Source organism: Planococcus notacanthi (assembly GCF_030407825.1).
Lineage (GTDB): Bacteria > Bacillota > Bacilli > Bacillales_A > Planococcaceae > Planococcus > Planococcus notacanthi.
This window is the reverse complement of sequence record NZ_JASDCQ010000006.1, coordinates 1-57079: the sequence shown is the minus strand read 5'-3', so window position 1 is coordinate 57079 and position 57079 is coordinate 1. Positions and strand designations below refer to the sequence as shown.

General features: G+C 45.1%; 58 protein-coding genes and 1 riboswitch (1 of these 59 cut by a window edge). Of the genes, 39 read left to right on the top strand and 19 right to left on the bottom strand.

Translation table 11 applies throughout. The annotated features are described in order from the left end of the window. The 6 genes from QMA01_RS16635 to QMA01_RS16615 form a co-directional block, all read left to right on the top strand. Positions 1-348: the 3' portion of a cytochrome ubiquinol oxidase subunit I gene (locus QMA01_RS16635; protein WP_191716811.1), read on the top strand. Its footprint begins 999 nt before the window's first position; 348 of the gene's 1347 nt are visible here — the last part of the coding sequence; its start codon lies beyond the left edge, outside the window; its stop codon occupies positions 346-348. Beyond that, positions 345-1373, top strand: coding sequence for a cytochrome d ubiquinol oxidase subunit II (locus QMA01_RS16630; protein ID WP_191716810.1), 1029 nt, complete (start codon positions 345-347; stop codon positions 1371-1373). The genes QMA01_RS16635 and QMA01_RS16630 overlap by 4 nt, the downstream gene beginning before the upstream one ends. A gap of 14 nt (positions 1374-1387) precedes the next feature. Further along, a complete protein-coding gene (gene cydS, locus QMA01_RS18230) occupies positions 1388-1498 on the top strand; it encodes a cytochrome bd oxidase small subunit CydS family protein (RefSeq protein WP_404825543.1) in 111 nt (36 codons plus the stop codon). Positions 1499-1723: 225 nt separating this feature from the next. Then, a complete protein-coding gene (rlmD, locus tag QMA01_RS16625) occupies positions 1724-3088 on the top strand; it encodes a 23S rRNA (uracil(1939)-C(5))-methyltransferase RlmD (RefSeq protein WP_191716809.1) in 1365 nt (454 codons plus the stop codon). 142 nt (positions 3089-3230) lie between these two features. Next, a complete protein-coding gene (locus QMA01_RS16620) occupies positions 3231-3395 on the top strand; it encodes a Fur-regulated basic protein FbpA (protein WP_191716808.1) in 165 nt (54 codons plus the stop codon). 44 nt (positions 3396-3439) lie between these two features. Further along, the gene (locus QMA01_RS16615) at positions 3440-4888 is read left to right on the top strand and encodes an amidase family protein (RefSeq protein WP_290215516.1); all 1449 of its coding nucleotides are present in this window, start codon (positions 3440-3442) and stop codon (positions 4886-4888) included. Positions 4889-4921: 33 nt separating this feature from the next. Here QMA01_RS16615 and QMA01_RS16610 read toward each other — a convergent pair whose 3' ends face one another. Further along, the gene (locus tag QMA01_RS16610) at positions 4922-5782 is read right to left on the bottom strand and encodes a TetR/AcrR family transcriptional regulator (protein WP_290215515.1); all 861 of its coding nucleotides are present in this window, start codon (positions 5780-5782) and stop codon (positions 4922-4924) included. Positions 5783-5956: 174 nt separating this feature from the next. Here QMA01_RS16610 and QMA01_RS16605 point away from each other — a divergent pair, with 174 nt between their 5' ends. The 4 genes from QMA01_RS16605 (at position 5957) to QMA01_RS16590 (ending at position 10848) form a co-directional block, all read left to right on the top strand. Further along, a complete protein-coding gene (locus QMA01_RS16605; protein ID WP_290215514.1) occupies positions 5957-7426 on the top strand; it encodes an MDR family MFS transporter in 1470 nt (489 codons plus the stop codon). A 105-nt stretch (positions 7427-7531) separates the two neighbouring features. Beyond that, the gene (locus tag QMA01_RS16600; RefSeq protein WP_290215513.1) at positions 7532-8692 is read left to right on the top strand and encodes a DEAD/DEAH box helicase; all 1161 of its coding nucleotides are present in this window, start codon (positions 7532-7534) and stop codon (positions 8690-8692) included. Then, the gene (locus QMA01_RS16595; RefSeq protein ID WP_290215512.1) at positions 8689-9918 is read left to right on the top strand and encodes an aminopeptidase; all 1230 of its coding nucleotides are present in this window, start codon (positions 8689-8691) and stop codon (positions 9916-9918) included. Before QMA01_RS16600 ends, QMA01_RS16595 begins: the two co-directional genes overlap by 4 nt. A 12-nt stretch (positions 9919-9930) precedes the next feature. Next, entirely contained in the window at positions 9931-10848 is a 918-nt protein-coding gene (locus QMA01_RS16590) for an SGNH/GDSL hydrolase family protein (RefSeq protein WP_290215511.1), read from the top strand. Between the two features lie 280 nt (positions 10849-11128). Here the strand turns inward: QMA01_RS16590 and QMA01_RS16585 are convergent, their stop codons facing one another. Next, complete coding sequence (locus QMA01_RS16585) at positions 11129-12202, bottom strand: M20 family metallopeptidase (protein ID WP_191716800.1); 1074 nt, start codon at positions 12200-12202, stop codon at positions 11129-11131. A 146-nt stretch (positions 12203-12348) separates the two neighbouring features. Next, positions 12349-12447, top strand: a riboswitch (TPP riboswitch). Between the two features lie 97 nt (positions 12448-12544). Between QMA01_RS16585 and thiT the strand changes: the two genes are divergently transcribed. Next, complete coding sequence (gene thiT / locus QMA01_RS16580; RefSeq protein ID WP_290215510.1) at positions 12545-13126, top strand: energy-coupled thiamine transporter ThiT; 582 nt, start codon at positions 12545-12547, stop codon at positions 13124-13126. 156 nt (positions 13127-13282) lie between these two features. Continuing rightward, positions 13283-14035 carry a type I methionyl aminopeptidase gene (map, locus tag QMA01_RS16575; protein ID WP_290215509.1) on the top strand — a complete coding sequence of 251 codons (753 nt, stop codon included), beginning with the start codon at positions 13283-13285 and terminating at the stop codon, positions 14033-14035. 110 nt (positions 14036-14145) lie between these two features. Here the strand turns inward: map and QMA01_RS16570 are convergent, their stop codons facing one another. Then, positions 14146-14880 carry a tryptophan-rich sensory protein gene (locus QMA01_RS16570; RefSeq protein WP_290215508.1) on the bottom strand — a complete coding sequence of 245 codons (735 nt, stop codon included), beginning with the start codon at positions 14878-14880 and terminating at the stop codon, positions 14146-14148. Between the two features lie 194 nt (positions 14881-15074). On the opposite strand from QMA01_RS16570, the gene QMA01_RS16565 reads away from it, so the two are divergent. The 3 genes from QMA01_RS16565 (at position 15075) to QMA01_RS16555 (ending at position 17994) form a co-directional block, all read left to right on the top strand. Continuing rightward, positions 15075-16874, top strand: coding sequence for a M3 family oligoendopeptidase (locus tag QMA01_RS16565; RefSeq protein ID WP_290215507.1), 1800 nt, complete (start codon positions 15075-15077; stop codon positions 16872-16874). A 1-nt stretch (position 16875) separates the two neighbouring features. Then, positions 16876-17424 carry a GNAT family N-acetyltransferase gene (locus tag QMA01_RS16560; protein WP_290215506.1) on the top strand — a complete coding sequence of 183 codons (549 nt, stop codon included), beginning with the start codon at positions 16876-16878 and terminating at the stop codon, positions 17422-17424. A gap of 87 nt (positions 17425-17511) precedes the next feature. Continuing rightward, positions 17512-17994, top strand: a complete 483-nt coding sequence (locus QMA01_RS16555) for a DinB family protein (protein ID WP_290215505.1) — start codon at positions 17512-17514, stop codon at positions 17992-17994. Between the two features lie 7 nt (positions 17995-18001). Here QMA01_RS16555 and QMA01_RS16550 read toward each other — a convergent pair whose 3' ends face one another. From QMA01_RS16550 to QMA01_RS16535, 4 genes are all read right to left on the bottom strand, one after another. Beyond that, positions 18002-18568 (bottom strand): beta-class carbonic anhydrase, encoded by a 567-nt coding sequence (locus QMA01_RS16550; RefSeq protein WP_191716793.1) that lies wholly within the window; start codon positions 18566-18568, stop codon positions 18002-18004. A 489-nt stretch (positions 18569-19057) separates the two neighbouring features. Then, entirely contained in the window at positions 19058-20065 is a 1008-nt protein-coding gene (gene mreBH / locus QMA01_RS16545) for a rod-share determining protein MreBH (protein ID WP_290215504.1), read from the bottom strand. 183 nt (positions 20066-20248) lie between these two features. Further along, entirely contained in the window at positions 20249-20389 is a 141-nt protein-coding gene (locus QMA01_RS16540) for a hypothetical protein (protein WP_191716791.1), read from the bottom strand. An 85-nt stretch (positions 20390-20474) separates the two neighbouring features. Then, entirely contained in the window at positions 20475-21707 is a 1233-nt protein-coding gene (locus tag QMA01_RS16535; RefSeq protein ID WP_290215503.1) for an aminopeptidase, read from the bottom strand. Positions 21708-21854: 147 nt separating this feature from the next. Here QMA01_RS16535 and QMA01_RS16530 point away from each other — a divergent pair, with 147 nt between their 5' ends. The 4 genes from QMA01_RS16530 to QMA01_RS16515 all read left to right on the top strand — a co-directional run bounded on the left by QMA01_RS16530 (position 21855) and on the right by QMA01_RS16515 (position 26259). Beyond that, a complete protein-coding gene (locus QMA01_RS16530; RefSeq protein ID WP_290215502.1) occupies positions 21855-22949 on the top strand; it encodes a carbohydrate kinase in 1095 nt (364 codons plus the stop codon). Then, positions 22946-23857, top strand: coding sequence for a pseudouridine-5'-phosphate glycosidase (locus tag QMA01_RS16525; RefSeq protein ID WP_191716788.1), 912 nt, complete (start codon positions 22946-22948; stop codon positions 23855-23857). Before QMA01_RS16530 ends, QMA01_RS16525 begins: the two co-directional genes overlap by 4 nt. A gap of 111 nt (positions 23858-23968) precedes the next feature. Continuing rightward, on the top strand, positions 23969-25276 hold the full coding sequence (locus QMA01_RS16520) for an FAD-dependent oxidoreductase (RefSeq protein ID WP_290187097.1): 1308 nt from the start codon (positions 23969-23971) through the stop codon (positions 25274-25276). Beyond that, positions 25273-26259 (top strand): class I SAM-dependent methyltransferase, encoded by a 987-nt coding sequence (locus QMA01_RS16515; RefSeq protein ID WP_191716786.1) that lies wholly within the window; start codon positions 25273-25275, stop codon positions 26257-26259. The genes QMA01_RS16520 and QMA01_RS16515 overlap by 4 nt, the downstream gene beginning before the upstream one ends. A 330-nt stretch (positions 26260-26589) precedes the next feature. On the opposite strand, the gene QMA01_RS16510 is transcribed toward QMA01_RS16515, so the two are convergent. Then, a complete protein-coding gene (locus QMA01_RS16510) occupies positions 26590-26811 on the bottom strand; it encodes a DUF1128 domain-containing protein (RefSeq protein WP_191716785.1) in 222 nt (73 codons plus the stop codon). A 58-nt stretch (positions 26812-26869) separates the two neighbouring features. Further along, positions 26870-28231, bottom strand: a complete 1362-nt coding sequence (locus QMA01_RS16505) for an alanine/glycine:cation symporter family protein (protein WP_191716784.1) — start codon at positions 28229-28231, stop codon at positions 26870-26872. A 188-nt stretch (positions 28232-28419) separates the two neighbouring features. Here QMA01_RS16505 and QMA01_RS16500 point away from each other — a divergent pair, with 188 nt between their 5' ends. After that, a complete protein-coding gene (locus QMA01_RS16500; protein ID WP_191716783.1) occupies positions 28420-28923 on the top strand; it encodes a YtxH domain-containing protein in 504 nt (167 codons plus the stop codon). A 106-nt stretch (positions 28924-29029) separates the two neighbouring features. Beyond that, a complete protein-coding gene (locus QMA01_RS16495; RefSeq protein ID WP_225218640.1) occupies positions 29030-29836 on the top strand; it encodes a YihY/virulence factor BrkB family protein in 807 nt (268 codons plus the stop codon). A 22-nt stretch (positions 29837-29858) separates the two neighbouring features. Here QMA01_RS16495 and QMA01_RS16490 read toward each other — a convergent pair whose 3' ends face one another. The 3 genes from QMA01_RS16490 to QMA01_RS16480 form a co-directional block, all read right to left on the bottom strand. Beyond that, a complete protein-coding gene (locus tag QMA01_RS16490; RefSeq protein ID WP_290187090.1) occupies positions 29859-31727 on the bottom strand; it encodes a heavy metal translocating P-type ATPase in 1869 nt (622 codons plus the stop codon). Between the two features lie 197 nt (positions 31728-31924). Continuing rightward, positions 31925-32119 carry an SE1561 family protein gene (locus QMA01_RS16485; protein WP_191716781.1) on the bottom strand — a complete coding sequence of 65 codons (195 nt, stop codon included), beginning with the start codon at positions 32117-32119 and terminating at the stop codon, positions 31925-31927. 502 nt (positions 32120-32621) lie between these two features. Beyond that, complete coding sequence (locus QMA01_RS16480) at positions 32622-33002, bottom strand: OsmC family protein (RefSeq protein ID WP_191716780.1); 381 nt, start codon at positions 33000-33002, stop codon at positions 32622-32624. A gap of 78 nt (positions 33003-33080) precedes the next feature. On the opposite strand from QMA01_RS16480, the gene QMA01_RS16475 reads away from it, so the two are divergent. Then, on the top strand, positions 33081-34259 hold the full coding sequence (locus QMA01_RS16475; protein ID WP_290215501.1) for an MFS transporter: 1179 nt from the start codon (positions 33081-33083) through the stop codon (positions 34257-34259). Between the two features lie 344 nt (positions 34260-34603). On the opposite strand, the gene rlmD (QMA01_RS16470) is transcribed toward QMA01_RS16475, so the two are convergent. Together rlmD (QMA01_RS16470) and QMA01_RS16465 are read right to left on the bottom strand one after the other, a co-directional pair. After that, positions 34604-35968 (bottom strand): 23S rRNA (uracil(1939)-C(5))-methyltransferase RlmD, encoded by a 1365-nt coding sequence (gene rlmD, locus QMA01_RS16470; protein ID WP_191716778.1) that lies wholly within the window; start codon positions 35966-35968, stop codon positions 34604-34606. A gap of 41 nt (positions 35969-36009) precedes the next feature. Further along, on the bottom strand, positions 36010-36909 hold the full coding sequence (locus tag QMA01_RS16465) for a TIGR01777 family oxidoreductase (protein WP_290215500.1): 900 nt from the start codon (positions 36907-36909) through the stop codon (positions 36010-36012). A gap of 103 nt (positions 36910-37012) precedes the next feature. On the opposite strand from QMA01_RS16465, the gene recX reads away from it, so the two are divergent. The 3 genes from recX to QMA01_RS16450 are packed head-to-tail and all read left to right on the top strand — an operon-like array spanning position 37013 to position 38403. Next, positions 37013-37819 carry a recombination regulator RecX gene (recX, locus tag QMA01_RS16460; protein ID WP_290215499.1) on the top strand — a complete coding sequence of 269 codons (807 nt, stop codon included), beginning with the start codon at positions 37013-37015 and terminating at the stop codon, positions 37817-37819. Then, positions 37812-38144, top strand: coding sequence for a YfhH family protein (locus QMA01_RS16455; RefSeq protein ID WP_191716775.1), 333 nt, complete (start codon positions 37812-37814; stop codon positions 38142-38144). The genes recX and QMA01_RS16455 overlap by 8 nt, the downstream gene beginning before the upstream one ends. A gap of 4 nt (positions 38145-38148) precedes the next feature. Next, positions 38149-38403, top strand: coding sequence for a YfhJ family protein (locus QMA01_RS16450; protein WP_203341343.1), 255 nt, complete (start codon positions 38149-38151; stop codon positions 38401-38403). Between the two features lie 38 nt (positions 38404-38441). Here the strand turns inward: QMA01_RS16450 and QMA01_RS16445 are convergent, their stop codons facing one another. Both QMA01_RS16445 and QMA01_RS16440 read right to left on the bottom strand, forming a co-directional pair. Next, positions 38442-38651 carry a hypothetical protein gene (locus QMA01_RS16445; protein WP_203341342.1) on the bottom strand — a complete coding sequence of 70 codons (210 nt, stop codon included), beginning with the start codon at positions 38649-38651 and terminating at the stop codon, positions 38442-38444. Positions 38652-38768: 117 nt separating this feature from the next. Beyond that, positions 38769-39749, bottom strand: a complete 981-nt coding sequence (locus tag QMA01_RS16440; protein WP_191716772.1) for a metal-dependent hydrolase — start codon at positions 39747-39749, stop codon at positions 38769-38771. A 151-nt stretch (positions 39750-39900) separates the two neighbouring features. Between QMA01_RS16440 and mutY the strand changes: the two genes are divergently transcribed. From mutY to QMA01_RS16395, 9 genes are all read left to right on the top strand, one after another. Continuing rightward, positions 39901-40950 carry an A/G-specific adenine glycosylase gene (mutY, locus tag QMA01_RS16435; RefSeq protein ID WP_290215498.1) on the top strand — a complete coding sequence of 350 codons (1050 nt, stop codon included), beginning with the start codon at positions 39901-39903 and terminating at the stop codon, positions 40948-40950. 2 nt (positions 40951-40952) lie between these two features. Beyond that, positions 40953-41699 (top strand): enoyl-[acyl-carrier-protein] reductase FabL, encoded by a 747-nt coding sequence (gene fabL, locus QMA01_RS16430; protein WP_290215497.1) that lies wholly within the window; start codon positions 40953-40955, stop codon positions 41697-41699. 103 nt (positions 41700-41802) lie between these two features. Further along, entirely contained in the window at positions 41803-42348 is a 546-nt protein-coding gene (gene ntdP, locus QMA01_RS16425) for a nucleoside tri-diphosphate phosphatase (RefSeq protein ID WP_191716769.1), read from the top strand. A 60-nt stretch (positions 42349-42408) separates the two neighbouring features. Continuing rightward, positions 42409-44154, top strand: coding sequence for an ABC transporter ATP-binding protein (locus tag QMA01_RS16420; protein WP_290215496.1), 1746 nt, complete (start codon positions 42409-42411; stop codon positions 44152-44154). A gap of 154 nt (positions 44155-44308) precedes the next feature. Further along, on the top strand, positions 44309-45328 hold the full coding sequence (locus tag QMA01_RS16415; RefSeq protein WP_203341339.1) for an ABC transporter ATP-binding protein: 1020 nt from the start codon (positions 44309-44311) through the stop codon (positions 45326-45328). After that, a complete protein-coding gene (locus tag QMA01_RS16410; RefSeq protein WP_191716767.1) occupies positions 45303-46286 on the top strand; it encodes an ABC transporter ATP-binding protein in 984 nt (327 codons plus the stop codon). Before QMA01_RS16415 ends, QMA01_RS16410 begins: the two co-directional genes overlap by 26 nt. A 29-nt stretch (positions 46287-46315) precedes the next feature. Beyond that, on the top strand, positions 46316-47938 hold the full coding sequence (locus QMA01_RS16405; RefSeq protein WP_191716766.1) for an ABC transporter substrate-binding protein: 1623 nt from the start codon (positions 46316-46318) through the stop codon (positions 47936-47938). An 84-nt stretch (positions 47939-48022) separates the two neighbouring features. Beyond that, on the top strand, positions 48023-49027 hold the full coding sequence (locus tag QMA01_RS16400; protein ID WP_191716839.1) for an ABC transporter permease: 1005 nt from the start codon (positions 48023-48025) through the stop codon (positions 49025-49027). Positions 49028-49080: 53 nt separating this feature from the next. Continuing rightward, a complete protein-coding gene (locus tag QMA01_RS16395) occupies positions 49081-49932 on the top strand; it encodes an ABC transporter permease (RefSeq protein ID WP_203341388.1) in 852 nt (283 codons plus the stop codon). Between the two features lie 35 nt (positions 49933-49967). Here the strand turns inward: QMA01_RS16395 and QMA01_RS16390 are convergent, their stop codons facing one another. Beyond that, the gene (locus QMA01_RS16390) at positions 49968-51053 is read right to left on the bottom strand and encodes an FUSC family protein (protein WP_290187253.1); all 1086 of its coding nucleotides are present in this window, start codon (positions 51051-51053) and stop codon (positions 49968-49970) included. 40 nt (positions 51054-51093) lie between these two features. Next, positions 51094-52380 (bottom strand): glutamate-1-semialdehyde 2,1-aminomutase, encoded by a 1287-nt coding sequence (locus tag QMA01_RS16385; protein ID WP_191716764.1) that lies wholly within the window; start codon positions 52378-52380, stop codon positions 51094-51096. Positions 52381-52503: 123 nt separating this feature from the next. On the opposite strand from QMA01_RS16385, the gene bcp reads away from it, so the two are divergent. The 4 genes from bcp (at position 52504) to perR (ending at position 55055) form a co-directional block, all read left to right on the top strand. Further along, positions 52504-52980 (top strand): thioredoxin-dependent thiol peroxidase, encoded by a 477-nt coding sequence (gene bcp / locus QMA01_RS16380; RefSeq protein ID WP_290187254.1) that lies wholly within the window; start codon positions 52504-52506, stop codon positions 52978-52980. Positions 52981-52994: 14 nt separating this feature from the next. Then, positions 52995-53936: a D-2-hydroxyacid dehydrogenase gene (locus tag QMA01_RS16375; protein ID WP_290215495.1), complete on the top strand. Its 942-nt coding sequence runs from the start codon at positions 52995-52997 to the stop codon at positions 53934-53936. 2 nt (positions 53937-53938) lie between these two features. Then, positions 53939-54493 carry a cob(I)yrinic acid a,c-diamide adenosyltransferase gene (locus QMA01_RS16370; protein WP_290215494.1) on the top strand — a complete coding sequence of 185 codons (555 nt, stop codon included), beginning with the start codon at positions 53939-53941 and terminating at the stop codon, positions 54491-54493. Between the two features lie 118 nt (positions 54494-54611). Further along, on the top strand, positions 54612-55055 hold the full coding sequence (gene perR / locus QMA01_RS16365; RefSeq protein ID WP_290187256.1) for a peroxide-responsive transcriptional repressor PerR: 444 nt from the start codon (positions 54612-54614) through the stop codon (positions 55053-55055). Positions 55056-55109: 54 nt separating this feature from the next. Here perR and QMA01_RS16360 read toward each other — a convergent pair whose 3' ends face one another. Beyond that, entirely contained in the window at positions 55110-55463 is a 354-nt protein-coding gene (locus QMA01_RS16360) for a YgzB family protein (protein ID WP_191716759.1), read from the bottom strand. Between the two features lie 264 nt (positions 55464-55727). Between QMA01_RS16360 and QMA01_RS16355 the strand changes: the two genes are divergently transcribed. After that, the gene (locus QMA01_RS16355) at positions 55728-56594 is read left to right on the top strand and encodes a nucleotidyltransferase-like protein (protein WP_191716758.1); all 867 of its coding nucleotides are present in this window, start codon (positions 55728-55730) and stop codon (positions 56592-56594) included. Positions 56595-57079 lie beyond the last annotated feature (485 nt).

Below are 57079 nucleotides of genomic sequence, written 5' to 3'. Positions count from 1 at the left end.
TTCTCCTTTGTCTATGTGGTGGCCGCTTGGCGCGGCTGGACATTTATCCAGGCTAAATGGTTCCGCTGGTTGACTGTAGCCGGAGGACCTTTGGCGCTCATCGCCATTGAAGCAGGCTGGTGGTTTACAGAGGTCGGACGACAGCCTTGGATACTCAGAGGCCATATGAAAGTCAGTGAAGGGGCAACTACGAGCGGCCAAGTGGACTTGATGATTATCCTGTTTGCTGGTTTGTACATCATCCTCGGGATCGGAACAGTTGTCGTCTTGTCCAGAATGTATAGACGCAATCCAGTTGAAAAAGAATTGGCGGCACGTGAAAATGCTAAGGGCGGTGAAGAACAATGACATTGGAAATTATCGGCATCTCCGTTCTCTGGCTGTTTTTGTTCCTGTACGTCATCGTCGCATCGATTGATTTCGGTGCCGGCTTCTTTAATGCCTATAGCTCATTTATCGGCAAACAGCATATATTGACAGGCATCATTCAACGTTACCTGTCACCTGTATGGGAAGTCACCAACGTATTCTTTGTGTTCTTCTTTGTCGGGATTATCGGATTTTTCCCGCAGACTGCGTTTTATTACGGCACAACGCTGCTGGTTCCGGCGAGCCTTGCATTGATATTGCTGGCAATCCGCGGTTCCTATTACGCATTCGCGACTTACGGGGCAAAAATCAACCATAGAGGATACATCTACATGTACGGTTTGTCCGGGCTATTGCTGCCGGCAGCTTTGTCGCCGGTATTGGCCATGTCCGAAGGCGGGTTCATCAAAATGGATAATGGCCAGCCTTACCTGGATTACTGGACCCTATTTACCAGCCCATTGATGTGGAGTATCGTAGTTTTGAGTTTAACGGCCGTACTTTACATTTCAGCTGTGTTCCTGACTTGGTATTCTTCCAAAGCAGGCGATTTGAAAGCCAACGAACTGATGCGCAAATATGCATTGATCTGGGCAGGTCCTGCCATCATTACAGCAACCGGAATCATCTACGAACTGCGCGGCCATAATCCGGAGCATTTTGCACGCATCCTCGATTTATGGTGGGTATTCGCCGTATCGTTCCTGCTGTTTGCGGGAACAGTCTACTTGATTTGGAAAAAACGCCATTACGGCTGGGCCTTCATTTTATTGATGGGGCAATTCTTTACCGCATTCTTTGCGTATGGGGCATCGCATTACCCATATCTGCTGTATCCGTATTTGACGATTTACGACAGCTTTACAAATGAAGCGATGGCCATTGCGCTGATCATCGCGTTCATCGCAGGCTTATGCCTGTTGCTGCCATCGCTTTACTTATTGTTCCGCTTATTCTTGTTCGATAAGGATTATGTCGAAGGCAAATCGGATTACCACGCATAAAGGAGGCATTATCCATGCAGGATTTCATGATATTTTATGCACCATTCCTGGTTTTGTTCGGATCCATCATTTTCGGATTCTGGTTCTCACTGAAGGATGGCCCCGCTACAAAAGATAAAAAATAGAGACGCGCGCAGGCCTTTGCCTGCCGCGTTTTTTCTGTTTAAATAGAGTTTTAGTTCTTGATTCCTGTCTGGACTTTAATGCCTAAATTCTAAGGTTATAAGCCACTTCAGCAGTGTGGCTGAAAAACACCGCTTCGCTAGAATGTCTTATGCCTGTCGAATTTAAGACGGGCACTTTTTCTTTTCTTGTTGTATGATAAGTAAATGTGAAATGGAGTGAACTTTTTGAAACCAGTAAATAAAAATGACCGGATAACGGTCCATGTAGAAGATTTGACGCATGACGGTGCAGGCGTAGCGAAAGTAGAAGGCTACCCGTTGTTCGTCCCAGGCGCGTTGCCGGGGGAAGACGTAGTTGTGCACGTTTTGAAGACGTTGAAATCCTATGGCTTTGCAAAGCTTATTGAAATAAAACAGTCATCGCCTTTTCGTGTTACAGCTCCTTGCCCGGTCTTCGACACGTGCGGAGGCTGCCAGATTCAGCATCTGTCCTATGAAGGGCAAATGACCTTCAAACAAAAATTGGTGCGCGATGCCATCACACGGATCGGCAAATTGCCGGACGTGCCGGTACATCCTGTAAAAGGGATGGAACATCCATGGCGCTACCGCAATAAGTCCCAGATTCCATTTGGCACACAAGATGGCAAAGTAGTTGCTGGATTTTATCAGCCGCGTTCGCATGACATTGCCGACACGGATATCTGCCTGATCCAGACACCGGAAGCCGACGCTATAATGGTGTCACTCAAAAAGAGTTTGGCTGAAATGGGCATTGAGCCTTATGAGGAAGCAACGCACCGCGGCATGCTTCGCCATGTAGTGGTCCGAAAAGCGCGTGCTACTGGGGAAATCATGGTGGTTCTGGTAACCAAGAAAAAGAAATTCCCTCAAGCGGCACATGCCATTGAATTGATTCAGGCGACTGTTCCGGAAGTGACATCAATTGTCCAAAACATCAATAGCGAAAAAACCAATGTCATTTTTGGCGCTGAAACCCTGACGCTTTGGGGCAAAGATGTAATAGAAGACCAAATCGGCGATGTGCGTTTTGAGATTTCTGCGCGTTCATTCTACCAGATCAATCCTGAACAAACAGAAGTTCTCTATGGCCAAGCTTTGGAATACGCTCAATTAACCGGAAAAGAAACGGTAATCGACGCATATTGCGGAATCGGGACCATTTCCTTGTTCCTTGCGCAACAGGCTGAATTCGTGATGGGGGTTGAAATTGTGCCCCAAGCGATAGAAGATGCCAAACGCAATGCGGAATTAAACGGTTTGTCTAACACTTTGTTTGAAGCCGGACCAGCCGAACAAGTCATTCCGCGCTGGTACAAAGAAGGCAAGAAAGCGGATGTCTTGGTTGTTGACCCTCCGCGCAAAGGCTGTGATGAGCAGCTGCTGCGGACGATCCTTAAGCAGCGCCCGACACGTGTGGTTTATGTATCCTGCAATCCGGCAACATTGGCACGTGATCTGCGCATATTGGAAGACGGCGGCTACCGCACAAAAGAAGTGCAGCCCGTCGATATGTTCCCTCAGTCCACTCATTGCGAAGCAGTGGCGTGGCTGGAGTTGGCAGAATAAATAGAGTGAGCCCGATCAGCTATTAAAGCTGATCGGGCTCTTTTCAACTTTTTGGTTAAAATAGGCTAATTTGATGTTAACAGGTTTTAACCGTATAGAGCGGAGGGTAAAGACAAGAGAATACATCAAGAAGGAGAGAACGATGAAAATGGTGCAGATACCCGAGTCAAAATTCACGGATAAACGTGAAACCATCATTCAGGGACTGGTCGAAAAGAACGTGTTCAAGATCAACGGACGCCAGCTGTATGAAACCTCACTCTATGAATTAATGAAAACCTATACAGAGACTGACCAAGCCGGCTGATTCCGGCTTTTTTCAATGCCTTATATAAATGGGAGGAAGAATCCATGCACAATAAAGAATTGGAAAGCTACCGCCAGGAACGGCTTGATGAAATGACAATCGAGGAAATGCAGGAGGCGATGGACAAAGGGGAGCTCACTTCCGAAGAACTTGTTCTCATGTATAAAGAAAATATTTCGTTACGAGACAAAAATACAGACGCTGTACTGGAGATGAATCCGGATGCTTTGCTGACTGCGCAAGCGCTTGACTTTGAGCGCCGGCAAACCGGTCCGCGTTCCGCTCTGCACGGCATTCCGGTCTTGGTGAAAGACAATATGGACACCTGTGATAAGATGCATACCAGTGCAGGGTCTTTAGCATTGAAGGATCATTATGCTCTAAAAGATGCCAAAGTGGTGAAAAAATTGTGCCAGGCGGGTGCCGTGATTCTCGGCAAAACCAATATGACGGAATGGGCGAATTTTATGTCCGATAAAATGACCAATGGCTATAGCTCGAGAGGCGGACAAGTGAAAAATCCATATGGTGAATTTGACGTGGGCGGTTCAAGTTCAGGGTCCGCCGCAGCTGTCGCTTCGAATTTGGCGGCGGGCGCAATCGGAACAGAAACGTCGGGATCGATCATTAATCCCGCTGCACAAAACAGTTTGGTCGGAATCAAGCCCACCGTCGGGTTGGTGAGCCGCAGCGGCGTCATCCCGTTGTCTCATACACAGGATGTTCCAGGTCCTTTAGGGCGGACTGTAGCAGATGCTGTAGCGCTTTTGGAAGTGATCATTGGCGTCGATCCGGATGACAAGATTACAGCATTTGCGGCTCAGTTTGAGGATTATGACTGGCGCAGCCATATGAAGAAAGACGGGCTTCAAGGTGTTGCATTGGGAGTAGCGAGAGGGCTGTTTAAAGAAATCAATGACGAACAGGCTGAGCTTTTTGAACAGGCGTTGGATGCGCTTCGTGAATGCGGGGCGGAAATCGTAGACGAAGTTGATCTGGGCGTCGAGCAGGAAGACCTTGGATTTGCGGTGTTGCTGCATGAATTCAAGGCGAACTTGAATGCGTATTTGGCGAAGTCCAATCCGGACCAACGAATTCGTTCCTTGGATGATGTCATCGCTTTCAATAATGAGCATGCAGAGAAAATGCTGAAGTTTGGACAGAATTTGCTGGAGCAGGCTAATGGGATGAGCGGCATGCTAACGGAAAGAGAATACGTCGAAGCATTGGAACGCAACCGCTTTTTGGCGGCAGAGCGTGGAATGAAGAATGTCCTGGAGAATATCGGTGTGGATGCGTTGGTATTGCCGCAGGATTTTGGCTGCAACATAGGTGCGGCTGCAGGCTTCCCATCAATTACAGTGCCTTTTGGCTTTAGTCCATCGGGTGAGCCTTTTGGTATTACGTTCGCTGGCCAAGCATTCACCGAACCGACACTGATTGAATACGCATATGCATTTGAACAAGCCGTCAAAGGACGGCGAAAACCATAGAAAAAAGCAGCGTCCTTAACAGGCGCTGCTTTTTTATGCAATTTCATCTAAATGTTTCCACACCTGTTCAATCATAATCGACAATTCAGCTTCAGTCCGGTCATCATTAGCCAATGTGGTAAGGACACTTTCGATCAGTGCTTTTCTTGGAGTTTCCGTAGCCAGCTCAGTTGCCAAAAATTGCACGAGCTGTTGCGTGTTCTTCTGTTTTTTCAATTTCTCGGCGTATGTTGCCAACATTGGAGACAGTTCCTCTAATTCGATGTTGTCGGCAGATTTAGCAAGCGGCAATTTCAAGTTGCCGATAAATGTATCTTTAGCCGCTATTTGGAGTGCGATGGTCGCCTGCAGCCTCCGGATGACAAAAGAAGAAAGCTTGTCTGCCGGCAGAGCATCTTTGGATACAAGACGCCAGATATGGATCAGCTGCTGGACATAGCCGTGTACAAATGCCGCATTTTCCAGTGCATAGGGAGCCGCTTCTTTGCCGAAAACATCAATGATTCGGGATGAGATCCATTCCATTTCCAAAGAGTACTGTTTAATAGAAAAGGATTTCAATTCCGGTTCCTGTGAATAGAAGATGCTTTCATAGAGAGAAAAGAGATTTTTTTCAAGGTTGAGTTTGATGCGGATAAATAATTGCTCCGCCAATACTTCCGGATCATTGGATTGCTTGCCGACAGCAGCCGCCATTCGCCGTTGCCTGATTTCACTGCCGATAGAATCCATGATGGCCATTAGGCACTCTGCTTTGGATCCAAAGTAATTGTAAAAAGTTCCTTTCGATACAGTCGCTTCATCCAGGATATCCTGAATAGAAGAAGAATTATAGCCTTTATTGATGAAAAGATCATACGCCGCATTTAGGATTTGCTGTTTTTTAGGATTCATATACCTCACCTTTATACCGATAGTCTAATGTTATAATAACTTTAAAACTCTTATATATCAACGTTTTTAACTTTATCGGATAAAATGCTTGAAAAAAATATACAGGCGGTATAGAATAATGCAATGGAGAAAGAGAAAAAAATAAAGAGTACCATTTACGGAGGAAACACAAAGATGAAAGAACAGAAAAAAACGCCTTATGGCATTATAGCCATTCTCTTTACGGGAGCGTTCGTTGCAATTTTTAACCAAACTTTATTGAATATAGCATTGCCTGAAATTATGCTCGATCTGGGGATTGATGCATCGACAGCGCAGTGGCTAGTTACAGGTTATATGCTGGTCAACGGAATTCTGATTCCAGCCAGTGCCTATTTGATCCAGCGGTATTCCAACCGCTCAATTTTTATCGTAGCGATGTCCTTGTTTGCACTCGGAACGCTATTGGCCGCAGTGGCGCCCGTATTCAGCGTATTGCTGGCAGGGCGCATGATTCAAGCGGCCGGATCTGCTTTAATGATGCCTTTATTGATGAACGTCATGCTTGCGGCATTTCCAGTTGAAAAACGTGGATCGGCAATGGGTGTATTCGGACTTGTTATGGTCGTTGCCCCTGCAATCGGGCCGACCCTTTCCGGATTTATTGTCGAACATTACTCATGGCGTGTGCTTTTCTGGATCGTCTTGCCAGTGGCATTGATTCCGTTGGCATTAGGGATCTTCAAATTGAAAAACCTGACATTCCAAGACAGAGAAATATCGCTTGATAAAGCGTCGTTGGCTCTTTCCAGTCTAGGGTTTGGCGGGGTATTGTACGGATTTAGTTCTGCGGGTACGATGGGGTGGACCGATCCAGTTGTTATGGTGACCATTGCTGTTGGTGTTATTTCACTCGTTATTTTCGGTTTCCGTCAATTGAAACTGGATAAGCCTCTACTGGAAATCCGGATTTATAAATACCCAATGTTCGCATTGTCATCAGCGATTTCAGTGGCCATTTCCATGTCCATGTTTTCAGCGATGATTCTCATGCCAATTTACATTCAGACCATCAAAGGAATTTCGCCGATCGACTCAGGCTTGCTGATGCTGCCAGGTGCACTGGTTATGGGCTTCATGTCTCCAGTCACCGGCCGGTTGTTTGACCGGTTCGGCGCAAAAGTGTTGGCCATTCCCGGCTTGGCGATTGTTGTGCTGACGACGTTCATGTTCAGCCAATTGAGCCTGGATTCCAGCTACTTTAGCATCATGATGATCTACACGTTGCGCATGCTCGGTATTTCTATGGTCATGATGCCGGTCATGACCAATGGATTGAATACATTGCCGATGAAAGCTTATCCGCATGGAACGGCCATCAATAATACCTTGCAGCAAGTTGCGGGTGCGGTCGGTTCAGCTTTCCTTATTACCGTGATGAACACACGCACGGAGTCGACAGCAAAAGAGTTGGCGGCGGCTGGAACAGCTCCTGAAAGCATCATGAACTTAGCTATGCTGGATGGCATCAATTTCTCGTTTTTCGTTTCCACTTTTATCGCGTTAGTGGCATTGCTGTTGTCTTTCTTCATTAAGAAGCCGGTACGTCCGGTCACTGAAGCGGAAAAAGAGATCGTCTACCGACAAAAAGAAGTAACTGAATAATCGATTGAACCAGTCCTTGGGAGGGCTGGTTTTTTTTGCGTGAAAAAGGCGTCAAAACAACAAATATGGTACACTAAAAGCATTGAAAAGAAGGTGGAATCGCAGATGACTTTTGTAAATGAATTAAGCCCGATGTGGCAAGAAAAATGGGGAAAAGCTGGATTTAAAACAGCTATGCCGATCCAGGAACAGATGATTCCGGAAATGTTGGCGGGCAATGATATCGTTGCTGAATCGCCAACAGGATCGGGTAAAACATTGGCTTACGTATTGCCGATACTGGAACGTGTCAATCCCGAAAAGCAGGCAATCCAGGCAATGATCGTCGCTCCGTCGCAGGAGTTATCCATGCAGATCGTCAACGTATTGCGTGAGTGGACAGAAGGGACGGATGTCACCGTTACACAATTGATTGGCGGGGCAAATATGCAGCGACAATTAGAGAAGTTGAAGAAAAAACCGACGATTGTCGTAGGGACGCCTGGACGTTTAAATGAATTGGTGAAAACCAAAAAACTGAAAATGCATGAAATCCGGATATTGGTACTGGATGAAGGCGATCAATTGATGGCACGCGAACACCGGGGCATCATGAAAGACCTGATTGAAAAAACTCAGCATGAGCGCCAATTGGTGCTGGTATCCGCTACAATCACCGAAGAAATAGAATTGGTGGCGGAACGGTTGATGCAGCACCCTACACGTCTGCAGGTAACGGCTGAAGATTTGCCGATGCTTGGAAAAGTGACGCATTCATTCATCAAAGTGGATGAGCGTGACAAGACAGAAATGCTACGCAGCCTGTCGCATATTCCCGGCATGAAAGGCTTGGCATTCGTCAATAACCTGGACCAATTGCTGATGAAGGAAAATAAACTGAAATTCCGCGATGCGAAAATCGTGACCTTGCATTCTGAAATGAAAAAAGATGAACGCAAAAAAGCCTTGGATGCTTTCCGCAAAGGTGAAGTTGCTGTATTGATTGCGACAGAAGTAGCAGCGCGCGGTTTGGATATCGATAAAGTAACGCATGTCATCCATGTCGATGTACCGCAAACAGTTGAGCAATACCTGCATCGTTCAGGCAGAACCGGAAGAGCGGGAGCAGGTGGCGAAGTATTGACTTTGCTGGCTTATTCCGATGAACGCCATTACAAGAAATTCACGAAGGAATTGCCTTCCAAGCCTGTCCAAAAAGTGATTCATGGCGGGAAACTGATTGAAGGTTCCAGCAAAACCATTGCTGCAAAGGGGAATAAACGATGAATTTTCAAGAGAAGCTTGAGCAATATGCTGATTTGACGGTTTATGTAGGATTGAATGTCCAAAAAGGACAATTAATCGTAATCAATACGACGACTGACACGCTTGAATTCACACGCCTGGTTGTCAAGAAAGCATATGAGGCAGGGACCAAGCGGGTCCAAGTCAATTATGAAGATCCTGTTTTGACACGGACGCATTTCGAATTGGCGCCAGATGAGGCATTTCAGGAATATCCGGAATGGTCTGTCGTTCAACGCGATGAAGTGATCAATACAGGCGGGGCCTTCCTGTGGATTGACGCTGAAGATCCGGATTTGCTGACGGGCATTCCGACCAAGCGCCTGGCTGATTCACAAAAATCTGCCGGCAAAGCATTGGAGCGTTATCGCCAAGCGGTCGGTACAGATAAAGTGGCTTGGTCGATCGTCGCTATTCCTTCACCGAAATGGGCACAAAAAGTCTTTCCGGATTTGCCGGCTGAAAAACAGATGGACGCCTTATGGCAAGCCATCTTCAAAACAGTGCGTATCGGCGAAGGTGATGCGGTCGAAGCTTGGAAAAACCATATCGCTTTGCTGGAACAGCGCGCTGCTCAATTAAACGATAAACGCTATGTGAAGTTGCAGTACACTGCACCTGGCACAGAATTGACCATTGAACTTCCCGACAAACATATTTGGATGTCCGGCGCTTCAAAAACGCCTCAAGGCAATCCGTTTATCGCCAATATGCCGACAGAAGAAGTTTATACGGTGCCGTTAAAACATGGAGTCGACGGCAAAGTCCGCAATACAAAGCCGCTGGTATATCAAGGCAATGTCATTGACGGGTTTACGCTGACTTTTGAAAAAGGCAGAATTGTGGAAGCCAAAGCGGAGACAGGGCAGGAACTTCTGGATGAAATGATTGCTGCAGATGAAGGTGCGGCTTACTTGGGGGAAGTGGCGTTGGTGCCGCATCATTCGCCAATTTCCGACTCCAATATTCTGTTCTATAATACCCTGTTTGATGAAAATGCTTCGAACCATTTGGCAATCGGCGACTCTTATCCGACTTGCTACGAAGGGGCACGTGACTTGGAACGTAATCAATTGGCAGCCATCGGTTTGAACACATCAATCGTCCATGAAGATTTCATGATTGGCAGCAACAGCATGGATATTGACGGCATCACTGCCGATGGTTCAAAAGAGCCTATCTTCCGGAACGGAAACTGGGCATTCTAAGAGGTGAATGAGATGAAAAAGTATTGGATTGCGGCAATGGCCGGCTTTCTGCTTTTCAGTGGAACTGCTTCGGCACAGGCCGAACTCAAGGTTCCTGCAGCTTACATCGCTATCGGTGATTCGCTGGCGGCAGGGCAAACACCTGAACGCGAGATAGATGCTGGGTACACCGATATGATTGCACAGGAATTGTCACGCAATCAACCTGTGGGTTTTTACTCGAAAAATTTGGCATTTCCGGGATTTACAACAGCTGACGTATTAGACAGCATCCAATCGGATGAAGCGAAGGAAATGTTGGCGTCGGCCAACCTCATTACTGTTTCAGCTGGAGCAAATGACTTGCTGCGTTTGGTTCAAGGGGATCCGGCGCAGGGGTCGTTGACTTTCCAGCAGATCCAGGCGGATTTTGCACTCAATGAAGCAAGAAAGAATATGGAGTTGATTTTGGCTGAGCTGACTGAGCTCTCTCCGAATGCGGATGTTTATGTGATGGGCTATTATTTCGCTTATCCGCATGTCCGCGACAGCCAAAAATCCGGAACGGCCAAACAACTTGACCGGCTGAATGAAATTCTGGAACGTTCCGCTGAAAAAGCAGGAGCTACATTTGTTTCCGTAGACCAATCGTTCGGTGATGATGCTGTAGACAAAGTTCCGAATGCAGCTGACGTCCATCCGAATGCGGCTGGCTATCAAGCAATGGCCAATGCATTTTTCGGTGAATATCAGAAAACGTGGACGGTTGAAGATTTTGAATTGCCGCCACCGAATCCATTGACATTCGAACAGATTATGGAAGCGCAAGAGCAGGAAGGTGATGGAGGGCAAGAAGAAGAGGAAAGTGAGGCTGAAGAGACAGCCCTACGGCCATCTGCTGGCAGTCCGACCGGTTACCTGGCTTTGCGGGAAGCTTTGCCTTATCTCTAGAAAAGCAAAAGCCTTTGTCGCATAAAAAAGTTCCGGCATGAGTTTCATGCCGGAACTTTTTAATTTAGCGTTTTTTTCCACGCGTCGGAGGTTGCTGTGTAGAAGCTGGTTGCCCAGCTTTTCCTTGTTTTCTTTTATTTAATATTTTACGGATAATCGGATAAGCGATGGGGCCATATTTTATCGCGGATTTCACTAGTCGTCCAATTGCCATATAAATCTCTCCAATCATAGGGTTAGTAATTAGTATTTTCCCGAATCAGGCAGTGTGCAAACATTTTTACGCTGATTGCGCATGTGCCAACAAAATGTCTTTGTATTCATGGACGCTGGAAATCAAGACATACTCGGCGTTGCCATGCCAGTCATCTCCACTTGGTCCAAATTCAATGGCACCTTCGCCGCCGGTGACGGCTGCATAATACCGTGTATCGGCTGCACCGTGCTGGCCGAATAATACGGCTTCTTTATCAGTCGTTTCGAGAATCGCTTTTTGCAGAGTCTGGATAAATGGGTTTTCTTTTGTTGTTGTCAGCGCAGGTGTTGAACCTGAAGCTTTATAATCCATGTCGATGTTCAAGGTTTCAGCTAATTCTGCTAATTGCCGAACGATTTCCTCTTTATCCTGTCCAGGCATAAAACGGATGTCATAAGACATTTCGCACGTTTCAGGCACCACGTTATAACGGTCTCCTGCTTTAATGATCGGCAGGTTCACCGATGGCTGCTCATAATACTCAGTAGATTCTTTCCGGAATGGCAGCTCTGTTGCAGCCATATGGAATTTCATAGCGGATTCGATGGCATTGATGCCTTCCCAAGGGCGGCTGCCGTGTGCAGGCTTGCCTTTGAAAACCATATCCATTCGTAAAATCCCTTTCGACTGCAATCCGACTTTTAAGCCTGTCGGTTCTCCGCAAATAACAAAATCACCATGGAAGCCTTGCTCGACCAACCACTTAGATGTATTGCGGCCACCGATCTCTTCGTCGGTGACAATATGTAATTGAACTTTTCGGTTCAAACCGCTAGGCTCCAGTTCAATAAAGGCTTGCATCATTGCTGCAACACCCGCTTTCATATCAGCTGCGCCGCGTCCGTAAATGCGGTCTTGTTCTTCGACTGGCACAAACTGTTCTTTATGGCCAGGAACTACATCGACATGGCCATTCCAAACAATGGTCTCATTGCCTTGTCCTTTCTCAGCAGTGAGCATCAAGTAGCCTTTATTGTCGTGGACAGTAACCATTTCTCCTTTTTGTTTCAGCCAGTCGGCACAAAAAAGGAGAGCTTCATTTGCTGCTTCTTTTGTATCACTTTGAATTTTAATCAATTCCTTCAATAATTCAATCATTCATTCGGCAACCCAGAATCCCGGCTGCCTCCACCACCTTTCGGATTTTTTCACTACCATCACTTTACCCTGTCAGAGCTACTTAAAACAGTCTTGCATTAGAAAGAGGCCTTGTGTACAATACAGGTGACTGAATAAATATTTGTATACACCACAAGGGGAGCTTTAGCTGAGAGTGAACAATCTGTTCTTACCCTTTGAACCTGTAAGTTAACACTTGCGCAGGGATGTGGATGGAAACCGGCTCTTACAACGGCGCCAGGCTCTGTCCTGACGCCGTTTTTAATATGGTTTTATTCACGGCCCTTCTGGTGATGTGCACAACACATTAAGGAGGAAGTCATGAGAAATAAAAAAGTATTGTTGATGATGGAGATTGCCATTTTTGCAGCTCTTGGATTTGTATTGGATTTTGTTTCTTTCCGGATGCCGCAGGGAGGTTCGGTCAGTCTGGTGATGATCCCGATTATTTTAATTGCATTTAGGCGAGGGGTCGCTGCCGGTGTACTGACGGGAATATTGGTGGGGTTGCTGCAGATTGTTTCGGGCTTTATTTCTGTCGCGCCTTTATCATTCGGATTTGTTGTCATGCAGGTTTTATTGGATTATCTTCTGGCTTACGGTGTCGTAGGACTGGCTGGTGTCATGCGCACCAAGTATCTGCAGCATGCGCATGCCAAGCAAACCGGCAAGATGTTGGCCGCTATTGTCGCAGGGGTGTTGATTGCATCGGTGTTGCGTTATTTGGTTCACGTCATCACAGGAATCCTGTTTTTCGGTATGTTTGCTGAAGGCAATGTGGTCATCTATTCAGCGATCTATAATGCTACCTACATGATACCTGTATTCTTGCTTGCCGCTTTTGTCTGTGCCGCACTTTTTGCCGCTGCACCCAGATTAGTGGATGCCGCTAATACGAATTAACACAAGCAAAGGGCTTTCCGGGAATTCATTCCGGAAAGCCCTTTTCTGTTTAGGAGTTCGAGCTTGCTTGCTAGTTTTTTCAAATCCGCCAAGAAGCCTCCAGTTTAATTTTGTGGTATAATTCTTGAATAGAAAAGCTTGAAAGAAGGGTCATTGATGATAGCAACTACTGATAAAGAAATTGAAATGCTGAAAAAAGCCGGCCAAATGGTGGCTGAAATTCGCGAGGCGATGAAAGCAGCAACCAAAGCTGGAGTCACTACCAAGGAAATTGACGACTTGGGCGGTAAATTATTCGAGGAGCTGGGCGGAGTTTCCGGTCCGAAATCAGAATATGATTTCCCAGGATATACATGCATCAGCGTTAATGAAGAAGTGGCGCACGGCATTCCAGGCAATCGCGTTATCCAGGATGGTGACATCGTAAATATCGATGTTTCTGGTTCATATGAAGGATATTTCTCTGATACGGGAATTTCCTTTGTTGTAGGCGAAGGGCATCCGGATAAAGAAAAAATATGTGAAGCAGCCGCATCTGCGTTCGACCGTGCGATGACAAAAGTCAAAGCCGGCGCTAAACTCAACCAAATCGGCAAGGCAGTGGAACGTGAAGCAAAAGAACAAGGCTTGTTTGTCATTAAAAACCTGACTGGCCATGGCATCGGGAAATCACTGCATGAAGCTCCTCAGCACATTTTGAACTATTATGATGCATGGGAAACGACCATCCTGAAAGAAGGCATGGTACTTGCAGTAGAACCGTTTATCTCACAGAAAGCTGAACATATCGTGGAATCAGGAGACGGCTGGACATTCATCACACCGGACCAGTCATTGGTTGCGCAAATCGAGCATACTGTGCTTGTGACAAAAGGCGAACCGATTCTTTTGACTAAACTGGAAAAATAACTGGCGCATAAATCGAAAAAGGGATTCGGGGTTTTATCCGGATTCCTTTGCCGTTTTCAAGCCAATAAAAAACGGTAGACAAACTCGTAAAACGGAGTTTGTCTACCGAATCAGTGAACTGCCTCGGCAGTTCTTTTTTTAATTAATAGAACACCGGTTAATATAACGCCACTCAAGAACAAGGCAGCAGTTGTCACCAGCATTTCACCTGTACCGTGTTTAACGGCGATTCCAATAAACGCCCAGATAAAGACCAGTGCAAAGGGAATATCGAAATGATGGAAACGGATATGCAGTGCCAGCGCAGTTGCAACAGTCAACATGATGACGGTCCACAGCTGGTCACTGAGCCCCCAGCCGCCCCAATTGTGGTAGGTCAACACAAAGCTGATGTTGGCGATGGTTGCCACACTGATCCATCCCATGTTAACTGAAATCGGCAGCCGTTCTGTGAACTTTCTTTCCGAGTTGCTGTATTGCAGGTAAAGGGCGATCAATGCCACCAAATAGCCGAGCATCGCGGCGATGGACCAGATGAAAAATTCATAATGCCAAAGCAGCAGCCAGCTGATGTTAAAGACACAACTCAAAACAAAGAACAAGACAATTTTAGATGAAGGGGTTTGTCCCTTTCTTAAATTCACCCAGAAAGCGATGATCCAAATCGCCAGCAATAGATAGATAATAGACCAAATTGAAAATACATAACCGGCTGGCGTAAACAGGACCAGAATCCGGTTTGAAATTTCGCCGGTTGTTTGGCCATTCAGCGGCAAAATGTTTGCTAGAGCATTTGTGACAATCACGGCGAGAAAAGCGATTGTCATAAGCAAAATACGAATCATGCGAAATCCCTCCTTCTTTTCAGTATACCTGTAGCCGTTTCAATCAACAATTAACCATTTCCAAAAGATTCCCTAAAAATGGCGATAAGGTGAAGAGTTTATGGGAGGGAGTGGAATATTGTTCCGGTTCCGGAATAAAAAATGTTATACTAATAAGTGTTTTTAGAAAATTTAGTTTACCAGGGGGAAAAATTATGACAGTCAATTATCCGGAAGTATGGGATTTGGATACATTATTTCCAGGAGGCAGCGAATCACAGGAATTGCGTCAGCATATGGATGACGCGGCCACAAAGCTTTCTGGGTTCGAAGAATCGGCCCAACAGTTCGAAGTTCCTTCTGCAAAAGAAGATGCACAAAAGGTAGCTGATCTGCTGGAACAGATGAGCTTAATGATGAAGCACCTAAGCCAATCCGGTGCATTTATCGGCTGTTTGATGGCCCAAAATACACAGGATAAAAAAGCGGCGATTCTGGATAGTGAATCTTCTTCTTTATCAGCTCGCTTCCAAAATTCCTTCCAAAAAATTCAGCAGGATTTGGCGAAGACAGAAGAAAGCGTTTGGGCAGAATTGTTGAATGAAGAACCTTTGCGCGACTTCACTTTCGTTTTGAATGAATGGCGTGAAGAAGCAAAGATGTTGCTGTCTGAAAAAGAAGAAAGCCTGATTACGGCATTGAGTGTAGATGGCTATCATGGCTGGAGCCAGTTGTACGATATGTTGGTCGGAGAGATCAACGTTACTGTTACAGTCGACGGCGAACCAAAAACCTTATCGGTTGGGCAAGCCAATAATCTAAGTTCCCATAAAGATGCTGGAGTCCGTAAAGAATCTTATGAAAAATTAGAGGAAGCTTGGACAGATAAAGAAGAATTCTTTGCGAAAACATTAAACTCCATCGCTGGCTTCCGTTTAGAAACGTATAAAAAGCGCGGTTGGGATAATCCGCTCCAGGAACCGTTACATATCAATCGCATGAAAGAAGAAACATTGGACGCCATGTGGGGGGCAATCAGCAAGAACAAGCAACCTTTTGTGGCGTATTTAAACCAGAAAGGAAAATTACTTGGAAAAGACGGACTGGACTGGTACGACGTAGATGCACCGGTAACGGAAAGCACACAGCAGTTTTCCTATCAGGAAGGTGCAGAATTCATCCTTAAGCAATTCGGGAAATTCGGACCGGAATTGGAGCAGTTTGCACAGCAGGCATTTGAAAAGGGCTGGATCGAAGCGGAAGACCGTCCGAACAAACGCCCTGGCGGATTTTGTACGGGGCTGCCATTAAGTGAAGAATCCCGTATCTTCATGACTTATAGCGGATCGATGTCCAATGTGGCAACTCTGGCACATGAACTTGGACACGCATTCCATACCTATGCACTGCGCCCTGTGCATTCATTGAACCGCTCTTATGCGATGAATGTTGCAGAAACAGCATCCACATTCGCTGAAATGATCGTTGCGGATGCGGCAGTAAAAAATGCGCAGTCCAAAGAAGAGAAAATTGCGTTGCTGGAAGATAAAGTACAGCGCAGTGTCGCTTTCTTTATGAATATCCATTCGCGTTTCCTGTTTGAAACCCGTTTCTATGAAGAACGCAAAAATGGCGTCGTTCCCGCTTCTCGGTTGAACGAATTGATGGAACAGGCACAGAAGGAAGGATTTGCAGGCGGATTGGCGTCAACCCATCCTCATTTCTGGGCATCCAAGCTGCATTTCTATATCACTTATGTGCCATTCTATAATTTCCCATATACCTTCGGCTATCTTTTCTCGTTAAGCGTTTATGCGAAAGCAATTGAGGAAGGAACCGGCTTTGAAGAAAAGTATATGGCTTTGCTTCGTGATACAGCAGTGATGTCAGCCGAAGACTTGGCAATGAAGCATCTGGGCGAAGATATTACACAACAGGCGTTCTGGGAAAAAGGAATCGCTTTATGTGTCCAGGATGCCGAGGAATTTATTTCGCTGACATCTGCTGAGGTTTGATATGAATTTGCTTTTCGAGGGGAAGACCTGTTATTTGCGCAGCTTGGCGATTGAAGACGCAGAAGAAATGGTGCAATTGCTGCTCCGAAACCGGGATTACTGGTCTATCTACGAACCGCGCCACCGGGACAGCTATTTTTCTGCAGCTGTTCAGCGGGAAAAAATCCGCGAGTCGATTTATCAGGCAAGGGAAAACCGGGAGTACAGTGTGGGAATTTTTGAGCATGAGACGAATAAGTTGATCGGCCATATTTCTGTATACAGCGTAAAGCGAATGCCTTTTCTAAGCGCTTTGGTCGGCTATTCAATCGATGAAGCTTATATCGGCAAAGGCATTGCCACAGAAGCGGTAAAGTTGATGACTGCTTTCGGCTTTGAACAGCTTCGCCTTCACCGGATCGAAGCATATGTATCTCCTGAGAATATCGGTTCTATCCGTGTATTGGAGAAAACCGGGTTTCGTCAGGAAGGCTTGCTGAAGGAGTTCCTTTACATCAATGGCGAATGGAAAGACCATTATTACTATGCCATGATTGAAGACGAGTTTTGAAAGGGCAAGGCCACCTATAAAAAATGGTGGAAAGAGATGCAACGCTGGTTTGAAACGTGAATAAAAGCGGAGGAAGGTGTGCAGAAGATGAATAAAGATAAATTATTCTCTTATCATAAATGGGCGACACAGGCCTGTTTGGAGCACGTTCAAGGGTTTGGCGAAGAGCTTTATCAAAAAGAAGGAGCGAATTCATTTTCTTCGATTCAGGCGACGGTTGCCCATGTCATTGGGGTGGAAAAACTATGGCTGATGCGGATGAATGGTGTAGAAAAGCCGGTATTTGAACATTATGATGTGGAGACGACTGACAAAGCGATAGAAGCGTTTATGCTGCTCCATGCAGAAATGGAATTGTTTTTCGCTTCATTATCCGAAGAGCAGTGGCAGGAGACACTCTATTATCAGAACATGCGTGGCGACAATCTGGCTACTTCACGCGAAGATATGCTCTTTACGGTTGTTAATCATGCCAGTTACCATCGAGGGCAAATCACATCTTTCCTCCGTCAATTCGGCAAAGAAGGAATTCCGCTCGATTATATTTATTTCCAAAAACAAAACCGCTGAGAAATTCTCAGCGGTTTTCGTTTCCATTGATGACGACATCCAGTTTTCCAGTCGTCGGATCGATCACCAAACCGTGGACCGGAACATTCGGATCCAACAACGGATGGTGGCGAACCATGTTGACACTGTGGGTGACACTTTCTTCAACATTATCGAAGCCGCGGAGCCAGCCTTCCAAATCAACTCCGGAATACTCCATCATATCGATGGTCTTTTGGTCCACGCCCCGTTTTTTAATCTTCTCGAGCATTTCATGTGGTTTAATATTAGACATGCCGCAATCGTGATGTCCAATAATGTAGATTTCGTCTGCATTCAATTCATATACGGCTACCAGCAAACTGCGCATAATGCCGCCGAATGGGTGATTGATGACAGCACCGGCACTTTTGACGATTTTGACGTCACCGTTTTTAAAATTCATCGCTTTTGGCAGCATTTCAAAAAGACGCGTGTCCATGCATGTCAAAATAACGACTTTCTTGTCAGGAAACTTGGTGGTCATGTACTCTTCGTAACGCTTTTCTTTCACAAACTCTTCGTTGTACTCCAAAATTTCATCTAATAAAGCCATTATACTTCCTCCTTGTCGACTACTACTTTTTAAGTTTAATCCAAATTTCTGAAAAATACGAATCGAATTTGCCGTTTCGAAAGAAATAAGGAAAAAAGTCATTGCGCAACGCTTCGGATTTAATAAGACCTTGCCTTTTATAAAACTGTACGTAGGTAAATTAGAACAGTGTTTTTCACGAGGATTCAAGAATGAAAAAACGGAAAGCAGTTCCGCGTGCTTCGGAGTGTTTTCCGTTTTTCTATATCCAGCTCCAGCGCCCAGGTTCTAGGGACATAAGCCAATCCGGCTGTGCGGCAAAGGACGCCGCTTCGCCAGCTCGTCTTATGCCCTTCAAACCTGCACGGGCGCTTTCGCTTTTCTTAGTGTCCAGCTCCAGCAGCCAGCCCCTCGAGTCGCTTCAGCCTTACCAGCAATGGCAAAGACCGCCATTACCGGTAAGGCTTTCAGCGCTTGTCGTGGCAAAACGGCTGCTTCCGCTTTTCTATATTAACGCGACATTTTCTCTAACTGCTTAATCATGTTCAGCGACAGTCCTGTTCCGATGGCGACTGATTCCAGTGGTTGTGGTGCGATATGGACGGGCACTGAGATTTCTTTTGAAAGCCATTCCTGCATGCCTTTCAATAAAGCACCACCGCCTGAAATGACAACGCCTTGGTCAACCATGTCACCCGACAGTTCAGCTGGACAATTCTCCAGTGTTGCGCGGATGCATTCCAAAATGGCGGATAAAGATTCTTTCAGCGCTTCTTGTGTTTCAAGAGAGCTGAGTGTAATGGTTTTCGGCAAGCCGGTCATGATGTCACGGCCGCGGATTTCCATGTTCTCTGTTTCATGGGAAACAGGAGCATAACCGATTTCCATTTTTATATTTTCAGCAGTGCGTTCACCGATCAATACGTTGTACTGTTTGCGGACATACTGGATAATATCTTCATCCATGCGGTCGCCCGCAACTTTAACGGTGTTGGAAGAAACCACCCCGCCAAATGAAATGATTCCCACTTCTGTAGTACCGCCGCCAATATCTACAATAACACTCGCTACCGGTTCGCTGATTGGAAGTTCCGCGCCTATTGCAGCAGCTACAGTTTCTTCAATTAAGTGAACGGTTTTGGCGCCGCTCTGTTTCACTGCGTCGTGGATAGCACGGCGCTCAACTTTAGTGGCACCGGAAGGGGTACAGACCATCACATTGGGTTTGCGATAAGCACTTCCAAGTTGTTTGGCCGCTCTTTGCATGACCGCTTTCAGCAGATCAAGAGTGGCATCAGAGTCGGCGATGACGCCGTCTTTCAGTGGGCGGATCACCAGGATGGAATCAGGTGCTTTGCCAAGCATAGCTTTCGCTTCAGTGCCGATCGCCAGCACCGCACGAGTTTTTGCATCCAAGGCGACAACAGAAGGTTCATTGATGATAATGCCTTTTGTTTTTGTGTAAACGAGTATATTTGCAGTTCCTAAATCGATACCAATATCTATTGCAGAAAACATACGTGAATTCCTCCTATGAATAAAGACGCTAACTAGTTCGGATTTTACCATTACGAGCTGTGGAGTGGAAGAGCAGAAGGGACCTAAAGAGCCTGGGAATTAGATAAAATACACACATTTGGCAGTGCTTTTAGTGTGAGGAACATAAAAACCGGCTTCAGAGAAGAAGCCGGTTTTTATCGCTCAGTATTTTTTTTCAGGCGTTGGGTCTACGTGCTCTGCATCGTGCGTGTGAAGCTCTTTTCCAAGGAAATGGAGAAGTGTAAAGAAAAACATGAAAATTACGGCCATGAAGCCGAGTACGACAGTAATGTCATAAAACATAATGATAACTCCTCTCTAAACTGTAATTATCAATATTAAGTATACATGATTCTGGTCTAAAAAATAAGTGTCGAATTATCGAGACTTAGAAAGCCCAGTTGCCACCGCGGAAAATCGGTTCGCGGCTGCCATCTTCCAGGATGCCATCAATGTCCATTTCGGACGAGCCTATCATGAAATCGACATGGGTAATACTTTGGTTTAGGCCGTTTTTCAATAGTTCTTCCTGAGACATGGTTTTGCCGCCTTCGATACAGAAAGCATAAGCGCTGCCGATAGCAAAATGGTTGGAGGCATTTTCGTCGAACAACGTGTTGTAGAATAAAATATTTGAATCGGAAATTGGCGATTGATGTGGAACTAATGCAACTTCACCAAGGAAATGAGAACCTTCATCAGTAGCAACCAATTGCTTCAGGACATCTTCGCCATGTGCAGCTGTTACATCAACGATTTTTCCATTTTCGAATGTTACTTTAAAGTCATCAATAATATTGCCGCCATAGCTTAGGGGCTTTGTACTGGAAACATAGCCATTTACGCCTGTTTTATGCGGTACAGTAAAGACTTCTTCGGTTGGCATATTCGCCATGAAAGAATCGCCTTTTTCGTTGATTGAGCCGGCTCCACACCATAGATGGCCTTCTGGAAGAGCAACTTCCAAGTCAGTTTTAGGTGACGTATAGTGAAGTTTTGCATATTTTTTGCCGTTCAGATAATCGACTTTGGTGTGCAGCAAGCGATCGTGTTCTGTCCAAGCCTCAATCGGTTGATCAAGATCAGCACGTACAGCTTTGAAAATAGCATCCCAAAGTTTGTCGATTTGTTGGTCAGCCGGTACATCTGGAAACACTTTAGCTGCCCATTTTTCAGAAGGGGCTGCGATAACGGTCCAGCTGATTTTATCAGATTGAACATATTGGCGGTATTTGCTCAAAGCCTGTCCAGTTGCTTTTTGTGAAGCAGCAATGCGCTTCGAGTCAATGCCAGTCAATAGGTCAGGGCTTTGAGACACCACGCTGATGAAAGCAGCGCCTTGCTCTGCCAATTGCTCGCGTTCCTGTACTTTCCATGCTGGGAAATCAGAGAACGAATCTTCCGGCGCTAATTCAAAGCGCAGGCGAGAGATCGTATCGTCGTTCCAGTCTACAAAAACTTGTTTCGCTCCGGTTTCATAGGCCTTTTGGGTAATTGAACGGACCAAAGGTGCTGCATCAATGGAAGCGGCGATATAAAGCGGCTGTCCGGGTTGAATATTTACTCCTACTTTTACCGCCAGTTCAGCATAGCGGGATAATTTTTCATTAAAAGATGTCAAATAAATCTCTCCTTTCATCTCTTTCTATAGTAGCAATTTTCTGTAACTGCCTGCAATGATTTATAACGATATACGAAATATATTTTGCTTGCATTTTCTGTTATAAAAGTTTATGATTTAAACAAATGTTTGAGTGGAGGTGTGATTATGAATCAGAAAGAAGTGGAAGTGCTTGAATTGATCCGGCGCAACCCGTATCTATCTCAACAGGAAATGGCAGAACGCCTAAACATGTCCAGGCCATCACTGGCCAATTTCATTTCCAATCTCATGCGTCAAGGGAAAATCTTAGGCCGCGCTTACGTACTGCCCGAAGAACAGACGGTCATTTGCATCGGCGGGGCAAATGTCGACAGAAAATTCCTGATGGAACGTCCCGCGCAGATGGGAACATCCAATCCGGCTTCCGTTTCCGGCAGCGTCGGTGGAGTAGCCAGAAACGTCGCGGAAAATTTGGGGCGCCTCGGCCATTCAGTCAAGCTATTGTCGATTGTGGGAAATGATCCGGAATGGAACTTAATCGAAACCGCTTCCAGCCAATTCATGTCGACTGAAATGACAAAAGCAGTCGACGGATTGTCAACTGGAACCTATACAGCGATTTTGGAACCGGACGGCGAAATGCTGCTGGCAATGGCGGATATGAAAATTTATGACTCTCTGACGCCAAGCTATATTGCTAAAAATGACAGTGTTTTATTATCATCTGCCTTTCTGGTGATCGATTTGAATTGTCCAGTGGAAACGGTGGAATATGTTCGTCAGTTGGCCATCATCAATAACATTCCACTGGCAGTCATTCCGGTTTCAGCTCCAAAAATGGACAGGCTCGGAACAGATTTGGCCGGCATCAGCTGGCTGATTCTTAACCGCGATGAAGCAAGCAGGCATTTGCAGATGCCCATCAATTCCATAGAGGATTGGCATCAGGCTGTTGAACAGCTGCTGAGTCAAGGTGCGGAAGCAGTTGTCATCACCGGTGGAAAAGAAGGAGCCGTAGCCGGAAATGCAGACGGCATCACACATTACCAGGCGATGCAAGTCGACCAGGTCATTGATGTGACCGGTGCAGGAGATGCATTTTCCAGCGCCATTGTCCACAGTGTAATGAATGGGAAGGAATTTGAATCCGTTATCCATTCAGGAATGGTGAATGCGGCAAAAACTCTTCAAAGCAATGCGACTGTAAGACGAGAATTGACAGCAGTACAACTACAAAAAGAACTGGAGGAATTACAATGACATCAATGATTTCTTATTCAACTGAAGTACAACAAGCAATGGAGGACAAAAAGCCGATCGTGGCACTCGAATCGACGATCATTTCACACGGTATGCCTTATCCCCAGAACGTGGAAACGGCACGCGTGGTAGAACAGATTATCCGTGATAATGGTGCAGTTCCTGCAACAATCGCCATTATGGACGGCAAAATCAAAATCGGTTTGTCTGATGAAGAACTGGAAGTGCTTGGCAATAGCCCAGGCGTTTCAAAAGTATCAAGAAGAGATATCGGCCAATTGATCGCCACGAAAAAAATCGGTGCTACAACTGTCGCTGCAACGATGATTTGTGCAGAACTTGCAGGCATCCGTGTTTTCGCAACAGGCGGCATAGGCGGGGTGCACAGGGGCGCTGAGACGACCATGGACATCTCAGCTGACTTGGAAGAACTTTCGAACACAGGAGTGGCTGTTGTTTGTGCAGGCGCAAAATCCATTTTGGATATCGGCTTGACGTTGGAATACCTGGAAACAAAAGGGGTTCCAGTCATCGGCTATCAAACAGACGATATGCCGGCATTCTACACACGCTCAAGCGGCTTTGATCTGACATTCCGCAGTGATGATGCTGCTGAACTGGCTGAAGTGCTGAAAGCAAAATGGGATCTGGGCATTACAGGCGGAGCGGTAATCGCCAACCCGATTCCAGCTGAACATGCACTGGAAGACTCATTCATCAATGGCATCATCACTCAAGCCATGACTGAAGCGAATGAAAATGGCATTTCCGGAAAAGAAGTCACGCCTTTCCTATTAGGGAAAGTCAAGGAATTGACGGAAGGCAAGAGTTTGGTCGCGAATATCGAACTGGTCAAGCATAATGCAAAAGTCGGAGCCGAACTTGCGGTCGCTTACAATAAACTTTAAGAATAAATTGTGAAAAGAAGTCCATTCGTGGACTTCTTTTTTTATTGGGGAGGTTTATTGGGTTTTCACTATCCTAAAGGTAGGGTAAGGAGAAAGAAGGGGATGAAGCACATGAAAACTGATGTATTCATCGGCGGGGGTGGAATCGGTGGATTGACACTTGCACTGAAATTGGTGCAGCGTGGAATCGATGTGGTTCTCGCCGAACGGATGGCTGTAAAAGCACCTACCTATAAAGGGGAACTGCTGCAGCCGAAAAGTATGCAGATATTCGACAGCCTTGGAGTATATAAGAAAATATGTGATCGCTCTAATGAAATTAAAGTTTTGGACATGCTGGAACTTTCAAGTTCTCTCCAAGTAAAGGACCAGGCATTTATGGATTATAGCGTGTTGCCCGGCAAGTACAGTGCAGCTTATATGATGCATCATGAGGAATTGAAGTCTGTTATTTTAAAAGCTGCCTGTGAATATGAAAACTTTCATTATTTCAAAGGAACGGCCTGCAAAGGATACGGAGAAAATACAGCGTTGCTTCAAAAAGGAACCGAAAAGTTTGAAGTGGAGGCGGAATTTTTCTTCGGTGCTGAAGGGCGTTCGTCAGTCACTAGGAAAGCCATGGAAATTGAAGTGAAACAGACCACCTACAATCATCATTTTCTGACGGTGACGTTTCCGCGTGCTGAAAATTTTACAGACGGTCAAATCATTTCTACATACAACCGTTTTCTGGGGCTTTTCCCGCTGCCTGATAATCAGGTGCGAAGTGTTTACTTGATACCGCCAGGCGATTATAAAGAACTCAAGGAAAAGCCAATCAGCCATTTCCATAAACTGTACACGGATTTAGCGCCTGCGGTAGATGGTTATGTCCAGCAATTGACGGATTGGAAGAAAATCCAGTTGATGATTCCGGTAATGTATCATGCGGATTCATATGTGAAAGGCAATAAAGCTATCATCGGTGACGCTAGCCACGCTGTCCATCCAATGGCCGGAGAAGGCATGAATATGGCTATACAAGATGCGGATATACTAGGCGAATTAACCGCAGATATGTTCAAAGAAGAAAAAAAAGACGAAAGCAATTTAAAGTGGTACGAAACCGTCCGCTATAAGCGTGCAGACCATGTGATACAACTCAGCCACTTGGCAGCTTTGGCCTATTCTTTTCCATTTAAACCGGTCAGCTACATCCGCCAACGGACTTTCGAGCGCATGGAAGAAGACCCAATTCTTCATTTTAAGCAAATGTTGAATGTTTCGGGCCTTGGGATGTGGAAAGAAAACGTTCGAGATCGTTTCATACAAGGAGGCATCATGCCCGTCCGCATAAAAGATTTAACAAAAGACACAAAAGAATTAAAGTATTATACACCAGAAGAAGATTACCCATGGAAAGCGGAGGGACTCAGATGATCGATGTCATGAAGATGTTTAAAGCAAGAATGTACATGAAACGAAATGAACCTTTTTTATATAGTTGGCATGCATACGTCGGATATGAGCTTGATTTGTTTAAAGCCTTCGATCGCCCTATGTCCCAATATGATGTAGCCGATGCGCTGCAATTGGACGAAGATTTATTGAACCAGTGGGTGAATGTTGGCGTCTCGATCGGCCATCTCAAAGAAGCCGGTAGAAACCGATATAAAACCTGGAATGCATGGAAGCTGCCGAAACCGAAGGGCAACAATTCCTCGGGTGTTCTGCTAAAGGAAATGATGGAGTTGCATATCCCGACCTTGCTGAATTACCCAGAGATGATGCGCAAGCAGGAACGCCTTCATTTTGATGAAGAAAAACACGCTCCGACTGTAGCTGAAACAAGCAGGTTGCTGGAAGTATTGGCTCTGCCGAAAATGTCCAGACGCCTGAAAGGCCAAAATATCGACTCGGTGCTGGATATTGGCTGTGGAGAAGGCGGATACATCAAAAAGCTTGCAGAACGTTTCCCCGACACCCACTTCACTGGAATTGAAATCAGTCCATCTGTAACGGAAGTAGCGAAAGCCTTGACGAAAGAAAATAATAATATTTCTATTGAAAATGCCGATCTATGGGATTACAAACCATCAGAGCAGCAAGGCATGGTTATGATGAACAATGTCATCCACTATATCGACCTCGGAAAGCGCCAGGACCTTTTTACTGAACTGGCCAGCTGGATCAAAGACCAAGGTATTCTGTCAGTTGTGACACCTATCGCTGGAGACAGCGACAGCCCACCATTTGCTAATGTTTTCAATAGTTTTTTCTCATCTTTCGACAACCTCTACCGATTGCCGACGCGCGAAGAAATGGCAGAATGGGGCGAGCAGGCAGGACTCGAGTTGCTTAGCATCCAAACCGTCATCAAAGAAGGCGGCTGGTATATTGTGCAGTATGAAAAGAAAAGCTGAGGCGACCGTTATGCTCCGACAGACATAAGATGAACTTCCGAAGCGGCGTTTTTTGCCGCACAGGAAGGGCAGCTTATGATCCGAGGAGCAGGCCGCCGAAGCTGGACAAAAAAGAAAAGCTGAGGAAGCCGTAAAGGTTCGACAGGCATAAGACAGACCGGCGAAGCGACGTGTTTATGTCGCACAGCCGGTTTGGCTTATGTCCCGAGAACCTGGCTTCCGAAGCTGGACAAGAAAAAATGAAATGATCGTATTGCTCCCATAGGCAATTACAGCAACATAAAAAAAGGCCCTGAAGGATTTTTTCCTTCAGGGTCTTTTTGTGCTTGCTTATTTGCGTAAAGAACCAAGTTCGGTTGCAATTGCCTGCATTTCACTCGTGCTGAACTTTTCGCGGTTCGCGACCATTTCGTAAAGTTCATGCAAATCTTCGTATTGGGAAGCGTTGAAGTGTTCGGCTTTCATTGCATCCACATTGACCATACGCAATTTTGATTTTATTTCTTCAATCATAAAGCTGACGTTTTCTGGTGACGGTTTTGATAAGTCCATGATAAGCTCCTGCCTTTCGGGTGGTTATGCTTAATCATTTCATTATTCAAAAGCAATGTCAATTGCCAGTTTGTCCAGCGGCTTTTTCTTCCTTGATTTTAGCAATGATGCGCTTGGTTTCATAGACGATAACGCCTGATAGGCCAAGAAGTCCGATCAAGTTAGGGAAGGCCATTAAGCCGTTCATCACATCAGAGAAAGTCCAAACGACATCAAGTGAAACGGTTGCGCCAACGAAAACCATCAAAACGAAAGCGATGCGGTAAACGATCAGCAATGCCGGGTTCTTGAATAAATACTGGAAACATTTCTCTCCATAGTAAGACCAGCCGATGATGGTAGAAGAAGCAAAGAAAATCAATCCGATGGCTACTACAATTGGGCCAGCTCCTCCAAGGAACTGTTCAAAAGCTGCAGTTGTCAGAGCTGCACCTTCAAGAGATTTATCTGTATAAAGGCCGGACATGACAATTGTGACACCGGTAATCGAACAGATGATGATGGTATCAAAGAGTACTTGTGTCATGGAAACCAATGCCTGGCGTCCTGGAAGATCCGTGATTGCAGCAGCAGCAGCAATCGGCGCCGACCCAAGTCCCGCTTCGTTGGAGAATACGCCTCGTGCTACACCATATCGGATAGCCGCACCAATGGCACCGCCAACAGCAGCTTCACCGGTGAATGCCGCACTGAAGATCGTAGCAAAAGCACCTGGAATCAGTTCCATGTTTAAAATCATAATAATTATTCCTGCGATTATGTAGAATAACGCCATAAAAGGAACGAAGAACGAAGTGACGCGGCCGATGCTCTTAATTCCGCCAAGCAGAACCAAGGCGGTGAAAATTGTTAAAATGATTCCGGTAATCCATGTTGGAACACTGAATGTATCGCGGACGACTGAAGCGACTGAGTTCGATTGTGTCCCGTTGCCGATTCCGAAAGCCGCAATGGCACCAAAGATGGCGAATAAAACAGCCAACCACTTTTGTTTCAAGCCGTGCTCAAGGTAATACATCGGTCCGCCAGCCATCTGGCCTTTAGCGTCGACAACACGGTATTTGACTGCCAATACAGCCTCTCCGTATTTGGTGGCCATTCCGAAAAATGCAGAAAACCACATCCAGAAGACAGCACCCGGTCCACCGAGGATGACCGCTGTTGCAACACCGACGATATTACCGGTACCTACGGTTGCAGCCATGGCGGTTGATAATGCTTGGAAATGGCTGATATCCCCTTTAGAGGTCGTATCCGAATTTTTGGTGAAAACCAATTTCAAAGCATAAGGCAATAATCGGACTTGGAGAACACCAAGACGAACTGTTAAGAAAATTCCTGTACCTACTAATAAAATCAATAAAGGTGGTCCCCATACGTAACCGCTGATAGTGCCCAATAGTTCTTCGAACTGCGCCATTATTTTTCCCCCTTTTTCAATATCCTTTTCTGTCTATTAAACCTCCTGTAAACATAATATTCCGAAAGTTTTTCGATATAGTCAAGTTATTTTTAAAAAATATATGCTGTATAAGTGTTTAGGTTTTCAAAGTTTAGGGAAAATTCCTAACAGATGTGAAAAACATATTTTATTGGGAGGAATTTAGGATGAGCCAAAACAAATTGATGACAGGTTTACTAGTAGGCGCGGCAGTGGGGATTATTGTCTCACTATTGGACCGCAATACAAGAGATGACGTTATACAGAAATCGAAAAAAGCAACAAACAATGCAAAATACTATGCTTCAAATAGAGATGAATTGGTACAGGCTTTCCAGCAACAAGCTGAGAGAGCGCAAAATCTGTATTCACGCATTTCTGAAGATGCTTCATATGTTGGAAGCAAGGTAAATGAATTGAAAGAAATGACTCCACAAGTGAAAGAAATGGCGCTTGAAACAAAAGAAGCGTTCATGGATACAAAAGATGCAGTAATTGAGACAAAAGATGATGTGATTTCAGCAGTTAAAGAAGACAACCCATCTCCGACATCTTCGTTAACGGATAGTTCGAACTCTTCAACAGGTTCTGGAAATAACTCATCATCAAATAAAAGTTCCGGGACAGGCTATCAGTCTGGATCGAACTCAAACACTGGGAATCGGTCATAATCCGATCGGCCCGAATACATCTTCAGGACAGCAAGCGGACAATAAAAAAGACCGTACCCACTCAGTTACTTTCGATGTAACGACTGGAAAAGGTTTTTTAAAAGAATTGTTTCAACGGATCAAAGACGTCGATGTGCCAGGACTTGGAGCACAATTGGCGTTTTTTTTCCTATTATCAATTTTTCCCTTGCTGATTTTCCTGGTTACTTTATTGCCGTATTTAGCGTTGTCTCGGGATGAAATTTTCAGCTACCTGGAAGAAGTCGTCCCCTCAGAAGTGTATGTCCTGATCGAAAGCACGTTGGAAGAAATTCTGACGAACCAGAATACCGGATTATTGTCTTTTGGTATTTTAGCGACGATTTGGTCTGCCAGTCTAGGAATGGATGCTTTGATCAAGTCATTGAACCTGTCCTATAAAGTAACAGAAAACCGTCCGCTTCTAATAGCGCGGGGGATGTCGATCTTGATGACAATTTTATTGATTTTTATTTTGATTGTCGCTTTGGCATTGCCTGTTTTTGGTGAACAGCTTGGATTGTTGATCTTTTCATTTCTGGGGCTGGAGGAAGGGTTTCTCGCATTATGGAATTCTATCCGCTTTACAATACCCGGGATTATTACATTCGTTGCCTGCGCGATCATCTATTGGTTGGCCCCGAATGTAAAGATGAACATTTTGAGTGCACTGGGAGGCGCAGCGTTTGCTGCAACCGGCTGGTTGGCGACTTCTTATCTGTTCTCCATCTACATCAGTAATTTCGGAAACTTCTCAGCGACATACGGCAGCATCGGTGGCGTAATCATCCTGATGCTGTGGCTCTATATATCAGCTATGATCTTGATTGTTGGCGGACAGATCAATGCGGTGATGAAAGAACGCCGGCACTATATTAAGCAAAAGGCATCCTGAATGAAACATTCAGGATGCCTTTTTATACATTGCGGTTGAGCATGCGCAGCCCATTTAGAATGACTAGTATTGTGCTGCCTTCATGTCCGATAACACCAATCGGCAAGGTAATGGTTTGGAAAAAGTTCGAGATGATCAAGAGAATGATTACAGAAACTGAAAAGAAGATGTTTTGTTTAACGATGCGCTGCATTTTTTTTGAAAGCCTGATGGCGTATGCGATGCGCGACAAATCATTTTTCATTAAAATGATATCAGCGGTCTCCAAAGCGATATCTGTTCCGGCACCCATAGCGATGCCTGTTGTTGCTGTGGCCAAAGCTGGAGCATCATTTATGCCATCACCTGTCATTGCTACATACTCATATTTTTTCAGGAGTTTTTTCAGTTCTTTCACTTTATCGCCTGGGAGGCATTCGGCGATGTAGTCGTCGACTCCGGTTTCTTTTGCGATGACTGCTGCTGTCTTTCGGTTATCTCCTGTCAGCATGATGCAATAAATACCTGCTTTTTTCAATTCCTCAATTGTCGATTTGGTGATGTCACGGACTGTATCCTTCAAAGCCATAGCGGCAAGAATTCCTTCATTGTCCCGAACAAAGGTCACGGTTTTCCCTTGATTGGCCAATTTCTCCAAAAGGCCATCCTCAAAAGTCTCCGCCAACTCCTCACCGACGAATTTTGGTTTGCCGACGAGAAATTCTTCAGAGTTAATAGTTGCTCTTAACCCATTTCCCGGGACATCTTCAATTGTCAGATTGGGTGTGGGAGTAATGCCTTGTAAAACGATAAAATCGCTGATGGCTTTAGCTAAAGGATGATTGGACTGGGATTCGATTCCGGCAATTTTAGCCATAGCAATTTTCTTATCCATTCCTTGTCGGATGACAAAATCTGTGACTTCAGGCTGTCCACGGGTCAAGGTGCCGGTTTTATCAAAAGCGATGGCCCGCACCACGCTCAAATTCTCAAGGTGCATGCCGCCTTTGAATATGATGCCGCTCTTAGCGCCATTAGAAATGGCTGCCAGTGTGGCAGGCATAATTGAAGCGACAAGTGCACAAGGAGAAGCCACAACCAGCAAAACCATTGCCCGGTAAAATGTTGTGTTCCAATCCCAAGCAAAAAGATAATGGGGCAAAAAAAGCATAAGAACAAAAGCGAAGAGCACCACTTTAACATAACGTCCTTCAAAACGTTCGATAAATTGTTGGGAAGGGGATTTTTCGCTTTGTGCTGATTGGACCAGATCAATGATTTTTTGAAACATGGTTTCAGTGCTCGGTTTAGTCATTTCCATTGTGATGGCTCCCGATAGATTGACGGTGCCAGCAAACAGTTCATCTTCTTTGTATTTGGATACAGGGAGTGCTTCACCGCTGATGGTCGATTCATCAACTGCAGTTTGGCCGTTTTGCAGGACGCCATCAACGGGTATCCGTTCTCCCGGTTTCACCAAGATCATGTCGCCAGTATGCAAATCTTTGAGGGAAACACGTACAGTTTTCTCTTCTTTAACAAGCCATGCAGCTTCAGGTTGGATTTTCATCAAGGAAGTAATCTCTTTCCGGCTTTTGTTCATTGTATATGTTTCCAATGCACCGCTTAATGAAAAGATGAAAATCAGAATGGCTCCTTCAGTCCAGTAACCGATTATGGAAGAGCCGACTGCGGCTAAAATCATTAAGATTTCAACGTTGAGCTGCTTGTCTTCAAATGTTTTCAGGATGCCATATTTGGCTTTGGCGTAACCGCCAATTCCAAAGGCCATCAGATAGATGATGACTGAGTATGCATACAGGTTTTGATGTTCAAGTGTGAACGCGATAACAATTAAGATCCCTGAAAAAATTGCTGCTATCAATTCAATGTGAGTCTTGAAAAATGCCATCTGCACTACCTACTTTCCTCCATAACATATTTACTGAATCCTTTAAAAAAGCTTTTTTGGAGAACGTGTGATTTGAAGAATGAATTTTCAGAACTCTTTTTTAAATGTTATCATATTTTCTGTAAACAAATGCATATACAATCAACAGAAAGAAAACAAAAGAAAAATCCGCTGCCCGATAGGCAACGGATTAAGGCTTACTGGTCTTCAGTTGGACGGCCTTGAAACTGTTTCATTTTGTCATCTAAATCATCAACCATCGCGATTAAGCGATCAATATCTTCAAGCTCCGTGTTTTCAGGTTCAATAGCGTCTAATACTTCCAAAAACATGTTCAAGCGCTGTTTCATATAAGAAACTTGCTGCTCTTTGTTTGTAATGGATTTTCCCATTCGATACACCTCATTTCGCATGTTAATCGTAACGGAAATTGGACAAGATTTCAATACAGAGAAATTTCAATCAGTTGGGGCATCCCAAGTGAAAAAAGACAGAATTAGACTAAAAACGCCGCATCCTCCGTCAATGCCTGTGTAACCGACATCCAATCGGACTTCTACGGCATGGGTCTCACGCTGGCGGAATTAAGAGTCTTACTGACCGTTAAAGAAAGATAAACTATAGGTAAAACTAATTATTTTACTAGTTATTCTATTTTGAATATTTACTTAATATAAAGTTTGTGTTAAATTAGGGTTAATCAAACGAGAGGGGAGGCCGAAGGGAATCAGCGAAACCAGATCACAACATCAGGAATATCGAAGGAGGGGGTTCGCACATTTCATCGGCACCTTAGCCGGAAATGATATTATGAAAGATAAATCAACTGTATATAAAACATAAAAGGCTCATCCAAAATCTGACATCAGATGCGGAATGAGCCTTTTATGCTGTTTAGCGCGTTTCGAAGGTTTCAACAATTTCGATTGAGTCTTTTACAGACTGGACCATTGAGCAGTTTTTGCGTGTCAATTCCATCACACGAGGCATTTTCTCTTCGTTGATGTCTCCGGTGACGATAAAATGAAGATGGACTTTCTCAACTCGATCTGCCTCTGCTTCATTGCGTATAATTTCTTTAACCTCGATTTGAATATCTTCTGCAGGCATCCGCATTTTATCAAGCACTTTTCTCATAACCCCACCGCTGCAGACAGCCAGTGAAGACACCAACAATTGATACGGGCGGAAGCCGTATTCTTCATTACTTGAAATTTCGAGTTCACCAAAAGGCAGATGTCCGGTAAACCCATTTTTGTTCATTGAATAATTCATCTATAAACGCCTCCTATGTTAGAATTGTATCTGAATTCTTATTAAAAACAAAAGAACGTGCTTGTTCGGGGAGGCATCATGAAAGAATTTTTGAAAAGTGAGCGTGGCCGGTTTTGGATCTTGGTTGCGATTGTTTCCATTTCCGGTTTTTCACAAGGAATGTTGTTGCCGCTAATTGCGGTTATTTTTGAACAAGATGGTGTCTCATCCGCCTTGAATGGTTTAAGTGCTACCGGATTATATGTCGGAACGCTTATAATTGCGCCTTTTATGGAACCCCAATTGCGGAAGTTTGGTTATAAGCCTCTGATTTTAGTCGGTGGGGGACTGGTCATTCTATCGCTGTTGCTGTTTCCGCTATGGAAATCGGTGCTGTTCTGGTTTGTTCTGCGCATTTTGATTGGTGTAGGAGATCAGGCATTGCATTTCTCTACTCAAACCTGGATCACCAGTACGTCGCCTCAGCACCGACTGGGCCGGAATATTGCTATTTATGGCATGTCATTCAGCATTGGGTTTGGCGCAGGACCTCTTTTTGTGCCGCTGGTGAATATTTTTGAAGCCTTGCCGTTCATCGTCTCAGGATTGCTGTGTTTATTGGCTTGGTCTTTGGTGTTCTCATTGAGGAATGATTTTCCGGAAACCTCAAGTGGAAGCATGACAGCCAAAGGGACAGCTGGACGATTCAAAGCGGCGATTCTTATTGCCTGGGTGGCTTTTCTGCCTCCGTTAGGCTATGGATTTTTGGAAGCCTCTCTGAATGCTATTTATCCGGTTTATGCATTAAGGCAGTCGATTGAAGTAGGGATGGTTTCGATTATGCTTGCCGCTTTCTCTGCCGGAGCCATTGCCACACAATTGCCGTTAGGAAACCTCAGTGACCGGATCGGCAGAAGGAAAGTTCTATTGTTGGCTCTGGTTGGTGGAGCTGCCGTGTTTACGATAGCCAGCTTTTATGAATCCAATGCCTGGCTGACCGTCGGACTTTTTGCGTTGGCAGGCATGTTTGTAGGATCTACATTTTCACTGGGAATCTCTTATATGGCCGATCTGATGCCGAAAGACCTCTTGCCGACCGGCAATTTGCTATGCGGAATTGCGTTCAGCATCGGAAGCTTGGCAGGGCCGTCCATGGGTGGTCTATTCATTGAGTTCTCAGGAGGGCTTAGTTTTCTGTTGTTGATTGCTGGCATCCTGTTGTTCATCTCGGTACTGATAGCGTCGAAAAACGATGCAAAAAAAGCACTGGCTGTTTAATTCATTCCAAATAAAAAAGCTGGACCGCAGAGTGAAAACTCCTTGGTCCAGCTTTTTTATTGCTTAAGTACTTCCGCTTTTCATTGTCCAGACTCCAGCGCCCAGCTCTTTGGGTCATAAGCCAACCTAGCTGTTTGGCAAAGAGCGCCACTTCGCTGGTCTGTCTTATGCCCGGCAGAGCTACACGGACGCTTCAGCTTTTCCAGCAATGGCTGAAAGAATGCCATTACCGGTAAGTCTTCCAGCGCTTTTCGGAGGTCCGCAGGATGTGCGGATCAGCTAACCGTTGCGACAGGAAGTCGCGTTACTAGGTTAGCTTCTGCTGTTGGCTGCTTTCGCTTTTCTTATTTCAATACCAATTTCGTTACCGATTCCACTTGCGCGGTTTGCGGGAACATGTCGACTGGTTGAATGTATTCGATTCGGTAGATCTTCGTCAATTGCTGCAGATCTTTTGCCAACGTGGAAGGATTGCAGGACGTGTAGATAAAGCGCTTCGGCTTTACTTTCAAGATGGTTTTCAAAAGCGAATCTGCGAGACCGGTTCGAGGTGGATCCACGGTCAACACATCGGGAACAAATCCCTCAGTGCTCCATAGCTCCAACCATTTTTCAGCCGTACCGGTAACGTATTTTGCTGCGTAGCCTTGCTTTTTGGCATTGGCTTTCGCATCAACCACACTTTCATGGATGACATCCATGCCGCGGATTTCTTTGGCACCGTCAGCCAGCCACAGCCCGATGGTGCCAACGCCACAATAGGCATCAACGACTTTTTCCTGGCCTGTCAGTTCAGCAGCGCGTTTGATTTCGTTGTATAATTTGACGGTTTGTGTTGGGTTCAGTTGGAAAAAGGCACGTGCTGATAAATCGAATGCCAATTCGCCCAGTTCTTCGTGAATGGTGTCTTTACCGAATAAAGTAATCGTCTCATCTCCGAAAATAAGGGATGTTTTTTCTTTATTGATATTCTGGACAATGGATACCAGGTTTGTATCGATTTTTTTCAAGCGTTCCAGCAATAATTCTTTTTGTGGAATTTTCGAGCGTGTCGTTACCAGCACCAATTGGATCTCTCCAGTTTTTACACCAGTACGGACAACGATAGTGCGAATGATGCCTTTCATGGTCTTGCCGTCATAAATCGGCATTTTCAGTTCTTCCAGAATCCGCTTGACTGCATTGGTGATGACAGTCGTATCGGGGTGCTGAACGATACATTGTTCGATATCCAATAATTGGTGGGAGCCTTCCGCAAACAATCCAGCAATGACCTTCGAACCCTTCAAGCGTGTTTGAAACTGGCTTTTGTTCCGGTAATGCCAAGGATCTTCCATGCCGATGGTTTTTTCCACATGAACTTTCGTGCCTTTCAGGTAACGTTCCAATGCCTGTATGACAAGATCGCGTTTTTCGACCAGTTGCTGGTCATAAGTCATGTGCTGCAGTTGGCAGCCGCCGCAAGCTTCATAAATCGGGCAAGGCGGTGTTTGGCGATGTGGAGATGCAGTACGTAATTTCACGACACGCGCTTCGGCAAAATTGCGTTTGACGACCGTCACTTGTGCGGTGATTTCTTCGCCTGGCAAAGCTCCCGGAACAAATATCACATTGCGTTTGAAATAGCCAATGCCTTCGCCATTGATACCGAGGCGTTTAATGGTCAACGGGAATTTTTGGCCTTCTTCAATAATGGGTTTATCATTCATGGATATCACGTCCTTCAGTTAATCATCCCCCCATTATAGCCTTATTTATAGATATCAGCCAGTGCCGATCGCAAATTGGGGAATTTGAATTGGAAACCATGTTCTTCGAGAACAGTCGGCAAGACCTGTTGGCCTTTCAAAACCAATTGGCTCTTGTCTCCCAACACTGCTTTTAAGGCAATAGAAGGAACAGGTATCCAATGTGGACGGCCAAGTGCATGTGCAATTTCTTTGCCGAATTCTTTCATTCGCTTCGGTCGGGGAGCAGTGACGTTGAATGGTCCACTCAGTTTGTCGTTATCGAGCGCAAACATAAGTGCCCGTGCCACATCCCTAACATGGATCCAAGACAGCCATTGTTTGCCGGAGCCGACCGTGCCGCCCACAAACAGTTTGTATGGCAAAGCCATCAACGGCAAAGCGCCTTCTTTTCTTCCAAGAATGATGCCAAAGCGGCCACAAGCTACACGGACGCCTTCCGATTCGGCACGGGTAGCTAGAATCTCCCAATCCCGCACTGTCTGTGCTAGAAAGTCCGATCCGAGATCAGTGGAAGACTCGGTATAAGTTGCGGTTTGAGAAGGCGGATAAATACCGACTGCACTGGCATTGACCAAGACTTTCGGCTTTTTCTCCAGCTTACGGATAATCCGCAGCAGTTCATTGGTGGCGTCCATACGGCTTGTATAGATCAATTGCTTCTGTTCATCGCTCCAACGCCCATCGTTTATAGACGCGCCAGCTAGATTGACGAAGGCATCAATGCCTTCCAGCTGCCTCTCTGGAACGGCGTCTTCCGACAGCCATTTCACGTATGTAATTTTATCTGCAGCTGTTTTCGGTTTTCTTGTTAAGATGTAGACCTCATCGCCTCGTTCAAGTAATTGGCGAGTCAGCTCTTCGCCAACAAATCCAGTGCCACCGGTGATTGCTATTTTCATTTCCATCGCCTCCGTTTTTTATTAGCATACCCTTTAAAGCGTAAGGCTATGCCATTACTTAGTTGAAAGGTGTATAATGTGTAAAGAAGAGGGGTGCCAGTAAATGCCGATTATTTCAAAAATCACACAGGGAAAAAAGAACCCTGAAAGGTATAATATCTTTTTTGAAGATAAGTATGCTTTTAGCGTGGATGAAGCGGTGCTTGTCAGGTATCAGCTCACAAAAGGGAAAGAGCTGGATCAATGGACCATCGAAGAAATCAACTTCGAAGATGAAATCCGGAAAGCCTATAATAAAGCTCTGTATTACCTTGGATTCCGTATGCGTAGTGAAGGGGAAGTGCGCCAGAAGCTGAAAGAAAAAGAATATGGCGAAGCCGTTATAGATGAAGCCATCAAAAAGTTGTATACCCATAACTTTTTAGATGATCAGCAATTTTCAGAGGCGCTGATGCGGACACAGATTAATTCCAGCAAAAAGGGTCCTCGTGCTATTCAGCAGGATATGCAAAAGAGAGGAATTGATAAACAAATGCAAAAAGACGTTTTAGATTCCTATTCCGAAGAAGAACAATTGGAAATTGCCAAAGGCCTTGCTGAGAAAATCGCCCTCAAGGAAAAGATGAAGACGCCTAGCCAAATCCATCAGAAAATCAGTGATACCTTACTTAGAAAAGGCTATAACTATTCGCTGATCAAATTGGCGATCGAAGAGCTGGACCTTGAAAAAGATGAAGATCAATGGACAGAAATCGTCACCGAACAAGGAGATAAATTATGGCGCAAGCACAGCAATAAACTGACAGGCTACGATTTAAAATCGAAAGTCAAACAAGGTTTGTACCAAAAAGGATTTCCGGGTGAAGTGATCAATGAGTATTTAGATAAGAAGGAGCTTGAAAATGACTGAAGAAAAACGCTATAGCGATATGACTGAACATGAACTCCGTGGGGAAATTGCCCGATTAAAAGAAAAAGCTAGAAAAGCTGAACAACTGGGCATGGTCAATGAATTTGCAGTATTGGAACGAAAAGCCATCATGGCGGCGGCTTACATGCTCGATCCTGCCGATTTCAAAAAAGGGGAAGTGTACCGTATAGAAGGCGACCCGAATGTTTATTTTCAGGTTGACTATTTAAAAGGGCTATTCGCCTGGGGCCACCGGATGGGTGGAAAAAAACACACGGAAGCGCTGCCGATTTCCATGCTGCGCCCGTTAAAAGAAGGGAAGTAAACAGATGAAAGAAATTATCGAGCAATTGACAATCGAGCTGATGGAGAAAAACCCGAATTTGTCAGAAGAAAAAGCACGTACCTGGATTGAATTGCTGGCTTCTGATTTTGAATCTTCCTATGCCAAAGCGGGATATGATTACCAGGGCACAGCAGTCGTCGAGAAAGTGATGCGCCAGTGGATTGAGAGCTACGGCGATAAAATTCATGAATTCGCCAGCACTAACCCGAAATACGCACATCTGTTGGATGTCCAATAAAACATAAGCACCTTTATTCAGCAGCTTGTTCTTCTTGTTTAAGGAAGAACAACAGCTTGTCTTAAACAACAAAAGAGCTGTCCCAAAAGGTCATGAAAAATGACTTTTGGTGACAGCCCTTTTGTTGTTTTCGAAAGACCCGGCAGATGTCCATTGCGGCGGACGCGTTCCGCGGGCACGGCTTCTGCCGCTTCCCTCGCTGCGCTCAGTCCAGTGGCTCCAGCAAGCGCTGGAGTCGCCGCCTCCATTCCCATCAGCCAGCTGTTCTCAGAAAACGTATTCCCCCATCAAAAAACAGCCGGGGAAAAAGGCTTTCTTTCTCTCCGGCTGTTTTATTTTAGAGACTTATGGGACAGCCCCGTTTTCTAGTTGTGGCTGAAGTCCAATTTTTTTCGTAACTTGTCTTCGCTGAAGATCCAGCCAGTATAGGAATTGATGATCTTGCATTCCTTATCCAAATGGGCAACGGCCACAAATGGGTAGTAATCATTGCTGCGGTAACGCAGGTCAATCAGCCGTACTTCATAAATCTCTCCGTATTGGTTAATTTCCCAACGGTACAATGGAGAAAACGAAATAAAGGCGGCCATGTTTTTATCTTTCAATGCGGCTTGGATCAAGTTATTTTCAGGCATTTCTTTTTTCATAAACTTGTCATAGATATTGATGGTCCTGCCGTAGGCACGGCCAACGTAATGATGCCGTTCTGTGTTTGCCGCAATGCGCCAATGGAAAAATCGCATGGTTGGTGCAACAAAAACATCGGTTGCACCTGGAATGGTGTTCCGCACAGCATGCTTGATAGCTCTTTGAACTGCAAACCTTGCAAGGTAATAGAAGAACATAGCAACGTACAAAATGCTGATCGTCCAGACCGGATTGGCTCCGAATGCCCAAATCATCAAGGCCACTATGTGTGCTCCGAAGATGATGGGATCAAAGGTATTGATGACACCAAGAGCAACCCAGCGATTGGAAATCGGCCTCAATGCTTGCGTACCGTATGAATTGAAGATATCGACAAATACATGCATAAAGACAGCCAGGAAAGACCAGAGCCATAAATGAAGCAAATTAGCTTCTGGAAAAATGAGAGATAATGCACCTGCAATCAGCAGCGGCCATAGCAGCACTGCGGGAATGGAATGAGTTGCGCCGCGGTGATGGCGAATATAGACTGCGTTATCACGAAGCTTTAAGACAGTGTCGATGTCAGGAGCGAGCGATCCAATGATGACACCGGATATCACTGCGGTCGTGGTGACGGGGTGGCTGGCGACGACCGGATCGGCCATTGCGAGGCCGCCAAGGGCAATGCCCATGACAATGTGAGTTCCTGTATCCATTGCCTCATCCCCTCTCTAAAGAAGTTAAATTTAACGGGAACTGCAAAGTTTTGTTAAAATAAAGAGAAACTGATTCTCTCATCCATATATACCCGAATCGGTGCGTGAATAATCAAGCTGAACGGAGGCAATCGCCATTAAACTAGAAAAAATGCAATTTCAAAATGACTTGATCAGCTGGTTTGCAGCAGAAAAAAGAGATTTGCCCTGGAGACGCACGGCAGATCCTTACCAAATCTGGATTTCAGAAATCATGCTGCAGCAAACTCGTGTAGATACAGTCATTCCTTATTATAAACGCTTTATTGAAAAATTTCCGACTTTGAACGATCTGGCGGAAGCCGACGAGCAAGTCCTTCTGAAACAATGGGAAGGGCTCGGCTATTACTCCCGTGCCCGCAACCTGCAGGCTGGTGTCAAAGAAGTAGCCGAGAATTACGGCGGCATCGTTCCTGATAACCGCAAGGATATGTCTTCATTGAAAGGAGTCGGCCCCTATACAGCAGGAGCAGTCTTGAGCATAGCTTATGGAATTCCTGAGCATGCAGTAGACGGCAACGTAATGCGTGTCTTGTCCCGAATTTTGTTGATTGAAGAAGATATCGCAAAACCGAAGACACGGAAAATATTCGAAGAAGCTGTAACGGAAATCATCAGCCATGAAGATCCTTCCTCATTCAATCAAGGTTTGATGGAATTGGGTGCGTTGATCTGTACACCCACTTCACCAAGGTGTTTGCTATGTCCGGTACGTGAGCATTGTGCCGCATTTGATGAAGGCAAACAACAGGAACTGCCCATTAAATCCAAAGCGAAAAAAACAAAGTCATTGCAATATGCAATGGTGGCAATCCGCAATGAAAACAAACTGCTGATGGAACAGCGGCCGGCGACGGGGCTGTTGGCGAATATGTGGCAGTTTCCGATGCTGGAAACTGCAGCCGATGTGTTGCCGCTCGAAATCGAAGAGCAGCTCTCGGAAAGTTTAAGGGGAATCGTAAACAAGGCAGAAAAAATTACTTCTTTCAAACATGTCTTTTCTCATTTAACATGGAACGTGGATGGCTTTATTGCCGACAGTGAAAATATAGTTGCCCCTGCCCATATGAAATGGGTGACGGCAGAAGAATTGGATTTATTGCCGATCGCAGGACCGGTCCAAAAAATGAAAACAGCATTACAGCAAAGAGGAGATGTTTAACCATGGCAGAACAAAAAGTAGCGTTGGTGACAGGCAGCAGCCGAGGCCTCGGCAAAGCAATGGCAATCGCATTAGCGGAACAGGGATACGATATCGTCGTCAATTATGCACGCAGCAAAACGGCTGCACTTGATACGGTGAAGGAAATTGAAGCACGAGGGCAAAAAGCCTTATTGGTGCGCGCCAATGTTGGTGATGTCGAAAAACTTCGCGGCATGTTTGAAACAATCAAAGAAGAATTCGGGCGTTTGGATGTTTTCGTTTCCAATGCGGCTTCAGGCGTCTTGCGTCCTATCATGGAACTGGAAGAATCGCATTGGGATTGGACCATGAACATCAACGCCAAAGCAATGCTTTTCGGTGCACAGGAAGCAGCGAAATTGATGGATAAAGGCGGCAAAATTGTCGGCATCAGTTCATTGGGATCCATTCGTTATTTGGAAAATTATACGACGATAGGAGTTTCAAAAGCAGCAGTAGAGTCAATCACACGCTATTTAGCGGTTGAACTGGCGCCGCTTGGAATTGCCGTCAATACCGTGTCTGGCGGAGCGCTTGATACAGAGGCGTTGAAGCACTTCCCGAACCGTGATGATCTGTTGAATGACGCCCGGGTCAACACGCCGGCAGGCCGGATGGTTGAAATTGAAGACATGGTCAAAGCGGCTATGTTCCTCATTTCTTCCGATTCGGATATGATCCGTGGCCAGACGATTATCGTTGATGGAGGCCGCTCGGTCGTCATGTAATCCTTAGAACCTTCCGCCTTATTGCTGTATGTTTTCAGAATTGATTGATATAATACTGAAATAGCAGATAAACAAAGGCTTAGACAAGAAGGTGGGATTTTACATGGCGATTCCTGCGGAGGGTGAAACAATCCAAATCCACAGTTACAAGCACAACGGCCGAATCCACCGTGTCTGGCAGGAAACTACTGTACTGAAAGGTACGAATAATATTGTAATTGGTGCAAATGAACGGACGCTTGTGACAGAATCCGATGGCCGAACCTGGTTGACGCGCGAACCTTCAATTTGTTATTTCCACGCAGAACATTGGTTCAACATCATCTGCATGCTCCGAGACGACGGTGTTTATTATTATTGCAATGTCAGTTCTCCATTCGTCTATAATAATGGCTCGTTGAAATACATCGATTATGACTTGGATGTAAAAGTGTTTCCAGACATGTCTTACACGCTGTTGGATGAAGACGAATATGAAGACCATAAGCGGCAAATGGGGTATCCTGAAGTAATCGATCAAATCCTGCACCGGAATGTGGAGAAGTTGATCAGCTGGATTAAACAGCGCAGAGGGCCATTTGCCCAGGACTTTATCGAAGTATGGACGAACCGCTATGAATTTCATAGGCTAAACCGGATTCGTGATTAAGATGAAAACCTGTTGCTTGCCGACAGGTTTTTCGTTTTGAATAGAATGGAGTGAATGTTTTTGAGCAGTATGAAACGCTATATGCAGTTTGTCAAACCGTATTATTGGCAGATTGCGTTGACAATTTTAATCGGGATATTTAAGTTTGCGATCCCGTTGTTTATTCCATTGCTGATCAAAATCGTCATTGATGATATTATCGGAGCGGATGCCTTATCGAATGCCGAGAAGTTGGAGCAGCTGTATCTATGGCTCGGCGGAACGGCCATCGTCTTCTTTCTGCTTCGCCCGCCGATTGAATATTACCGGCAGTATTACGCACAATACGTCAGCAATAAAATCCTTTATGATATCCGTGGGTATCTTTACAGCCATCTGCAACGATTGAGCTTGCGCTATTATGCCAATACGCGGGCAGGCGAAATCATTTCACGCGTCATCAATGACGTCGAGCAGACCAAAAACTTCGTTATGATCGGTTTGATGAATGTCTGGCTCGATTTAGCGACGATACTCATTGCTATTGTCATCATGTTGACGATGGATGTTTCCTTGACGATAGTTGCATTGCTGGCGTTTCCGTTCTATGCGTTCAGCGTCAAGTATTTCTTTGGCCGCTTGCGCGATTTGACACGGGAACGCTCACAGGCTCTGGCTAATGTACAGAGTTACCTTCATGAACGAGTGCAGGGAATGAGCATCATCAAAAGCTTTGCACTTGAAAAGCATGAACAGAAAATTTTCAACGATACCAACGATCAATTTCTGGAAAAGGCAATTGACCATACTAAATGGAATGCCAAAGCGTTTGCGGTCGTAAACACCATTACGGATGTCGCACCGCTGCTGGTGATTGGGTATGCTGGTTACCAGGTTATCCAGGGCAATCTGACGCTCGGGACGATGGTGGCATTTATTGCGTATATCGAGCGCTTGTACAATCCGCTTCGCCGGTTGGTCAATTCTTCGACGACGTTGGTACAATCGCTTGCTTCCATGGACCGTGTCTTTGAGTTGATGGATGAAGACTATGATGTAACCGATAAAGAAAAAGCCCATGATTTGGCTGTAGTTGATGGCAAACTGGAATTCCGCGACGTGTCTTTCCACTACAATGATGGCGGAACGGAAGTATTGTCTGACTTGAACTTTACGGTGAAACCAGGAGAGACGGTTGCGTTTGTTGGAATGAGCGGCGGAGGGAAATCAACAATTGTTTCCCTTATCCCACGTTTCTATGACGTGACAAGCGGGGGCATCTATATGGATGACCATGATCTGCGCGATGTGACGACCCATACATTGCGTGACCAGATCGGATTGGTTCTTCAGGATTCCATCCTTTTCAGTGATTCAGTGAAAGCAAATATCTTAATGGGGAAACCGGGAGCAACGGATGAAGAAGTGATTGCGGCAGCGAAAGCTGCGAATGCCCATGATTTCATTTCTGAACTGCCGGAAGGATATGATACGAAAGTCGGAGAGCGTGGAGTCAAATTATCAGGCGGACAGAAGCAGCGCGTGGCAATTGCACGAGTGTTCCTGAAAAATCCACCGATCCTCATTCTTGATGAAGCGACTTCAGCACTTGATCTAGAAAGTGAGGCGCTGATCCAAGATTCATTGGAACGTCTGGCTCATGACCGCACAACTCTTATCGTGGCACACCGTCTTTCAACCATCACCCATGCAGATCAGATTCTGGTCATCGACCATGGCAAGCTTTCAGAAAGCGGCACACATACTGAACTGATGGAACAGCAGGGCGTCTACTATAATCTCTTCCAAGTACAGCATTTCAATTGAAAAATACAGAAGCCTCCAATTTATTGGAGGCTTTTTCTATATGCTGGACTTCCAAAAACTCCAAAAAAGAAATATTGCATTAATAGTAATATTACGTATAATTGAAAGAAGAAGAATAGTCTGAATCATTTTTTTGTGCCAAAGGGGGAGCATCATGAATGAACGCAAAACCATCTTGGATGTTAAAGGGTTGAAAACAACTTTTTTCACTGATGATGGAGAGATACCGGCAGTAGATAATGTGGATTTTCACATACGAGAAGGGGAAGTGCTTGGCATTGTAGGGGAATCTGGATGCGGAAAAAGTGTCACTTCACTATCTATTATGGGGCTGGTACCAAGTCCGCCAGGAAAAATCACCGGAGGCGAAATTTTATTTCAGGATAAAGATTTAACAAAATTTTCCGAAAAACAAATGAGGGGCATCCGAGGCAATGACATTGCCATGATCTTCCAAGAACCAATGACTTCATTGAATCCGTTGTTTACCATCGGTGACCAGCTTCGGGAAGCGATTAAAATCCATAAGAAGGATTGGTCGAAAAAACAAATTCAGGAACGCGCCATCGAAATGATGAAACTGGTAGGATTGCCTCGCCCAGAAGGTTTGATGAAGGAATATCCGCACCAATTGTCAGGTGGGATGCGCCAACGCGTAATGATCGCTATGGCACTTCTGTGTGATCCGAAAGTCTTAATTGCAGATGAGCCTACAACGGCACTTGATGTGACCATCCAGGCACAGATCCTGAAATTGATCAAAAACCTAAATGAGCGGTTGAATACAGCTGTCTTGCTGATCACCCACGATTTAGGTGTTGTCGCTGAAACCTGCGAACGGGTCGTGGTCATGTATGCCGGGAAAGTAGTCGAAGAAGGGCCGGTCCACACAATTTTCAATGATCCGCAGCATCCTTATACAAGAGGATTGCTGGAATCGGTTCCAGATATGCGCTTCAAAAAAGAGCGTCTATATTCGATTCCCGGAAACGTACCGAAGCCCGGAACCATCAAAACAGGATGCAAATTCGCAGCGCGTTGCGAATTCGCTTTTGACCGCTGCATCGGAGAAACACCGGAACTGTACCAAACAGCGGATAATCATCAAACCCGTTGTTTCCTATTTGATCCGAAGGAGGTACAGTCTCATGACAGAACCGTTGTTAAAAGTTGAAGGGCTGAAAAAATATTTCCCCATTAAATCAGGGGTTTTAGGCAGAGTCAGCAACCATGTAAAAGCGGTGGATGATGTGTCATTTACTGTCCAGGAAGGTGAAACGCTGGGGATTGTGGGTGAATCGGGCTGTGGAAAATCGACGACTGGCCGGATGCTGATGCGCCTTTTGGAACCGACAGAAGGCACCGTGACATTTGACGGGCAGGAATTGACCAGTTTGTCGAACAACGATATGCGTAAAGCGCGCCGTGATATCCAGATGGTTTTCCAAGACCCTTATGCATCATTGAATCCGCGCCACACCATCGAAAAGATTTTAATGGAACCGCTTAACGTCCATAATATAGGCGATCCGAAAGAACGCAAAAAGAAAGTCCATGAATTTCTGGAGATTGTCGGTTTGAGCAGCTACCATGCCAAACGTTATCCGCACCAATTCAGCGGAGGTCAACGCCAGCGCATCGGAATTGCGCGTGCGTTGATGACGAATCCGAAGTTGATCATTGCAGATGAACCCGTATCAGCACTTGATGTATCGATTCAGGCACAGGTATTGAACTTGATGCAGGATCTTCAGAAAGAGCTGAAACTGACTTATATATTCATTGCCCATGATCTAGGGGTGGTTCGCCATATAAGTGACCGCGTAGGCGTTATGTATCTCGGGCAGATGGCGGAGCTCGCCGATACAGAGGATCTTTACGAAAAACCGCTGCATCCTTATACACAAGCCTTATTGGCTGCGGTGCCGGTGCCTGATCCGGAGTTTGTCCGTGAAGAAGTTGTCATTTCTGGAGATGTGCCAAGCCCTGCAAATCCACCGAGCGGCTGCAGGTTCCATACACGCTGTCCTTTTAAAATGGATATCTGCTCCCAGGCTGTACCAATATTTGCAGAGGTTGAAAAAGGTCATTCTGTTGCCTGTCATCTTTACGAAGAATGCAGGCCGCAATGATAATAAATAGAAAAAACGGAGGGGTTAATTTGGGAAAGAAAAAGTTCTTATCGTGGGCATTTCTGCTTCTTTTATTAGTATCCACAGCTCTTTATGGCTGTAGTTCTGATAACGGGTCAGAAGGCGGCGAAGGCGAAGGTGGAAGCGAAGGCGGATCCACTGAAGAGAAAACATTGATCTTTGGGCGCGGAGGCGACTCGGTTTCTCTTGATCCGATTACTGTCACAGACGGTGAATCTTTTAAAGTAACAAAAAACGTTTTTGATACATTAGTGAATTTTGGTGAACAGGATACAGAAATCGAACCAGCTTTGGCTTCTGAATGGACACCTTCTGAAGACGGATTAACGTATACTTTCACATTGGAAGAAGGGGTTAAGTTCCACGATGGCACTGATTTCAACGCAGAAGCAGTAGTTAAGAACTTCGAACGCTGGGCAGCCGGTGATGGAGAAAAATTCCCTTACTATGGTTCTATGTTTGGTGGATACGGTGATGAAGAAGGCAATGTAATTGAATCTGTTGAAGCAACGGGTGATTATGAAGTGGTCTTCACACTGAAACGCCCGCAGGCACCATTCCTTAAAAACTTGGCGATGAGCCCGTTCGGTATTGCCTCACCAACTGCGTTTGAAGAAGCAGGAGATGCATTCGGGGATAACCCAGTCGGAACAGGACCATTCAAGTTTGTTGAATGGAAACGCAATGACACCATCACAATCGAGAAATTCGATGATTATTGGGTAGATGGCGAGCCGAAATTGGATCAAGTGGTATTCCGCGCGATTCCAGATAACTCTGCTCGTTTAAATGCTTTATTGTCAGGTGAAATTGACTTGGCAGACGGCATCACGCCTTCTGATGGCGCAACAATCGAAGGAGACGAAAATCTTCAATTGTTTGAACGTCCATCCATGAACGTTGGTTACCTGGGAATGACAGTAACACGTGAGCCATTTGACGATCCAAAAGTACGCCAGGCAGTCAACCACGCGATTGACAAACAAGCGATTGTAGATGCGTTTTTTGAAGGGCGTGCAGAAGTAGCGAAAAACCCGATTCCGCCGGTAATCAGCGGATATAACGACAGTATTGAAGGATATGATTATAATCCTGAACGTGCAAAAGAATTATTGGCTGAAGCAGGATTGGCAGATGGTTTTGAAATGGAACTGTATGCAATGCCGGTTCCACGTCCATATATGCCGGATGGCCAAAAAGTAGCAGAAGCGATTCAAAAGAACTTGGCTGATGTTGGTGTAACAGCTGAAATCGTGTCATTTGAATGGGCTACTTATCTTGAAAAAGCTGCAAACGGAGAAGCTGATGCATTCCTTCTTGGATGGACTGGCGATAACGGTGATGCAGATAACTTCCTATATGCCTTGCTTGACCAAGACAATGTTGGGACAAATAACTACACGTATTACGAAAGCCAGGAATTGCACGATGTTCTGATCCAGGCGCAATCAGAAGTTGATGAAGACGTAAGAAACGACTTGTACATGCAAGCCCAGGAAATCATCCATGAAGATGCACCTTGGGTACCGCTTGCACACTCTACACCGCTATTAGCTGGTGGCAAAAACGTCATCAATTTCAAAGCGCATCCAACTGGTTCTGATAAATTGGCTTCAGTAGATTTAGAGTAGGTTATCCAAGGGAGGAAGTCAGATGATTTCCTCCCTTTTTTTCTTCCTGTTATACATATTGCAAGAGATGGAGAGGTGAAGAAGATGCTTCACTATATCGGAAGGCGGCTTCTACAGTTAATCCCGGTTTTACTCGGCATGACATTTATCGTATTTATGATCATCCGCGCAATTCCTGGTGATCCTGCACAAGTCATCCTGGGTCAACAAGCATCCGAAGAAGCGATAAAAGCATTACGAACAAACTTGGGGTTGGACAATCCCTGGTATATCCAGTACTTTGATTATTTGAAAGGACTGGTCACAGGCGATCTGGGAGAGTCACTTCGTACGAGAACTCCAGTAGTGGATGAAGTATGGCCGTATTTGGCTGCAACCATTGAACTTTCTTTATTCGCCATCATTATTGCCGTTATTATTGGAATCAATGCGGGCATCATTTCTGCATGGTTCCAGAATTCTTGGTTTGATTACTTGGCTATGATCATCGCATTGATTGGGGTATCAATGCCGATCTTCTGGTTGGGGCTGATGAACCAATGGATTTTCTCGATTGAATTGGGGATCCTCCCAACCACAGGCCGTGAAAATGTCCGGGATCCTGTGGATGTCATCACCGGATTTTATGTGATCGATACTTTGATTGCGGGTGATTTTAATCAATTATCTACAGTATTGAAGCATCTGGTCTTGCCGGGTACGGCATTAGCGACGATCCCGATGGCCATCATTGCCAGAATGACGCGCTCGAGTATGCTTGAAGTCATGCGTTCGGATTATGTTCGGACAGCACGCTCAAAAGGCTTGTCGATGTTTTGGGTAGTTTACAAACATGCGCTTAAAAATGCCATCATTCCGGTATTGACGATTATCGGTCTCCAGATGGGGCTGCTGCTTGGCGGTGCTATTTTGACGGAAACCATTTTCGGTTGGCCTGGAATTGGGCGTTACATCTATGAAGCGATTGGATTCCGTGATTATCCGGTCATCCAGTCTGGAATTCTGATTGTCGCGTTTATTTTTGTCATGATTAATCTTTTTGTCGATCTGCTTTATGGCTTGGTCGATCCACGCATCAAATATGACTAGGAAGGAGGAGACGTACATTGGCTGAAACAGCAATCAAACAAGAACAAGCGGAAATGCAGAAAGTCGCCGGCCCCTGGAAAGAGGCCTGGCGTGGTTTCCGTAAAAGCAAAGTAGCGGTAGTGGGAATGGGGATTGTCATTTTCTTCATCCTGTTGGCAATTTTCGGGCCACTGTTGACACCGCAAGGCATCAATGAACAAAATCTGTCTCAACGGCTTATGCCTCCTTCTTCCTCAAATTGGATGGGGACGGACGATTTCGGCCGGGACATCTTATCGCGTGTGGTATACGGGGCCCGCATTTCCTTATGGGTCGGATTTTTAGCGGTTATCGGCTCGGTTGTCGTCGGCAGTATTTTGGGGATTTTAGCGGGATATTACGGCCGTTGGGTGGATACCATCATTTCCCGCATCTTCGATATCATGCTGGCGTTTCCAAGTATTTTATTGGCGATTGCCGTTGTGTCGGTTTTAGGACCATCACTGCGCAATGCACTCATTGCCATCGCCATCATCAATGTGCCGAACTTTGGCCGCTTGATCCGCTCGAAGGTATTGAGCATCAAAGAAGATGAATACATCATGTCCGCGAAAGCGATCGGCATGAAAGATAATCGGATTCTTGTGTCACATATTTTGCCGAATTCCATGGCACCGGTGATCGTTCAAGGTACACTCGCGATTGCGACTGCTATCATCGAAGCAGCAGCTCTTGGATTCCTCGGTTTGGGAGCGCAGGCTCCATCGCCGGAATGGGGCAAGATGCTTGCTGATTCACGTTCGTATTTGACGAATGCCCCATGGACCATGATTTTTCCAGGTGTAGCAATCATGTTGACAGTTTTAGGCTTTAACTTGATGGGTGACGGTTTGCGCGATGCATTGGATCCGCGAATGAAATCTTAAAAAAACGTGCAGGGCAATTTGCCCCGCACGTTTTTTTAAATGGCATTTTCAAGGTCGCTGTCCACTTCTTCGGAATGGTAATTCAAGTAAGCGATAATCAGCAAATCCAAATGCTCTAATTGTTCTTCATAATCCAATATGGCTGATAGTACATGCATTAAATGATAGACCGAAAATTCATCTTCATTTTCTTCATGTGCCAAGTTTATTTCTTTTACAAAAATCGTCATCACTTCATTGCGTTTCATGATGGCCTCTGCGCCTGAGCCCTCACTGTGTTCGGGGCGCATTTTGCCTACATATTTCATATAAAGTTGCTCATGGTAGCTGGCCAGACTCTCTAAACGTTCTTGTACCATCATATGGAAATGCTCAGGAAGCTCCATCATTTCGTTCTCAAAACGATTTAATCGCTTTAATACTTCTAGGCTTTTCTTGGATGTGGCAATCATCTGGCGGTACAACACCAATTTGCGTGCTTTTACGTATTGCTGTTTTTTTGTATAACTGCGTTCTTCTTTGTAAAACGAATACCATTGATCCACTTTTACGAGCTTTTCCGTCAATTTATCAATGTCTTCTTTCACTGAAACATGATCGGACGCATGGCGGATGGAAACGCGAATCCACCGAATCACTTCTTCGCTCACTTCATGGATGGATGTAAATAGCCGTGTTTCATACTTAGGAGGCAAGAAAATAAGGTTCACGAAGAATGCTGACAAAATCCCGAGCAGAACAGTACCGAATCTCAATGAAGCGAAAGTCATGAAGTCGGCGGAGTGGGAATCCATAATGATGATGATGGTCACCAAAGTCAAGGATACCGTATTTTCCAGTTTCAATTTCAGCAACAGGACGATGGCTAAAATGGCTGCTGCTCCGATGGTTAGATAATTGCTGCCCATTGTCAGCACAAAAGTAATGGCTATGGCGGCACCAATCAAATTCCCGTAAATCTGATCAAGTAAAGTCAGATAAGACCGATAGATCGATGGCTGAATGGCGAAAATGGCTGCGACTCCAGCGAAAACAGGGGAGGGCAATTCCAGTAAGCTGGCCAGGAACAGGGCCATAGAAATGGCCACGCCGGTTTTTAAAATACGTGCACCTAATTTCATTTACTTAAGGACTCCTTCCCCACAATGTGTTTTATTCTAATTATAACTGTTTAAATGCCTCGCGTACCGCTTGAATGGAAACTTCTACATCCTCTTCGGTATGCTCGGTGGTTAAGAACCAGGCTTCGTATTTTGAAGGAGCCAAGTTGATGCCTTGCTGCAACATCAATTTGAAGAAACGGCCAAAAATTTCGCCATCAGTAGCTTCTGCTTGTTCGTAGTTTTCGACCTTCACATCCGTAAAGTAAATGGTCAATGCGCCTTTTAGGCGATTAAGGGTAATCGTCACACCGAATTCTTCAGCAGCTGCCAAAATGCCTTTTTCGAGTTGTGCGCCGAGTTTATCCATTTTCTCGTACACGCCATCTTCGCGAAGCACTTCCAAGCAGGCGATCCCGGCTTGAATTGAAGCAGGATTTCCAGCCATCGTTCCGGCTTGATAAGCGGGTCCTAAAGGAGCGACTGTATCCATGATTTCTTTTTTACCGCCGTATGCGCCTATCGGCAATCCGCCGCCGATGATTTTTCCGAGAGCCGTTAAATCTGGTGTTAAGCCAAGCATATCCTGTGCACCGCCGTAATGGAAACGGAAAGCCGTAATGACTTCGTCATAAACAATCAACGCGCCTTTTTCGTGGGCGATACGGTGCACTTCTTCTAAATAGCCTTTTTTCGGCTCGACGATTCCGAAGTTACCGACAATCGGTTCAACCAGGATGCAGGCAATTTCTTCGCCCCAACGCTCCATGGCTTCAGCAAATGCTTGCGGATCATTGAATGGAATGGTGATGACTTCTTCAGCGATGGATTTTGGGACACCTGCTGAATCAGGAGTTCCAAGTGTAGCAGGACCAGATCCGGCAGCTACAAGAACCAGATCGGAGTGGCCATGGTAGCAGCCAGCGAATTTCATGATTTTTGTCCGTCCAGTGTAAGCACGGGATACACGGATCGTCGTCATGACCGCTTCTGTTCCGCTATTGACGAAACGTACTTTGTCCATATTAGGCATAGCTTCTTTCAGCATTTCAGCGAAAGTGACTTCATGCCGTGTTGGCGTGCCGTACAGCAGTCCGGTTTCTGCAGCGTGTGTGATGGCTTGCGTGATATGCGGATGTGCATGGCCGGTGATGATTGGACCGTAAGCAGCTAAATAATCTATGTATTTATTGCCATCGACATCCCAAAAATACGCGCCTTTTCCACGTTCCATAGCGACTGGAGAACCGCCGCCCACGGCTTTAAAAGATCGGGATGGGCTGTTGACGCCACCTACAATGTGTTTTAATGCTTCTTCATGAAGCTTTTCTGATGCTGAATGATTCATTGAATAATTGCCTCCTATGATTAATCTATTCCTTATTGTAGACAAATTTAGTCCTAAACGCCAAAGAAATTGAAACTGGGCCTGGGGTTCGGTACGATAGAGAGAAGAAAAGGAGTGTTGAAAATGACTGTATTGGAAGGAAGACAAGCACCGGATTTTTCATTGAAGAACGAAGCGGGGGAAATGGTTTCTTTACAGGATTTTGCCGGCGATAAATACGTCGTGCTGTATTTCTATCCAAAAGACATGACACCCGGCTGTACGACACAAGCCTGTGATTTCCGCGATGCCCAGGCTGATTTTTCTGCGCTCAATGCAGTGATCCTTGGCGTCAGTGCAGATTCGGAAGACCGCCACAACAAATTCATCGAAAAACATGGACTGCCCTTCTCGCTGTTGGTCGATGAAGACCATAAGGTTTCAGAAGACTACGGGGTTTGGGTTGAAAAGAATATGTACGGCAAGAAATTCATGGGTATTGAACGTACGACTTACTTGATCGATCCGACAGGAATGATCGTAAAAGAATGGCGCAAAGTCAAAGTGCCGAATCACATCCAGGATGTACTGGAAACCTTGAAAGAAATCAGTAAGCAGTAAGAAGGGAGATATTCATGGAAATCCTGTTCACGTTCATTCCAAAAGAAAATCAACAACAGAGGCTGATAAGCGAATTTCCGCAAGTTAATTTTCGTTTCCTCTATAAAGACAAAGAACATTTGCCTTTTGCCGATGTCATTGTCACGTACGGAGAAGATTTGACGGCAGCAGACATCGCAGCTGCCAAAAAGGTGCAATGGATCATGGTGGCCAGTGCCGGAATTGAAAAGCTTCCGCATCAAGCCATTGCGGAGCGGGGCATTACGGTGTCCAATGTCAAAGGGATCCACAAAATACCGATGGCCGAGTCTGCGTTGGCCCATCTATTGGCATTGAAGCGTTCCTTGCCGACGATTTATGAAAACCAGCGTAACGAGGAATGGAACAGAAGAACGCGTTCTTCTGAAATGCATGGTACCACGGCGCTGATTCTCGGACCGGGCGCGATCGGATCAGAAATCGGACGTCTGCTGCAGGCGTTCGGCGTCACCACCATTGGCTGTAACCGTTCTGGAGCGCTGGCGGACAACATGGATGAAATGGTTTCCTTCGAAGCCATCCTGGAAAAGCTGCCGCAAGCGGATTACATCATTTCAATTTTGCCTAGTACGCAAGAAACCAAGTATCTATTGAAGGAAGCACATTTCCAGGCGATGAAAAAAACGGCCATCTTCATGAATCTGGGGAGAGGCGATCTGGTTTCAAATGAAGTTTTGCTGAATGCGTTGCGAAACGAAGAAGTTGCTTTTGCAGTGCTGGATGTTTTTGAACAGGAACCTCTTCCCAAAGGCCATCCCTATTGGTCAATGGAGAATGTAATTGTGTCACCTCATGTCTCGAGTCATTCAGGTAAATATGTGGAACGTGCCCTGGATGTTTTTATTCCAAATCTCAAAGAGTGGTTGGCTGGCCAAACCGTCCCGGCAAATCTGGTGAATATGGAAAAGGGGTATTGAAAATGAAAATATACACGAAAACCGGTGATAAAGGCACAACTTCTTTGGTTTACGGAACACGTGTCGCCAAAAATGATGCAGTAGTAGAAGCCTACGGAACATGCGATGAAGCAAATTCATTGATCGGCCTGGCAGTCGGTCACATGAATACCGAATTCTTTGACGAGAAAGAAGCGCTTTTTGAGGTTTTCCATGAAATTCAAACAACTTTATTTCACGTGGGAGCGGAATTGGCAACGCCGAAAGGCAAAGAAGTAAAGTGGAAATTGGCTGAAGAGGATGTTTTTAAACTCGAGCAGTGGATCGATCTATACGATGCTGAAGTTCCGCCGCTCAGCAATTTCATTTTGCCGGGTGGCCATCCAGCGGGAGCTGCCCTTCATGTAGCGCGCACAGTCGTCAGACGGGCCGAACGCTCAACGTTATCAATCGGGGAAGATGTTTCGCCTAATGTCCTGGCTTATTTGAATCGCCTATCAGACTTTTTATTCGTCGCAGCGCGTCTGGTCAATCAGCGCCTCGGAAGAAAAGAGAAGGGCCTTCACGAAAAACAATAGGAAAAACGCGTGGCAAACGGCGGCAGTATAGTGATTTCTTGACATCCCCCACTCTTATTAGGTACACTGTTTATAACGATTACAATGTAAGAATATCTATGAAGTGAGGTGCACGGCGATGTCTGAAGTACAATTAAAAGACGCGCTTGATGCTTTGAAGTCTACAGGTGTAAGAATCACACCCCAACGCCACGCGATTTTGGAGTATATGATTCACTCAACAACACACCCAACAGCGGATGACATTTATCGCGCTCTTGAAAAAACGTTTCCTAATATGAGTGTTGCAACTGTTTATAATAATTTACGTGTGTTCAGAAAAGCAGGATTGGTAAAAGAGTTGACTTACGGAGATTCTTCAAGCCGATTTGATTTTGTAACGCATGATCATTATCATATTATCTGTAATGATTGTGGCAAAATCGTTGATTTCCATTATCCAGGGCTGGATGAAGTCGAGCATTTGGCTTCTCACGTTACAGGATTCCAAGTGGATTATCACCGTCTTGAAATCTACGGTACTTGTCAGGGCTGTTTAGGCAAAACAGCAAAAGCCCAATAAAGAATTTTATAGCAAAAAAAGAAGCATGCCGCTGTTGCGCGGCATGCTTCTTTTTTATTGTTGTGAGCTTTTCTTGTTATAATCCTGGTCAAACTCCTTGCCTTCAAGTGAACGATCCATTGTTAAAGGTTCGTTGCAATGCATGCAGATATCTACACGGCCAAGCATTTTTGTATGTCTACCGCAATTTGGGCATTCAACAGGAATGGTTTTCATGGAAAGCAAACCGATCCAAGCATAGACACCTGTACTTCCGATGATCGCAATGACACCAAGCAGCATAAAGATCACCATTACAACAGGGTGATTTCTAAAATAAATACCGACGTACATAATAACGATTCCGATAAAGATCAGAGCCAACGCAAACGTCCGAATGCGGTTGATTTTATTTTTATAAGGTTTCATGGTTTATTTCCTCCTTGCATCCATCATACTATATCATAATTGCCCTTAAAAAGTGATATCGATTTTGAAATGAAGGAATTGACAATAAATATGTCGAAATAGAGAATAACAGAAACCAGAGCGCCCGGTTTCAAAGTTTGAGATAAAGAGAGCGGGGAGACCCCGGCAGACATTTAAGGGAATGAAACAAGTTGCAGTTCATTATGGGCCACTCCGTTCAACTTGATGGCGGAATGTGATAGAGACAGCAAGGAGTGAAAATTGATGGAACAAATACTACGACCTATTTACCAGGAACGCGCCAGTCAGGAAAGTACGCTGGGTGTGATCTTAGTCGAAAAAAGAGAAAAAGACAGCCAGATTACGGATACATTTGATTCGATTCTGCTGATCATCACCAAAGAAAATGATACCCCTGTCTTCACAAAGCATTACACGTATTTGGATAAGAAAGCTGCAATGCACATTGTTACCGAGAAGCAATTACATAAATGGCTGCTGCTTGGCACAAACAGGAAAATCGTTGACTGGCTTTTTTATGGCCGTGTAGTATATGACCGCAATGAGTATATGGAAAAATTGAAAACCGAACTGAAGGATTATCCATTCTACGGGCGCAAAATTAAAATGGGAATAGAATTTGCCAAACTGATTCGCCGTTATATGGAAGGAAAGACGTTCTTCGAAGAAAAAAACTACATGGATGCTTACCACCACATGGTAGAGTCGCTTCACCATTTGGCGCGTTTGGCGGTTTTGGAAAACGGTTTGCCTCCAGAAGTGACAGTCTGGTCGCAAGTGAAACAAATGGAGCCAGCCATCTATAAACTATATGAAGAATTGATATCGAGTGATGAGCCAATCGATAAGCGGCTTGAATTATTATTTCTGGCCAGTGAATTTTACATTCATTCGCGAACACAGGACGGAGCCCTTCATATAAGAGAAGTCATGGAAAAACAAAGCAGCTGGACAATCCAGGAATTGCATGAGCAGGAAGAATTGAAAAACTACTCATCCAATCTCGAGGTATTCATCGAATATCTTGTAGACAAAGAACTGATTTTTATTAATGGAGTGACGACCAAGAGTGAAGGGATCTTCCATAGATATTATTACGTTAAAAACTAATCGATTGTAGTTGTGGCTTTTAAAACCAAAAAGTTTCTTTCTGAAGCGGCGGAGGTCAATGCGCTTTTCCAATGGGTTTTTCTATATGAAGTTGTAAGTGGAAGAAGAGCGGTTGTGCAGTTCATTGTTATGGCTGGTGAGCGGGCAGGGGCAAAATCCAATAGGAGCTGCAGCTGAAAGGCGGTGTCTAGTCTTTCGGAGGCAGCTTTTCTTATTGAGTTTGTATATTGAGGATGGCGGAAGGATAATGATTTAAAGGAGTGCCAAAACGAAGATTTAAGTTTTTTAAACTTTTTTCGCTTTAACCGTTGACATCTTCGAGTGAAATGTATTATGATAATACACGTCGCTAAGGGAAATTAAGTTTTTTACAATAATAAAAAAGCTTGACTCTTACGAAGAACGATGTTAAATTATAGAAGTTGCTTTTACAGGACGAACAACTTGAACCTTGAAAACTGAACAGCAAAACGTCAACATACAGT

Bases quoted from the DNA above. Each gene is read 5' to 3' on its own strand.
- QMA01_RS16630 (WP_191716810.1), top strand. From the start codon at position 345: ATGACATTGGAAATTATCGGCATCTCCGTTCTCTGGCTGTTTTTGTTC.
- cydS (WP_404825543.1), top strand. From the start codon at position 1,388: ATGCAGGATTTCATGATATTTTATGCACCATTCCTGGTTTTGTTCGGA.
- QMA01_RS16620 (WP_191716808.1), top strand. From the start codon at position 3,231: ATGAAAATGGTGCAGATACCCGAGTCAAAATTCACGGATAAACGTGAA.
- QMA01_RS16615 (WP_290215516.1), top strand. From the start codon at position 3,440: ATGCACAATAAAGAATTGGAAAGCTACCGCCAGGAACGGCTTGATGAA.
- QMA01_RS16610 (WP_290215515.1), bottom strand. From the start codon at position 5,782: ATGAATCCTAAAAAACAGCAAATCCTAAATGCGGCGTATGATCTTTTC.
- QMA01_RS16605 (WP_290215514.1), top strand. From the start codon at position 5,957: ATGAAAGAACAGAAAAAAACGCCTTATGGCATTATAGCCATTCTCTTT.
- QMA01_RS16600 (WP_290215513.1), top strand. From the start codon at position 7,532: ATGACTTTTGTAAATGAATTAAGCCCGATGTGGCAAGAAAAATGGGGA.
- QMA01_RS16595 (WP_290215512.1), top strand. From the start codon at position 8,689: ATGAATTTTCAAGAGAAGCTTGAGCAATATGCTGATTTGACGGTTTAT.
- QMA01_RS16590 (WP_290215511.1), top strand. From the start codon at position 9,931: ATGAAAAAGTATTGGATTGCGGCAATGGCCGGCTTTCTGCTTTTCAGT.
- QMA01_RS16585 (WP_191716800.1), bottom strand. From the start codon at position 12,202: ATGATTGAATTATTGAAGGAATTGATTAAAATTCAAAGTGATACAAAA.
- thiT (WP_290215510.1), top strand. From the start codon at position 12,545: ATGAGAAATAAAAAAGTATTGTTGATGATGGAGATTGCCATTTTTGCA.
- map (WP_290215509.1), top strand. From the start codon at position 13,283: ATGATAGCAACTACTGATAAAGAAATTGAAATGCTGAAAAAAGCCGGC.
- QMA01_RS16570 (WP_290215508.1), bottom strand. From the start codon at position 14,880: ATGATTCGTATTTTGCTTATGACAATCGCTTTTCTCGCCGTGATTGTC.
- QMA01_RS16565 (WP_290215507.1), top strand. From the start codon at position 15,075: ATGACAGTCAATTATCCGGAAGTATGGGATTTGGATACATTATTTCCA.
- QMA01_RS16560 (WP_290215506.1), top strand. From the start codon at position 16,876: ATGAATTTGCTTTTCGAGGGGAAGACCTGTTATTTGCGCAGCTTGGCG.
- QMA01_RS16555 (WP_290215505.1), top strand. From the start codon at position 17,512: ATGAATAAAGATAAATTATTCTCTTATCATAAATGGGCGACACAGGCC.
- QMA01_RS16550 (WP_191716793.1), bottom strand. From the start codon at position 18,568: ATGGCTTTATTAGATGAAATTTTGGAGTACAACGAAGAGTTTGTGAAA.
- mreBH (WP_290215504.1), bottom strand. From the start codon at position 20,065: ATGTTTTCTGCAATAGATATTGGTATCGATTTAGGAACTGCAAATATA.
- QMA01_RS16540 (WP_191716791.1), bottom strand. From the start codon at position 20,389: ATGTTTTATGACATTACTGTCGTACTCGGCTTCATGGCCGTAATTTTC.
- QMA01_RS16530 (WP_290215502.1), top strand. From the start codon at position 21,855: ATGAATCAGAAAGAAGTGGAAGTGCTTGAATTGATCCGGCGCAACCCG.
- QMA01_RS16525 (WP_191716788.1), top strand. From the start codon at position 22,946: ATGACATCAATGATTTCTTATTCAACTGAAGTACAACAAGCAATGGAG.
- QMA01_RS16520 (WP_290187097.1), top strand. From the start codon at position 23,969: ATGAAAACTGATGTATTCATCGGCGGGGGTGGAATCGGTGGATTGACA.
- QMA01_RS16515 (WP_191716786.1), top strand. From the start codon at position 25,273: ATGATCGATGTCATGAAGATGTTTAAAGCAAGAATGTACATGAAACGA.
- QMA01_RS16510 (WP_191716785.1), bottom strand. From the start codon at position 26,811: ATGGACTTATCAAAACCGTCACCAGAAAACGTCAGCTTTATGATTGAA.
- QMA01_RS16505 (WP_191716784.1), bottom strand. From the start codon at position 28,231: ATGGCGCAGTTCGAAGAACTATTGGGCACTATCAGCGGTTACGTATGG.
- QMA01_RS16500 (WP_191716783.1), top strand. From the start codon at position 28,420: ATGAGCCAAAACAAATTGATGACAGGTTTACTAGTAGGCGCGGCAGTG.
- QMA01_RS16490 (WP_290187090.1), bottom strand. From the start codon at position 31,727: ATGGCATTTTTCAAGACTCACATTGAATTGATAGCAGCAATTTTTTCA.
- QMA01_RS16485 (WP_191716781.1), bottom strand. From the start codon at position 32,119: ATGGGAAAATCCATTACAAACAAAGAGCAGCAAGTTTCTTATATGAAA.
- QMA01_RS16480 (WP_191716780.1), bottom strand. From the start codon at position 33,002: ATGAATTATTCAATGAACAAAAATGGGTTTACCGGACATCTGCCTTTT.
- QMA01_RS16475 (WP_290215501.1), top strand. From the start codon at position 33,081: ATGAAAGAATTTTTGAAAAGTGAGCGTGGCCGGTTTTGGATCTTGGTT.
- rlmD (WP_191716778.1), bottom strand. From the start codon at position 35,968: ATGAATGATAAACCCATTATTGAAGAAGGCCAAAAATTCCCGTTGACC.
- QMA01_RS16465 (WP_290215500.1), bottom strand. From the start codon at position 36,909: ATGAAAATAGCAATCACCGGTGGCACTGGATTTGTTGGCGAAGAGCTG.
- recX (WP_290215499.1), top strand. From the start codon at position 37,013: ATGCCGATTATTTCAAAAATCACACAGGGAAAAAAGAACCCTGAAAGG.
- QMA01_RS16455 (WP_191716775.1), top strand. From the start codon at position 37,812: ATGACTGAAGAAAAACGCTATAGCGATATGACTGAACATGAACTCCGT.
- QMA01_RS16450 (WP_203341343.1), top strand. From the start codon at position 38,149: ATGAAAGAAATTATCGAGCAATTGACAATCGAGCTGATGGAGAAAAAC.
- QMA01_RS16445 (WP_203341342.1), bottom strand. From the start codon at position 38,651: ATGGAGGCGGCGACTCCAGCGCTTGCTGGAGCCACTGGACTGAGCGCA.
- QMA01_RS16440 (WP_191716772.1), bottom strand. From the start codon at position 39,749: ATGGATACAGGAACTCACATTGTCATGGGCATTGCCCTTGGCGGCCTC.
- mutY (WP_290215498.1), top strand. From the start codon at position 39,901: ATGCAATTTCAAAATGACTTGATCAGCTGGTTTGCAGCAGAAAAAAGA.
- fabL (WP_290215497.1), top strand. From the start codon at position 40,953: ATGGCAGAACAAAAAGTAGCGTTGGTGACAGGCAGCAGCCGAGGCCTC.
- ntdP (WP_191716769.1), top strand. From the start codon at position 41,803: ATGGCGATTCCTGCGGAGGGTGAAACAATCCAAATCCACAGTTACAAG.
- QMA01_RS16415 (WP_203341339.1), top strand. From the start codon at position 44,309: ATGAATGAACGCAAAACCATCTTGGATGTTAAAGGGTTGAAAACAACT.
- QMA01_RS16410 (WP_191716767.1), top strand. From the start codon at position 45,303: ATGACAGAACCGTTGTTAAAAGTTGAAGGGCTGAAAAAATATTTCCCC.
- QMA01_RS16400 (WP_191716839.1), top strand. From the start codon at position 48,023: ATGCTTCACTATATCGGAAGGCGGCTTCTACAGTTAATCCCGGTTTTA.
- QMA01_RS16395 (WP_203341388.1), top strand. From the start codon at position 49,081: ATGCAGAAAGTCGCCGGCCCCTGGAAAGAGGCCTGGCGTGGTTTCCGT.
- QMA01_RS16390 (WP_290187253.1), bottom strand. From the start codon at position 51,053: ATGAAATTAGGTGCACGTATTTTAAAAACCGGCGTGGCCATTTCTATG.
- QMA01_RS16385 (WP_191716764.1), bottom strand. From the start codon at position 52,380: ATGAATCATTCAGCATCAGAAAAGCTTCATGAAGAAGCATTAAAACAC.
- bcp (WP_290187254.1), top strand. From the start codon at position 52,504: ATGACTGTATTGGAAGGAAGACAAGCACCGGATTTTTCATTGAAGAAC.
- QMA01_RS16375 (WP_290215495.1), top strand. From the start codon at position 52,995: ATGGAAATCCTGTTCACGTTCATTCCAAAAGAAAATCAACAACAGAGG.
- QMA01_RS16370 (WP_290215494.1), top strand. From the start codon at position 53,939: ATGAAAATATACACGAAAACCGGTGATAAAGGCACAACTTCTTTGGTT.
- perR (WP_290187256.1), top strand. From the start codon at position 54,612: ATGTCTGAAGTACAATTAAAAGACGCGCTTGATGCTTTGAAGTCTACA.
- QMA01_RS16360 (WP_191716759.1), bottom strand. From the start codon at position 55,463: ATGAAACCTTATAAAAATAAAATCAACCGCATTCGGACGTTTGCGTTG.
- QMA01_RS16355 (WP_191716758.1), top strand. From the start codon at position 55,728: ATGGAACAAATACTACGACCTATTTACCAGGAACGCGCCAGTCAGGAA.